Genomic DNA, 54320 nt, shown 5'->3' with positions numbered 1-54320 from the left:
CGGTCCCCCTCCTGGGCCAGCAGGTCGGCGATGGCACCGGCGTGGCCGATGTCGCGGGCCACCACCAGCCCACCGGCACCCGGATGCTCCAGCCGCACCCGCTCCAGGCGGCGGCGGGCCTGGAGCAGCAGCCGCAGGGCGATCCCGCCGCGATCCCCGGGTCGGATGGCCCGACGCAGGTTGCGGGCCCGCCAGCTCTCCCGTTGCTCCGCCGACAGGGGGGAGGTCTCGCGCTCGCGGCCGTCCTCCGGGCGCCCGTGTTCCACCCAGCCGTCCTGGAAGCGGAACTCCAGGGGCCGCACGTCCCCGGCGGCGATCAGGGCCCGGGGCTCGACGCAGAGGTCCGGGATGATCCGCTCGGCCGGCCCGTGCTGGTCGTGCATCCGGATCCGGCGGGCGGCACAGAAGCCCAGGTTGTCGGCGCGGAAGGGGGTGCCGGTCAGCCCCAGCCGCAGCCGGGCGCCGCCGCTGAGGCTGCTGAAGGCGTGGCCCCAGGCCGTGGCTTCCGGTTCCAGGGGATCGAGGCCCAGGTGGTGCACCTCATCGGCGATCGCCAGCCAGGGTCGCCCCGCCAGCAGGCGGCCCAGCTCCCGCTCCAGGCGCAGGCGGTGCAGGGCGGCCCCCTGATAGCTCAACAGCAGCCCCTGGCCGGCGGTGGGCGGGGGGGGTCCCCCCGGGGCGTCCCATTCCCACAGGTCGAGGCCGAGGCGGGCGGCGGCGTTCACCCACTGGCGGCCGATGGCGCTGCGGTGGCAGAAGACCACGAACCGCTCCAGCCGCCCCTCCCGCTGCAGCTGCCGGAAGGCCAGCAGGGCCCCGAGGGTCTTGCCGGCACCGGGACCGGCGTGGAGGAGCACGTCCTGGCCATCGGGGCTCGCCGCCACCAGCCGGGCCCGCAGCAGCTGGATCAGGCGCCGCTGCCAGGCCCGCGGTTCGGGGCCGCCGAGACCCGGGGAGGGGCCTGGAGCCCCGGCCTGACGGCGCAGACCCAGATCGAAGGACGGTGGCGCCATGGGGCGATTCTGCTGGCCCGGTCCAGGGCCTGCCGCCGACCGTCGCAGGGTCCGGTGGGGGTGTCCGCACATTGGGACCCGGTTGCTTGCCGCCACCGGCGGGTCTGTCTATCGCGGAAGCAGTGTGCGTGGCCTCGCGTTGGTCAAGTTGCTGATTCCCAGGGAGACGGCTCCCGGAGAGCGGAGGGTCGCCGCGACCCCCGAGACGGTGAGACGGCTGGTGGCCAAGGGGGCGACCCTGCAGGTGGAGCGGGGAGCGGGTCAGGCGGCCGGCTTCCTCGACGCCGACTACGCCGCCGTGGGTGCCGAACTGTGGGACGGGGAGGCCTGCGACTGGGAGACGGCCGACGCCGTCCTCTGCGTCCAGCCCCCGCGTGCGGAGGTGCTGGCCCGCCTTCAGGCCGGGGCCCTCCTGGTGGGGCTGCTGGCCCCCTACGGAGCCACCGATCTGGTCGAGCGCCTCAACGACCGGCGGGCCTCCGCCATCGCCCTGGAGCTGCTGCCCCGGATCACCCGGGCCCAGTCGATGGATGTGCTCTCCTCCCAGGCCAACATCGCCGGCTACAAGGCGGTGCTGCTGGCGGCGGCGGCCCTTGACCGCTACGTGCCGATGCTGATGACGGCGGCGGGAACGATCCAGCCCTCCCGGGTGCTGATCCTGGGCGCCGGCGTCGCCGGCCTGCAGGCCCTGGCCACTGCCCGCCGCCTGGGCGGTGTGGTCTATGTCTCGGACGTGCGGCCGGCGGTGAAGGAGCAGGTGGAATCCCTCGGCGGGCGCTTCATCGACCCTCCCCAGCTGGAGGAGGCCCCCGCTGAGGTGGGGGGCTACGCCCGCCAGGCCAGCGAGGCGTTCCTGGCGGCCCAGCGCCAGCAGCTGGCCGACCAGCTGGCCCTGGCCGACATGGTGATCTGCACGGCCCTGGTGCCCGGCCGGCCGGCGCCCCGCCTGATCAGCGAGGCCATGCTCGATGGCATGCGACCCGGTGCCGTGGTGGTCGATCTGGCCGTGGCGCAGGGGGGGAACTGCTTCGGCACGATCCCCGGGGCCACGGTCGAGCGCCGGGGCGTGCTGCTGATCGGGGCCGATGGCCTGCCCAGCACCGTGCCCAACCACGCCAGCGCCCTCTACGCCCGCAACATCGCCGCCCTCATCGAGCATGTGCTCGTGGAGGACGGCTTCCGGCTGGATCCGGAGGATCCGATCCTCGACGGCTGCCTCTTCACCCACGCCGGCGTCTGTCGCCGGGACGACATCGTCCAGCCCGCCGGCCTGTCCCCCATCGGAGCCCGTTCATGAGCCTTCTGACGCAGTCCCTCTGGGTGCTCCTGCTGGGCAGCCTGCTGGGCCTGGAACTGATCGGCAAGGTGCCACCCACCCTGCACACCCCCCTGATGTCGGGTGCCAACGCCATCAGCGGCATCACCGTGCTGGCCTCCCTCACCCTCATCCAGCAGGCCGGGGACAACACGGCCCTGCTGGTGATCGGATCCCTCTCCCTGGGCTTCGCCCTCTACAACGTGATCGGCGGCTTTCTCGTCACCGATCGCATGCTCGCCATGTTCCGCCGCAAGGGCGACAGCCGATGACTTTCTCCATGGATGCTTTCGCCGCCGGCATCGATCTGGCGGCCGTTCTCCTGCTCGCCCTCGGCATCAAGGGCCTCTCGAAGGTGAGCTCGGCCCGCGGGGCCAACGGCCTGGCCGCCCTGGCCATGGGCCTGGCCGTTGTCGGGCTGCTGATTCAGATCCGGCCCGATCCGGTCGCCTGGCTCTGGATCGCCGCCGGCAGCGCCGCCGGTGGCCTGGCCGGTCTGCTCACCGCCCGGCGGGTGCCCATGACCGCCATGCCGGAAACGGTGGCCCTGTTCAATGGCTGCGGCGGCATGGCCTCTCTGCTGGTGGCCATGGGGGTGGCCCTGTTCGATGCGGGGGATGCCGACATCGTCGCCCTGGTGTCGATCGCCGTGTCGGTGTTCGTCGGCGCGATCACCTTCAGCGGCTCGATCGTGGCCATGGCCAAGCTCCAGGGCTGGCTGGACACCCCCGCCTGGACCCAGAGCCGCCTGCGCCACGGCGTCAACATCTCCCTGGCGGTGCTCTGCCTGGTGTCGGCCCTGCTGCTGCCCGGTGATCCGGCTGGCCTGCCCCTGTGGCTGCTGATCGGCGGCTCCACCCTGCTGGGCATCGGCGTCACCCTGCCCATCGGCGGGGCCGACATGCCGGTGGTCATCTCCCTGCTCAACTCCTATTCCGGGGTCGCAGCGGCGGCGGCCGGCTTCGTGGTGGGCAGCCAGCTGCTGATCGTCGCTGGCGCCATGGTGGGGGCAGCGGGCCTGATCCTCACCCAGGTGATGTGCACCGCCATGAACCGCTCCCTGGTGTCGGTGCTCTTCGGCGGCGCCCTCGGGGCCAGCGCCGGCGCCGTGGGCGGTGGCGGAAGCGAGGCGGGCTACACCCGCATCACCAGCTGCAGTGCCGAGGAATGCGCCATGGCCCTGGAGCAGGCGGAGCGGGTGGTGTTCGTGCCGGGCTACGGCCTGGCCGTGGCCCAGGCCCAGCATTCCCTGCGGGAGCTCGCCAAGCTGCTCGAGAGCCATGGGGTGGACGTGAGCTACGCCATCCATCCGGTGGCGGGACGCATGCCCGGCCACATGAACGTGCTGCTGGCCGAGGCCGACGTGCCCTACGAGCAGCTGCTGGAGATGGACCTGGTCAACCCCGAGTTTCCGCGCACCGATGTGGTGATCGTGCTGGGGGCCAACGACGTGGTGAATCCCCAGGCCAAGAACGACCCCACCAGCCCCCTGTACGGCATGCCCGTGCTGGAGGTGGACCAGGCCCGCCAGGTGTTCGTGGTCAAGCGCAGCCTCGGGGCCGGCTATGCCGGCATCAACAACGCCCTGTTCGAGATGCCCCAGACCGCGATGGTGTTCGGGGATGCCAAGGCGGTGCTCAACGGCCTGCTCAGCGAGCTGCGCGCGATGGGCGTGGGCAAGGTGAAGGTGGCGGCCTGACCCTGTCGCCCGTGCCGTGTCCCAGCTCCCCGACCACCTCGGCCTGGCCCCCTTCCGCCAGCGCTCCCCCTGGATCGGGGGGGATCTGCAGACCCTGCGGGACACCCTGCGTCCCCAGCGCTTCCCCCCGGATCGGGCCGAGCCGCTGACCATCCCCCTGGGGGATGGCGGCGAGCTGCTGGGGCTGCTGGATCGCCCCGCCGCCAAGCCGGCCGCCCTGGTGCTGGTGCTGCACGGCCTGGGGGGCTCCAGCGACGGCCCCGGCCCGCGCCGGCTGGCCCTGGCCCTGGCCGCCGAGGGCTTCGCCGTGCTGCGGCTCAACCTGCGGGGGGCCGGCCGGGGCAGGCCGCTGGCCCGGGGCACCTACTGCGCCTGCTGCAGCGAGGATCTGCGTCCCGCCGTGGCCCTGGCCCGGCAGCTGGCCGCCGGCCGGCCCCTGTTCGGCGCCGGCATCTCCCTGGGCGGCACGGTGCTGCTCAACGGCAGCCTGGCCGGCCTGGGCTTCGATGGCCTGGTCTGCGTCAGCAGCCCGCTGGAGCTCCATGTCTGCGCCGTCCAGTTCGAGCGCCGCCGCAACCGGGTGTACCAGCGCTGGCTGATGCAGCGCCTGCGGCAGCAGACCCTGGCCGATCCGGGCGGGCTGCAGGAGGCCGAACGCCGGGCGCTGGCGGGGTCCGGTCGGGCCCGCACGATCCGGGCCTTCGATGCGGCCATCACCGCCCCGCGCTGGGGGTTCGCCTCGGTGGCCGCCTACTACGACGCCGCCAGCCCCCTGGCGCCCCTGATCGCGGGCCGGCCCCTGCCCCCCACCCTGCTGGTGCATGCCGGCGACGACCCCTGGGTGCCGGTCGGACCGTTGCGCCAGCTGGCGGCCGCCATCAGCGGCTCTGACGTGGCGGCGCCCCGGGTGGCGCCCCGGATCGTGATCACTCCGCGGGGGGGCCACAACGGCTTCCACGCCCCCGGCGACGGGCCCGCCGCCTGCTGGGCCGACCGGCTGGCGGTGGCCTGGCTGGCTCGCCTCAGCCGGGGGGAAGGGGACGGCTGAAGGGGGTGCGCCGCACGATCCACTCCTCGATCGGCACCCCGCCGACCACGTGCTCGCGGACGATCCGCTCGATCCGCTCGGGGGTGACACCGCCGTAGGTGATGCCTTCCGGCCAGATCAGCAGCACCGGCCCCTCGCAGCAGACGCGCAGGCAGTCAGCCTTGGTGCGCAGCACCACCCCCCTGGGCCGGGCGGAGTCCTCCAGCCCCAGATCCCGCACCAGCTGCTTGAGCCGGTCCCAGCTGGCCGCACCGACGGCCGGATCCCCGCAGAGCGCCTTGGTGGGGGTGGCGCAGAGCAGCAGGTGGTGCTGGACCCCGTTCACGCCGGCAGGGCCGCCGCCGGTTGGCTGCGGAGCGCGGCGGCGGCCTCGCGGGTGGCCTGGCGAGCCCAGCCGTCCACCGCCAGCACGTCGTCGAGGGAGGGGGTGCCGTGGTGATCGGCGCGGTGGCGGTCGCAGACCCGCTCATTCAGCTCGGGGATGGCCAGGAAGGGGATCGCCTCCTCCAGGAACAGGGCCACCGCCTGCTCGTTGGCGGCGTTGAGCACGGCGGGCATGGTGCCGCCGGCCCGGCCGGCGGCGTAGGCCAGGGCCATGCAGGGGTACTTCTCCTGGTCGGGGGCGCGGAAGGTGAGCTGGCCCACGGCGGTGAGATCCAGGCGGCGCCAAGGGGTCTCCAGCCGCTCCGGCCAGCTGAGGCAGTAGAGCAAGGGCAGCTTCATGTCGGGCCAGCCCAGCTGGGCCAGCACCGAGGAGTCGGCCAGCTCCACCATCGAGTGGATGATGCTCTGGGGGTGGATGACGATCTCGATGTGGTCGTAGTCGAGGCCGAACAGGTAGTGGGCTTCGATCACCTCCAGCCCCTTGTTCATCAGGGTGGCCGAATCCACCGTGATCTTGCGCCCCATGCTCCAGTTGGGGTGGCTGGTGGCATCGGCCACGGTGGCCTTAGCCAGGTCGGCGGCGGGCCAGTCGCGGAAGGCGCCACCGGAGGCGGTGAGCTGGATCCGCCGCAGGCCTGGGGTGGGCACGCCGGTGGAGAGGCGGGCGGTGTCCGCCCAGGGGGTGCCCTGCAGACACTGGAACAGGGCCGAATGCTCCGAATCGGCGGGCAGCAGCCGGCTGCCGCTGCGCTGCAGTTCGGGCAGCACCACCGGGCCGGCGGCGATCAGGGTTTCCTTGTTGGCCAGGGCCAGGTCCTTGCCGGCGCGGATCGCCGCCAGGGTTGGCAGCAGGCCGGCGCAGCCGACGATGCCGGTGACCACCAGATCGGCGCTGGCCCAGGCGGCGGCGGCGCAGAGGCCCTCGGGACCCCCCACCAGCTCGGGCAGCCGGGCCGGACGCCGCGCCGGTTCCAGGGCCGCCAGGCGGGAGGCCAGCTCGGCGACCCGGTCGGCCTCGGCCAGGGCCACCACCTCCGGGGCATGGCGGAGGATCTGCTCCACCAGCAGATCCAGGTTGTTGCCGGCGGTGAGGGCCACCACCTTGAAGCGGTCGGGGAACTCCTCGGCGATCTCCAGGGTCTGGGTGCCGATCGACCCGGTGGAGCCCAGAACGCTGATGGCTTTCACGGCGGGTCCCCCGTAGGGTTCGTGGCGCTCCAGTGTCCCATCTCCGCCTGCGCCATGGCCGACGACCTTCCCGATTCAGCTGCTCCCGGAACGCCGGAGGCGACAGGCGCCAGGCGGTTCTCCCTTCCCTACGTGGTGGCCTGTGGCCTGGCGATGGGCACGGCTGATGTGGTGCCCGGGGTTTCGGGGGGCAGCATGGCCTTCATCATGGGAATTTACGGCGAGCTGCTGGAGGCCATCGCCGGCTTTGATCTGGGGTTGCTGGCCCTGCTGCGCCGGGGGGAATGGAGGGCGGCAGCGGCCAGGATCCACCTGGGCTTCCTGTTGCCACTGGTGGTGGGACTGGGGGTGTCGGTGCTGGTGATGGTGCGGCCGATCACCTGGCTCTATGCCGACCATCCGGACGCTCTGTTCGCCTTCTTCTTCGGCCTGATCCTCGGCGCCATTCTGCTGATCGCCCGCCATGCCCACTGGGGCTGGCAGGGGCTGGTGGCCATGGCCCTGGGTGTGCTTCTGGCGCTGCTGCTGGTGACCCAGGTGCCGGTGACCATGCCCCACGACCCGTTCACCCTCTTCTGGAGCGGCGCGGTGGCGATCATGGCGATGATCCTGCCGGGCATCTCCGGTTCCTTCCTGCTGCTGGTGCTGGGGCAGTACCAGTTCGTGATGGAAGGCGTGAAGGCGCTCGATCTGCCGGTGCTGGTGCCCTTCGCCGCCGGGTGCGCTGTCGGACTGATCAGCTTCGTGCGGCTGCTGCGCTGGCTGCTGCACCGCTTCCACGGCCAGGTGGTGGCCCTGCTGGTGGGCTTCATGGCCGGATCCCTCTGGAAGATCTGGCCGTTCCGCACGGTGCTCGAATCCACCCGCAACGCCAAGGGCAAGCTGGTCGTGCTGCGGGATGCCCTGGCGGCGCCCCCCGATGCCGGCAGCCTGGTGGTGGCCGTGGTGCTGGCTGCGGTGGGCATCGCCCTGGTGGTGGCCATCGAGCAGTTGCAGCATCGGGTCGGCATCGAGGAGATGGGGGGCTGAGGCGTCTCTCCCCCTCACCGCTGGCTTAACTGGGGCCACACCGATCCCTACCCATGTCGTGGCTGCAGCGCTGGAACTTCATCGAGCGGGCCCGGATCGAACGCCAGCTGTGGGAGGCCTTCGAGCGCCGTGAGGACCTGGAGGCGCTGGTGGAGGACTGCCGCCGGGCGGTGGCGGCGGGCGAGCGAGAGCGGGCGTTCCAGCTGGAGGTGTGGCAGACCACCCTGCAGCGGATCCGCAAGTTGGAGAAGCTGATGGCCGACAAGCGGCCCGACTGACGTCCTGGCGACGTTCAGCTGTGGGCGGCGCGCCACTGCCAGGCCTGCTGGACCAGGGGCCAGACCGACGTTGGGCTCAGGTGGTCCATGCAGTGGTGTTGATCCCGCAGACAGACGGGGTTGTCGAAGCGGGCCTCATGGCAGCAGCTGCAGCGGTGGTCGCTGCAGCTGACCCAGACATGGCCGGCCCGGGGCGCCCAGAGATCCCGGGGGCTGGCGCCGATGCCCTCGCTGTCGGTGCCGAACAGGGCCACGGTGGGGCAGCCGGCCGCCGCCGCCAGGTGCATCGGGCCGGAATCCACGGCGATGCAGAGCCGGCTGCGGCCCAGAGCGCCCACCAGGGCCGGCAGGGACAGCTGGCCGCGCAGGTCGCGGAGGCCGGTGCGGGCCAGGAGCTCCTGTTCCAGCTGATCCCCCGGGTGGCGGGGCTGGGCGGGCGGGGGGCCGCCGATCAGTCCGATCGCCGTGGCGGGAAGATTCAGGTCCCGGCGCAGCTGGCCGAGCAGGCTGAGCCAGTGCCGCAGCGGCCAGAGTTTGGCGCTGCGTTCACCGTTCACCGCCACCAGCACCGGTGGCAATCCGGCGGGTGGGGGCTGGGAGGGCAGCTCCACCCGCTCGAAGTCGGTGCTGACCCAGGCCACCCGGCAGTGGAGTTCGCGGATGCTGTTGCTGCCGATCCAGCCCGTGTAGCGCGTCACGAGGCTGGGACAGTCCCAGTGGGGGTCGAGGGCCAGGGCCTGCAGGGGATGGGGGCCGGCGGGAAGCCGGGCGGCCCCGACCACGAACCGGGGGGCCAGGGCCGTGACCCAGGCGGGTGTGTGGGGGGCATGGCCATCGGCATTGATCACCAGATCCACGCCGGGGTGGCCGTCCTGGGCCAGGTCGTGCCGCCAGGCCGCCAGGGTGGGCAGGGCCTCCATGCCCTGCTCGGCGATGGGCAGGCCGGCATCGAGCCAGGGGTTGAGCTCCTCAAGGGGGAGGGTGCGTCGGCTGCCCACGTAGGTGAGGTGGGCCCCAGGGTATTTGTGGCGCAGGCCCCGCAGCAGCGGCTGCAGCACCACGTAGTTGCCCAGCTTGGCGGCGCCGAGCACCACGATCCTGGGCTGTGGCCCGAGGGGCTGGTTCTGGAAGCGGCGCATCAGCAGCTCCTTCCCGTCACGGCCGTGGCGGCCGGCCACGGCCCATCACATAGCCGACGACCAGCCCGGCCAGGCCGCCGGCCAGGGCACCTTGCAGCTGCCACATCTGCCGGCGGAAGCGCCAGGGCATGGCGCCGAGCTGCAGGCCCACCACCAGGGTGACGGTCACCACAAGGGCCAGCCCGCCGCTGATGGGCCAGCCGCGGGAGATGGCTCCGCGCCCGGCGGGGCGATCGCTGGAGGGGTCGGGGGGCTGCGGGAGGCTCATGGGCCCAGGGTGGCCGGGGCGGCCGGCTCGAGGACCCAGCGACTCAGCCAGCACCGCATCCAGGCGCCGGGGTGGGGGTTCCGGAGGCGGCGGGAACTCTGCAGCCAGAGGCAGTTGAGCAGGTAGGTGGTGCGGTTGCAGGCCGCCAGTCTGGGGTCGCTGCCGATGGTGGCGCTGGCGTCGGGGTTGGCCTGCTGCTGCAGGCGCTGGAGCGTCTCGGGCGCGATCCACTCGATCGCGTCTGAGCGGCGCAGGCGTTCGGCGTAGTCGAGGTCTTCGCAGTAGGCGGGGTGGAAATTGGCATCGAACAGGCCCACCCGGTTCCAGACCCCGGGGGTGATGGCGAACGCGGAGAATTCCTGAGGGGCCGGCAGCAGGGGAAGGAACTGGGGACGGGCCGGGTCGATCTGCTGGATCAGCGCGCCCAGAACCCCCGGGGCGAACACCACATCGTTGTTGACCAGCAGGGCATAAGGGGCGTCGGGAAAGGCGGAGAGGATGGCGTTCCAGCTGGCGGCCACCCCCAGATTGCTGAAGGGCCGCGCCACCTGCACCCGGCCGATGGGGGCGGGGGGCTCCCGTTCCAGCCGGGTCAGCAGATTCCTGAGGGCCTCACCATCCTCCAGGCCGGCATTGATGCTGTTGTCAACGATGGCGAGGATCTCGACGGGCTCATCAAGACTGTCGAGCAGCCGCAGCAGCAGGTCGGGGCGGTTGAGGATCGGAACCCCCAGCAGGGGAATGGCGGCGGGGCGAACCGTCTGGGGCGTGATGGTGTCGAGTCGGTCCCAGAAGTCGTCGACCGGTGAGCGATCGCCACTGAGGGAGGCGTACTGGGCCAGGCAGCCCCAGAGGTCGGGATTGGTGAGCTGGCTGCGGCTGGGAGCCTCGGGCAGGGACCCGAAATAGGTCTGGGTCCACAAAAAAAGAAGGGACCTTGCGGCGGCAAGATCCCCTTTCTGGATGCAAGTGATGTAGTTGCGAGAGAACCGGACTTGATCCAAGGTGACCTCTACAGGCAGAGATCATCAACCAAAGGTGATGGAATCGCCTGGATCGGTGGTGGAGATGAAGGCGGAGTCTGCGGCGCTGAAGATGAACTCGTTGCCACCGATGATGAGCTGATCGCCTTCGCCCGCGCCGGTGATGACAGTGCCACTGGCAATATCCGAACGGGTTTCAAAATAGACTTTGTCGATGTCAAAGTCGTTGCCGAGATCGATGGAGGTGTTCCGGGCGGAACTGCTGAAACGCAGAACATCGGCGCCTTCTCCCATCTCGATGGAGGAGAACAGAACCTTGCCTCCGAAGATCAGGGTGTCGTCGCCGGCGCCCAGGTCAACGTCGAGGGAAGTGGCGGTGCGTCGGATGGTGACCTGATCCGCTCCCGTGCCTGCGGAGATGGAGGAATCCGTGATAGCGCCGGTGACGGCGACATTGTCTCCATCGCCAAGGTCGATGGTGCCATCGATGAAACTGTTGACGACGACGGAATCATTGCCGTCGGCGGTGCTGATGAAGGCGTTATTGGCGACGGCTCCAAAGAACACGCTGTTGTCGTCGGCATTGCCGATCAACGAAGTGTCCTCGGAGCGGGCACGGAAGGCTGTTGTGGTGTCCCCGCTTTCGGGGGCCTGGATGCCGACATCGCTGATTCGGCCATCCTGATTGGCGAACACCTGGGTCCGCAGGGCGTCACGGCGATTGGCGGTGACCACCTCGGCTCCGTTGGCGTCCTGGGTGAGGGTCTGGCCGATGTCCGGGACAAAGATGGAAAGAGTGTCGGAGGAAGCCACTTAGATTCGAACCATGAACCAATGTGTAGAAGGTACCGCCAGGGTTCGTGAGGTCATGTATCGGGCACGTCATTTCCGCGTACCTGAACCCTTGACTCATCGAAAGGACGTGTTGAATTCAGATAATCGTCCCCTGCCTTAAGGGCAGCTGCAAGCAGGGCCGACCGGACAAAAAACTTGCAGCGGTTTCCTGGCCGGGCCAGGATTCGCGCCATGGCTGGTTTTCCGATCGCCCACGGGTTCGAGCAGGTGCTGGAGGAGGCGCGACACGCGGAAGCCTGCCAGGAATGGCGCGTAGCCGCCTGCATTTACGAGGATTTACTGGCGTCTCATGGGGAGAATCCGGCCCTGCTGCTGGGGGCGGCCAATGCCTTGTGGCTGTCCGATCAACCGGAGGAAGCCCTGGTGCTCTACCGGCGGGCCTCGCTGCTGGCGCCGCGGAGCCCTGCCCCGTTCATGGGGATCGGCAACAGCCTGCGCGACCTCAACCGATTCGAGGCGGCCGATCGGGCGTATCGCATCAGTCTGGCGCTGGGCGGCGGCCCGGAGGTGGCCTGCAACCACGCCACGGTCCTGATCGGACTGGAGGCCTACGACGAAGCCTTTGCCCTGGCGGAGCGCCGCTTCGATCTTCCCGGGCGCGATCCCGACGACGTGCTCGGCGCTGAAGCGGTCGCTGCCTGTGCCCCGCTGCTGCGGGTGCGCACCGAGCAGGGTCTGGGGGATGGCCTCCAGTATCTGCGCTGGGTTCCAACGCTGCAGGCGAGGGCCCAGGCACGGGGCCAGCGGCTGGTGCTGGAGGTCGAGCCCTCGCTGGTGGCCCTGCTGGAGCAGGGCCTGGCCTGGCTGGATCGCCCTCCGGAGGTGAGGGAACGGGGGGCTCCGGGTGCGGGGGAGGGGATGGTGGTGAGCCTGCTCTCGCTGCCGGCGGCCCTTGGGGGCGCCCCCTGCCCGCAGCCGCCGGGTGCGGATCGCCGCGGCGCCTACCTTCGCGGGCTGGCGCCGGCCGCCGCCGCCGATGACGACCGTCAGGGGCGGCGGCCCCGGATCGGACTCACCTGGGCCAGCGGCCGCAAGCTGGCCGATGGCTTCACCCGGCGGGAATACGCCAAGCGGAGCCTGCCCCAGGCCGCCCTGGTGGGGCTCGTGGAAGGGCTGGTGGAGCGGGGCTGGGATCCGGTGCTGCTGCAGCAGGGCGACGACCGGCAGCTGGCGGAGCCGGTGCAGCCTCTGTTCACCGACGGGATTTCGGCCGATGGGGATTTCCTCGCCACGGCCCGGGTGGTGGCAGGCACGGATCTGGTCATCAGCGTTGACACGGCCATGGCCCACCTGGTGGGGGCGATGGGCCACCCCGGCTGGGTGCTGCTGCCCTACAGCGCCGATCCCCGCTGGCTTCGGGAGCGGCAGGACAGTCCGTGGTACCCCAGCCTGCGGCTGTTCCGCCAGGGGGTGGAGCGGGACTGGGGCGTGGTGGTGGCACGGGTGCTGGCGGCCCTGGGCCACGCGCAGCGACGGCGGCGCTAACGCAGCAGTTGCAGGCTGAGGATCAGGGCCTCGAAGGCCTCGGCCGCCCGGCTCACCCCGTAGCGGGCGGCCACGGTGGCGCGTCCCGCGGCGGCCATGGCGGCGTAGGCGGGCGGGTCGGCCAGCACGGACAGGAGGGTATCGGCGAGGCGATCGGGGTCGTTGAAGGGCACCAGCAGCCCGTTGTGGCCGTGCTGGATCACCTCGTCCAGCGGCGGGTTGGCGGAGCCCACCACCAGGGCGCCGGAGGCCATCGCCTCCAGCAGGCTCCAGGAGAGGGCATAGGGATAGCTGAAGTGGACGTGGGCGGCGCTGATCCGGAACAGGGCCAGCAGATCGCGGTGCGCCAGGGGCGGCAGGAAATGGACCCGCTCCAGGGGCAGTCGGTGGCCGAGCAGGGCCAGCAGTTCGCCCTTGTGGCCCTCGGGGTGGGAGGAGGGGGCGCCGTAGCCGCTGCCGGTGCCCCCGACGATCACGGCCCGGGCGTCCGGGCGGGCGGCCAGCACGGCCGGCAGGGCCCGCATGACGCTGCGGAAGCCGCGCAGGGGTTCGAGGTTGCGGCTGGCGAAGGTGATCACCGGATCCCCGCGCACGAGGGTGGGACCACCTTCCAGCCGCAGGCTGGTGCTGCCGCCGGCGGCGGCGGGCAGGGCGATGCCTTCGTGCAGCACGTGGAAACGGCTGCGCAGGTGGGGGGGGAAGGTGTCGCGGGCGAAGCGGGTGGGGACCACGCAGGCGTCGGCGTCGGCCACGGCCGCCAGACCCATCAGGTTGCCGCGGCGCCACTGGGCCCGCAGGGCGGGGGAGGGGTCGCCCAGGTCGGCATCGAAGCCGTAGCCGAGCAGGAGCGGGGCGGCGTAGAGCTCGGGATAGGCGATCAGCACCGCCTCGGGCCAGATGTCGCGCAGGTAGAGCAGCTCCCCCCAGCCGCTGTGGGCCAGCACCGCAGCGGGGCGGTAGCCCTGGTCGCGCAGCTGCAGGCAGCGCTCCTGGACACGGGCGGCCCGGCGCAGGCTCGTCTCGAGCAGGGGATCGGCCAGTCCCTCCGGCAGGGCCGGCGGCTGCCAGCCGTAGTCGAGCCGCTGGCCGCGGGGGGTGGCCCCCAGACCGAGCACCCGGTGGCCGCGGTGTTCGAGGGCGGGAGTCAGGTCACGAAACTGGCCGGGATGGTTCTGATGGATCAGCAACAGTTCCATCGGTCAACGCTATTACAATCCCGCTGCCTGAACTGACCTGCGTCATGTCGCTCTGGAGCCGTCTGTTCGGACGCCGGGATACGGTGAGCTGGGGTGAACGAAAGCTGCAGAAAGATAGTGGTCTGCTGGATACGCTGGTGAGCGATCCAGGCACCATCCCGATGGAGATGGATCGCCGGCCCGAAATCACGCCCTGGTCGGCGGCACGGCTGGGCACGATCTTCGCCGATTTCGCCCACGAAGCCACCCCCACCCGGCTGGCGGAGGCCAGGCTGGCACGCCAGTGCCTGTCGAAATTCTGGTTGAGTGCGCCGATCGATGCGCTGGAGCTTCTCTATGGCTCGGCGGTGGGTCAGAGCTACCGCCAGATGATCAGCGGCGCGTTGGCCTCCCAGCCGCTGCTGCGCGATGAAGAGAGCTGGAGGGACCATCTCTCCGAGCGGCTCCAGAGCGGCTTCGATCGGCCGGAAATGGCCAACGTTCTGCTGGCGGTGATGCCCTATTTCCGTCGCGGCAAGATGAAAGTGCGCAACTGCGAACAGAATCTGCCGGCCTGGTTGCTGGAGGACTACGCCAGCCTGTTTGAGCCGGAACTGCTGCCGCGCCTGCGCCAGCCCAGCCCCCTGGAGCGCCGCGCCCTGGCACCCGCGGCGGGGTCGACGGCGGGGCCGGCGACGGGATCGGTGGGCGTGGAGCCGGAGCGGCTGCCCCTGCCCCAGCTCTCCGGCTTCACCGGCGCCCAGGCCCTGCAGCTCACCGCCAGCGAGGAGTTCCTCACCCGCCTCAACGGCCTGGTCAACCTGTTCGAGATCGACCCCGACGATGGGGCCATCCGCCAGGAGCTGGGCGGCTACCGGCGCCAGCTGGGCCAGATCTGGCTGGACACCCCCGACGACCAGTTGCAGTCCCTGTTCGAGAGCACCTTCGGCGATCTTTATCGCAAGTTCCTGCGCAGTGGCTACGCCGGCACCCACCTGACGGAGGAGGACCGGCAGCTGCGGGCCCAGCTGGCCCAGTACGTGCGCAACATGACCCGACCCAGGGCCGCCCAGGCGGTGCTGGCGTCCCTGCCCTTCTACCCGCCCGGCAAGATCGGCTTCGCGGGTGGGGAGCAGTTCATGCCGCAGTGGCTGCTGGGGGCGCTGCCCAGCCTGTATGTGAAGAGCTGAGTCCTCACTCGTGGAACTCCTTCCACAGCAGCCAGTAGGTGAGGTAGCCCAGCAGGGGCAGCAGGATCATCGGAGCCAGGGCGAGCAGGCTCACCACCGGGGGCAGGTGGAGCACCAGCCAGAGCAGCACCAGGCCGTAGGCGAGGAAGGCCAGGGCCAGGCCCACCCAGCGCTGGCGCAGGCGCTCCCTGACGCGCAGGCGCCAGGCCTTGAAGCGTCGGCGCCGGCGCTGTTCGGGCGGCACGAAGCGCCACCAGTCGCCCTGGGGCCGGGTGCTCAATTGAATCGCAGGCGCTGGAGATTGCGGCGCTGGTCCTCGAACAGACCGGTGAGCAGGCTGATGACGCGTCGCTCGCGCAGGTTGATGTCGGCGGTGAGGGCCATGCCGGCCTGAAGCGGCACGCTGTCCTTGTCGGGCAGGGGGAGGCTCTGGCGGCCCAACTTGAGGATCACCGGGAAATGGAGGCCCTCGGCCTGGGTGCCGAGCACCTGGGCCTGCTCCTCGGGGGTGAGGGCATCGGAGCCGATCCGTTCCACCGTCGCCGGCACGTAGCCGAAGCTGCTGGCGGGGAAGGTTTCGAGCGAGAGTTCGGCGCTCTGGCCCACCTGCACGAAGCCGATGGCCTTGTTGGGCAGGTAGACCTTGGCCCGCAGGGAATCCTGGGGGACCACCTTCAGCACGGGGGTGGAGGCGGCGGCGCCCACCACGCTGCCGGCGCTGACGTCGACGTCGAAGACGAGGCCATCGGCGGGAGCCGTGAGCACGCCGTACTGGATCTGGAGGCGGGCCTGGCGGATCTGGGCATCGAGGTCACTGATCTGACGCAGGTTGGCTTCGATCGCGGTGCGCAGTTCCACGTCGGTGCCGGAGCCGGTGTTGACCAGCTGGGAGCGCAGCCGGGCGATCTCGCGCTCCTCCTCGGCCACATTGGTCTGGAGGTCCTGCATGCGGTTGCGGGCCTCGAGCAGCTGCACCTCGCTGACGGCGCCATCGCGCACCAGGGACTGGTAGCGGCGTTCGATGTCGCTGTAGATGCGCAGGGAATCGCGGTAGCCGGCCAGGCGGGTGGTGCTCTTGGCCAGTTCCTCGCGGGCGGCCTCCAGGCGGCTGTTGAGCTCGCGGGCGCGATCACGCAGCTGGCTGCGCTGGTTGGCGGTGAGGCCGGCGGTGGCGGCCTCCTCGCCGAGGGTGGCCTTGGCGATGCGGTTCTCGTTGAGCAGCCGCTCGCGGATGCTCTCGGCGGCGGCCAGCTTGCTGCGGGGTTCGCGCAGGTCGAAACGGATCAGGGGCTGGCCCCGCTTCACCGACTGGCCCTCCTTCACCAGCACCTCCTCCACCACACCGGGGACGGGGGAGGCCACGTCCTTGACGGTGCTGGTGGGCTCGAGCTTGCCGGGCACCGCCACGGTTTCGGAGATCGGTGCGGTGACACTCCAGAGGCCGAGGGCGGCCACCCCCCCCACCCCGGCCCAGAGCAGCAGGCTGGAGCTGCGGCGGCTCTTGCGCAGCACCACGGTTTCGCGGAACGACCACTCCTGGGCCGCGTCCGAGCCGGTGGTGGCCAGGCCGCTGCCGAAGGGGTGGCTGGCCGGGGCGGGGTCTGTGGGGTCTGTGGGGCCTGTGGGGTCGGCTGCCGGCGCTCCGGCGGGAAGGGAGCCCTGGCCCACCAGATCGACGCGCACCGGAATCACTGGGTGACGGCGGCTGGCCCGGGGGGAGCGCAGCCAGCTGACACAGCCGTCGAGCAGGGCGACGAGGCGGGAGGCGGGATCGGAGGCGCGGGGCGGGGTGGCCATCAGCTGAGTCCCTCCTGGTTCTGGCTGCGGTAGAGGGCGTAGTACCAGCCGCGCTGCTGCATCAGCTGGCGGTGGCTGCCCTGCTCCATCACGGCGCCCCGGTCCATCAGCACGATCAGGTCGGCGGGCTGGATGGTGGAGAGGCGGTGGGTGATGAAGAAGACGGTGCGGCCCCGGAAGGCCTCGAACAGGTTGATGCACACCTGGCGCTCGGTGCTGGCGTCCAGGGCGCTGGTGGCTTCGTCGAGGATCAGCATGCGGGGGTTCTGGAGCACGGCGCGGGCCAGGGCGAGGCGCTGGCGCTGGCCACCGGAGAGGCCGGCACCCCGCTCGCCGACGCTGGAGTTGTAGCCCTGGGGCATCTGCATGATGAAGTCGTGGGCGCAGGCGATGCGGGCGGCGCGGATCATCTCGGCGGCGGTGGCATCGGGCTTCACCATCAGCAGGTTCTCGCGGATGGTGCCGTCGAAGAGCAGCGAATCCTGGGGCACCACCCCGATCTGGCGGCGCAGGGAATAGAGCTCCACCTTGCCGATGTCGAGGCCGTCGATCAGGACGCTGCCCCGCAGGGGGGCGTAGAAGCGGGAGAGGAGCTTCAGCAGGGTGGACTTGCCGCTGCCGGAGCCGCCCACCAGCCCCACGAAGGAGCCGGCGGGGACCTCCAGATCGACGCCGTCGAGCACCAGGGGCCCCTGGTCGCGGAAGCGGAAGCCCACATCCACGAACTGCACCCGGCCCTGGAGGGGGGGCAGGGGGATGTTGGTGGACTGCTCGGTGGTCTGCTCGGTGTCGCGGTCGACCACATCGGCCACCATGCGCAGGGCCTGGGTGTTGAACTGGAAGTCCTGCCAGGTGGCCACCAGCTGCACCAGGGGCTGGCGGATGTAGCCGGAAAGAATGTTGAAGCCGAACAGGGCGCCGATGCTGAGCTGCCCCTTGATGATCAGCCAGACGGCCACGGCGATCACCACCAGCTGCCCCATGTTGCTGAGGAAGGTGGAAAGGTTGGCGATCGATTCGCGGGTGACCTTGAGCTTGAAGTCCTCGCCGATGTAGGCGGCGTAGCGGTTCTGGAACTCCCAGCGGGTCTTGAGTTCGGCGTTCTGGGATTTGATCGTCTGGATGCCGGTGATGGCTTCGGTGAGGAAGCTGGAGGCGCGCACGGCCTGGCCCATGGTGCGTTGGATCTGGCTGCGCACCAGGGGATTGCTGACCAGGCCCACGGCGGCGATCAGGGGCAGGGTGGCCAGGACCACCAGGGTGAGCAGGGGGCTGATGGCGAAGAGGATGGCCAGGTAGATGAGGCTGAAGGCGAAGTCGATCAGCGTGGGCAGGGTCTGGCCGAGCAGGAAGTCGCGCAGGCGATCGAGCTGGGAGAAGTAGAAGGTGATCTGGCCCACGGGGCGGGCATCGAAGAAGCCCTGGGGCAGGCGCACCATCTGGTCGAGGATCGTGGCCTTGGCGTCCTGGTCGACGCGGTTGGCCAGATCGGTGAACAGGAAGCTGCGCAGGGTCTTGAAGATGCTCTCCACCAGGGTGGCCAGCAGCATCACGCTGGCGATGCTCACCAGGGCGCCGAGGTTGCGGCTGGCCACCACGCTCTGGATCAGCACCATCAGGCCGAGGGGGAAGACCACCCGCAGGGCGTTGATCACCACCGAGGCCACCATCACCTCGATCAGTTCGCGGCGGTGCTGACGCAGGAAGGGGACATACCAGCTCCAGGTGAAGCGCTGCTGCTTGGCATCGGGTTTGCGGTCGAACAGCAGCAGCTCCACCAGGCCGCCGTCGTGGGTGATGAGCTCCTCGGCGGGCACCAGCAGGGCGCCGAGCTCGGCCTCCAGCAGGCGGGCGCGGCCATCGGGCTCGACACCGTCGAGCAGGCCGAAGTGGCCGTTCTGGTACAGCAGGGCCGGGGCTGGAACACGGGCCAGGCGGCTGGCGGGCACGCGGGAGAGCACCACCCGCAGGCCGAGGGTGTCCATGATCTGGCCGATGTTGACCAGGTTGAGCCGGTCCTGGCGCTGCAGGATCGCGTCCACCTGATCGGCCAGGGCATCGCGGTTGAGGGGCAGGCCGAAGAAGTCGGCCAGGGCCTGGCAGAGGGCGATGGGCACGGCCCGGGGGCCGCTGGCGCGGGCCAGGGCGAGCTCGCCGGCGCGGTCGCCGGCCCGGCGGGGCGGGGGCTCGATGGCAGGCGTGTAGCTGCCGCCGGCCTCCTCGGCCAGCACGGTGGGGGCGAGGGGTTCGGCGCCGAGGGTGATCGGGGCCTCCGCCTCGCGCGGGATCGCCAGGCCCACCAGCCGCAGCCAGGGGGCTTCGGGACCGGCGGGCGCCAGGGGACGCTCCGACCAGGGTTCGGCCAGGGGCAGGCCGCTGCTGGCGTACCAGCGGAAGCCGGGGGGCAGGCCCAGCTCGGCGGGGGCACCGGGGGGCCGGCTGCGCAGGCGCACCTGCTCGGGGGGCAGGGGCCAGTCGTCGAGCAGGGCCTCACCGAGGGGATCCCGCTTGGCGAGGGCCAGCAACAGGGTGTGGAGCTCGGCGGCGCTGGGCTGGTTGGCGAACCAGGCGGCGACGTCGGGATGGCCGGCCAGGAGATCGCGGAAGGCGGCGGCGGGGAGCAGCAGGGCCTCCACCTCGGTGGTGGCGCGCAGATGTTCGCAGGGATCGCGGCGCAGCAGGCCGGCCCAGCCGGCCATGGAGCCGGGGCCGAGGCGCTCGATCGTGCGCAGGCCCCGGCCGCTGGGGCTGGGGCCGAGGCTGCGCAGCTGGCCGCTGCAGAGCAGCAGCACCCCCTCGGGCAGCACGTCGGGGCGCAGGACGGTCTGGCCGATGCGGAAGCGCAGGGGCTCCAGCAGGGGGTCGATCGCGTCGCGACGGGCGGGGGGGAGCCGGTCGAAGGGCGCGAAGTCGTTGAGCAGGCCGCTGATGGCTCCGGGGGAGGAGGTCATGGGCTGTCGTCCTCCTGCAGCAGGGCGAGCATCGCGTCGAGGGGCGGCAGCGGCTGACCTTCGAGGAGGAGCCGCACCCGCTGCTCGAGCCATTCCTCGAAGAGTTCGCCCATCATGCGCTCCCTGGTGGCGTCGTTCAACTCGGCCGGCAGGAACTGTTCGAGCCTCAGCACCACCCAGCTGTCGCCCGCCTGGAAGGGTTCGAACAGCTGGCCCGGGCGGCCCCGCCGCAGGCGGCTGACCAGGCTGTCGTGGCCGGTGGCGAGGGGCAGGGGGCCGATCTGGCCGCGGCAGTGGCGCTCGGGGCCTTCGGAGTGGAGCGGGGCGAGATCGGCGAAGTCGGCTTCCCCTTCGGCGATCTGGTGATGGAGCTCGGCGGCGAGGCCCTCGCTGTCGACGCGCAGCAGGGAATAGACCACCTGGTCGAGCTCGGGCTTGCGCTGCAGGAAGCGCACCTCCACCTCGTTGTCCCAGCGGCAGCGCACCAGGCGCTGCAGGCGCCGCTTCTGGGTGGCGAGGATGCGCAGGTCGTCGAAGACCAGGCCGCGCTCCTGCAGCCAGCCGGGCACGTGCTCGTCGTCGGTGATGCCGCGGCGCTGCAGGAAGGCGGCCATCAGGGCCTTCTCCTCCCCCACGGGCAGGGGGATGGCGTGGACGAGCTGGTCGAGCACCCAGGCGCGGGCCAGGGGATGGGCCTGGCCCTGCTGGCGGATGAGGCGGTTGAGCTCAGAGAGGGCCAGCCAGGGGCGGCCGGGGGGGAGCTCCACCACCGCCGGCTCCGGCAGGCCGGCGAGGGGTTCGGGCAGGGTGTCGCGGGGGGTGGTCATGGGGCGCACCTCCGGTGGGGCAACTGGAGGCGGTCGAGGGCGTCGGCCATCAGGGCCAGGCCGTTGTCACGGCTCCAGGTGGCGCGGGCGTAGGCGAAGGCGGCGGCACCCATGGCGCGCCAGGCGTCGTCGTCGCCATCGAGCTGGAGCACGGCCCGGCACCAGTCGTCGGGGCTGCGGGCGATCAGCACCTCCTGGCCGTGGCGCAGGCCGGTGGCTTCGGCGGCCAGGGGGCTGAGCACCTGGGGGATGCCGTGGGCGGCGGCGGCCACCACCTTGCCCTTGAGGCCGGCGCCGGAGCGCAGCGGCGCCACGAACAGCCGGTGGCGGTTGTACACGGTGGCGGGATCGGCCACCCAGCCCTCGACGATGACGCCGGCTTCGGCGCCCCAGCGGGCGGCGAGGGTGGCATCGAGGCCGCTGCCATACAGATGGAGGCGCAGTTCGGGCCGCTGCTGCAGCAGGGCGGGCCACACCTGCTGCAGGAAGGCCTCGACGGCGTCGCGGTTGGGGGGGTGGCCGTAGCTGCCCAGGAAGGCCAGGCCGCTGCGGCCCTCGAGGGGGGCGGGGGTCTCCGGGCCGTGCACCACCCAGGGGCAGGGGGCGGTGGCGGCCTCGCCGAGGGTCTCGGCCTCGATCACCGCCCGCTCCACGTCGGAATAGCTGAAGGTGAGATCCACCTGGCGCATCACCGCCAGCTCCTGGCGCTTCACCTCCTCCACCGCGTCGAGGGCACGGCGGGCCGCGTCGCCGTCGAGGCCCTCGGCGCGGGCGGCGCGCAGCTGGCGCAGGTGGTGCAGGTCGGCGTTGCAGAAGAGCAGGCGGGCCTGGGGGGCGTGGCGCTGGATCAGGGGCAGGGCCGCGGCGGCCACGGTGTAGCGGGTGAGATAGATCAGATCGAAGCTGGCGCCCCGTTCGGCCAGGACCTGCTCAAGGGACAGGACGAAGGGGGCATGGAGGACCTCGACGCCGCGGCGCTGGAGCTCCTGGCTGTAGTTGGCCAGCCAGGCGAGGTTGAGGGGCAGCAGGGTCACCTTCCAGCCCAGGGCCTGGAGCAGCTCGATCTCCACCAGGGCGGCGTGGCTGCCGGCATCGCGATCGGGCCGGGGGGTCTCCTGGTCGAGGAACAGGGCGCGGCCGAGGATGCCGCGGTCCTTGATGGTTTCGGCGCTGGCGTGGCTGGGTTCAAGGCTGCCCTGGAAGGCCCCGGACCATTTCTGCTGGAAGACGGGGCCGTTGACGGCCTGGAAGCGCTTGAGGCCGGTGTCGGCGCCGGTGTCGGTGCCGCAGCTGAGGCCTTCGTGGTGGATCACCCGCGCCAGGGGGGCGTAGCGCACGCTGTGGCCGGCCTGGCGCACCTTGAAGGCCAGGTCGGTGTCCTCGTAGTAGGCGGGCGAGAACTCGGGGCTGAAGCCCCCGAGCGCGTTCCAGAGCTCGCGGCGGATGGCGAGGGCGGCGGCGCTGACGTAATCCACCTGGCGGGCGTAGGCGACGCGGGGGTCGTGGGGGTTGCCGCCCCGGCCGTAGTTCCAGGGTTCGCCGTTGCCCCAGACGATGCCGCCCGCTTCCTGCAGGCTGCCGTCGGGGTAGAGCAGCTGGGCCCCCACCAGGCCGGTGTCGTCCCAGCGCTCGAAGGGATCGAGCAACTCCTCCAGCCAGGCGGCGCAGGGTTCGGTGTCGTTGTTGAGCAGCACCAGGACGGGGGCGCGGGCGGCGGCGGCGCCGCTGCAGCAGGCCTGGTTGAAGCCGCGGGCGAAGTCGTGGTGGATGACGCGCACCCCGGGGGCCTCGGCGGCCAGGGCGTCGGCGGTGCCGTCCGTCGAGCCGTCGTCGACCACCAGCACCTCGAAGGGGACGCGGGTGGGGGCGTAGGCGATCGCCGCCAGGCAGCGGCGGGTGACGCCGTACTGGTTGTGGACCGGGATCACGATCGACACCAGCGGATCGGCGGCGATCGGCAGGTGCAGGGGCTGGCGCGGCACGGCGCCGCCGTCGGGGCCGGGCTCCTGGTCGGAGGCGCCGCTGGGCAGGGGGTGTTCGAGCAGGCGCTGCAGCAGGGGCAGGTCAGGGGGCAGGGGGGTGCCGTGGGCATCGGCCCAGGCGAGCCAGATGCGCAGGCTGCGGTAGCGCTCGCGGGCCAGGGGGGCGAACTCGTCGGGGAAGGGGGGGCGGGCGTGCTGCTGCAGGGCCGCCCAGGGGGTGAGGTGGAAGGGCAGCAGCTCGAAGCGCTGATCCAGCACCTGGCCGGCGGCGGTCTCCAGCTGCAGGTGATGGATGGCGCCGTCGCTGAGGGCGGTGGGGAGCAGCTGCTGGAAGGGCCAGGGCCCCTCCGGCAGGGGGTCGGGGGGCGTGATCGGCAGGGTGCTGGCGCCGTCGAGGCGCAGCACCAGGGGCTCGGGTCCCCGGCCCCAGCCGTGCAGCAGGGGGGCCTCCAGGCGGGTGAAGGCGCCGTCGCGCACCGGACCGTGCTGGCGCTGCTGGTCGATCTGGGCATAGGTGGCCGCATCGAGGCGCATCGGACTGCCGGCCAGCTCGACGCCGCCCTCGGCGGCCAGCACGCGCAGCACCAGCCCCTGGCCATAGGGGGGCAGGGGCTGGGCGGGCCCCCACCAGAAGCGGAAGCCGCAGGGCTGGGCGAGGCCCAGGGGCTGCAGATCGGGCCGGGCCTGGGCGGCGGTCAGTTCGGCGATCAGCCGGCGCTGGCCGGGAACGAGCAGGTCGTCGATCAGCAGCTGCAGGCGCAGGGGGGGGGCGTCGGCCTGCAGGGGCCAGGGGCAGGCCCAGCCGCCCAGGCCGCCCTCCGGACTCCAGCCTTCGAGCCGGCCCACCAGGCCGGGGCGACGCCACTCAGCGAGGGAGGCTCCGCTGCCTTCCAGGGTGCCGGGCGGCTCGGCGAGCATCGCAGCCATGCTGGAATCGATGGCGAAACCTTATTGCCCCCGTCCCGCTTTGTCTCGTTCCGCCATCGACACCGCGGGCGGCGGGAGCGGCGAGCCTGGCGTCTGGGTGCCGCTGTGGCGGCTGCGGGAGCTGGCCCTGCCCTACCCGGCGTACCACCAGCTGATCGCTTCGCTGCGGGTCGGGGGGGATGGCGGGGATGACCCCCTGCTGGCGGAGCTGACCGACGCGAGTGCGGCGGCCCTGCGCGAGGCGCTGGAGCAGGGCCATCTGGAGCGGGCCCTGGCCGCCCACGAGGATCTGCTGGGCCACGTGATCGAGCTGGCGGCGGCGCGGCCGGCGGTGGCGGCGGTGCTGTGGCAGCGCTACGGCGAGCTGCTGGGGCAGCTGGCGGGCCAGGTGCACGGGCGGTTGGTGCCCCGCAACGGGAAGCCGGTCGACTTCAGCCTTCCCGAGCGGGCCGGTGATGCCGAGCTCTGCCTGCGGATGGCGGGGATTCTCGAGCCGACGGCGGCCCAGCCGTGGGCGGTGCCCGACTGGCTGCCGGTGCTGGAGCAGCAGCTGGTGCAGCACGGGGCCCTGGCCTGGCAGCAGCGGCTCCGGACGGACGCCGACGCCGCGGGGCCCTGCCTGGATCTGTTCCTGCGCCTGGCCCAGTTGCTCGATCCGGTGCCGGCGTGGGTGGATCTGGCCTGGCGCGCCTCCCTGGAGCGGCTGATCGAAGCCCTGCCGCCCGCCGGGGCTCTGGCGGAGCCTGAGCTGGAGCTGCTGGTGGCGCGGGTGGGGCGGTTGCCGGTGGTGGCGGAGCAGCGGGGGGCCTTCGAGGCGGCACTGCTGCGGGCCCGCTTCAGCCTGGAGCTGCTGCAGCAGGGCCGCGTCGGCAACGGCCGCCGGGCCACCGAGGGCTCCGAGGGCCTGGAGGTGCTGGAGGCGGAATGGCTGGAGGAGGACGAGGAACGGCCCGGCCCGGCGCCGGCGGCGGCCCTGCCGGCGGTGGCGTGGCGCCCGGGCACCCTGGTGGTGGAGCTGGATCCGCTGGAGCTGCAGCTGCTGCAGCGCGCCGAAGGGCCGGCCGAGCCCCTGGAGGAGGCCCTGGCCGAACTGCGCCGCCGCCACCACGACAGCGACTTCTGGGGCGCGGCCGCCGTGGAGGGCCCCGAACCGCCGGACAGCCTGGAGCTGCTTCGGCGCTTCGAGCGGGAGGCCGGCTTCTATGCCACCACCCACGCGCCGCTGGAGAGCCTGCGGCAGTGGGCCCGGCCGGCGCTGCAGGCCCTGCTGCAGGCCCAGGTGTGGAGCGGCGACGGGGCCACCCTGAAGCTGTGGCAACCCTGGGGGCAGGCGAGCCAGCGGCGGCAGCCGCCCGGCGGCACCGCCCTGTTGGAGCGGCTCGGCGGTGGGGAGGTGGTGCTGGTGGGCGAGGGGCCCGAAGCGGTCGCGGCGCTGCAGGAGGCGCACCGGGCCGGCCGGCTGTTCGCCGGGGCGGCCTTCGGCCTGCGCTGCCTGGCGGTGCCCCAGAGCTGCCACCCGCAGCGGCCCGCGGCCGGCTTCGAGCACAGCCTGGAGGCCCTGGTGGCGGCGGTGGAGGCGCTGCATCGGGAGCGGCCGTTCACGGTGCTGCTGGTCGGGGGCGGGGCCTACCGGCTGCCTTTGGTCCAGGCCATCGGCAGCCGCTATGGGGTGCTGGCGGTGGCGCTGGCCTCCCCCCTGGCGGCGTGGCTGGGGGCTGAAGCGGTGGCGGAGCCGGGCCGATGAGCCAGCCGGATCCCAGGCCGACGGACTGGCGGGCCGTGATCGCGGCCCACCCGCTGGAGAGCCACGAGCCGGCGGCCTGGCTGCGCTACGGGGTGGCCCTCAGCCAGCTGATCGAGCCCTCGGCCCAGGAGCGGCAGCAGCAGCAGCAGGTGGGGCTGGCCTTCGCCCACGCCGAGGCGCTGGGGGCGTCGAAGGAGGCGGTGGCCCTGAGCCAGCGCCAGGCGACCCTGCTGAGCCTGGTGGAGGCCCTGGCGCTGGCGGGCGCCGAGGGGGCGGCGGCGGCGCTGGAGGGCCTGGCCGATGGGCTGTGAGAGGGCAGTGAGTCTGGCTTACTCTGGTAAGGCTTCGCGCCGGAGGTCGCCATGGATGCCCTGCTGACGTTGTCCTCCAAGGGGCAACTGGTGATCCCGGCCCGTTTGCGTCAGCTGCTGGGGCTGCGGACAGGGGATCGGTTGGCCCTGAGCCTGGAACCGGATGGGCTGCGCCTCAAGCCATTGGCCACCAGCGCAGAAACTTCGGCCCATGCGCTCATCGGCTGCCTTGGCTACCGCGGACCAGCCCTGTCGCTGCAGGAGATGGATCCTGCCCTGTATGCCACCCGATGAGCCTGCCAGTCGCTCTCGACACGAATGTCCTGGTGAGGCTGCTCACCAATGACGATGCGGAGCAGGCCCGTCGTGCGGCTGACCTCATTGATGCGAGTGTCGGCTGTTTTGTTCCGATCACGGTGGTGCTGGAGCTGGAGTGGGTGCTGCGAGGCGCCTATCGGCTGCCGCGGGAGGCCGTGATCCAGGCGGTCGAAGGCTTGATGGCCATCCGCCAGGTGCATGTGGAGCAGGAGGAACTGGTGCGATGCGCCCTGGACTGGCATCGGCAAGGCATGGACTTCGCCGATGCCATGCACCTGGCGCGCAGTGAGGGCTGTGGTGCCATGGTCAGTTTCGATCGTTCCTTTGCCAGCCTGGTGGTGGATCTGGGGCTCTCGCCCAGGGTGACGGCGCCTCCAGAGGCGCTGACGTAGGGATGGCGCACACCGACTGTCCGCGGTCGCGGGCGGCGGAGGGGGCTGGTTGGCAGGCTGCAGCGTTGTGTACAGCCTGTACAGGGCCAGCGTCAACGGCGCTTATGATGACGTCATCTGATGACGGTCATGTCATGCGGACCATCGTGGATCTGCCCGAGGGCGAGCGCGATCAGCTGGATGCCCTCTGTTCCCAGCGGGGCATTTCCCGGGCCCAGGCGCTGCGGGAGGCTCTGACCCTCTGGCTGGAGCGGGAGCGGCCACGCCACGGGGAGGTGTTCGGGCTCTGGAGCGACCGGGACCTCGATGGGGTGGCCTTGCAGCGGCGGATGCGGCAGGAGTGGGACCCGCGCTGATGGGGCTGCTGCTCGACTCCAACATCCTCATTGATGTATTGCTGGGCAAGGATGTTGCCTTGCAGTGGATCCAGGCCCAGCCCCGCTGTTCCATCAGCGTGATCACCTGGATCGAGGTGCTGGTGGGTTGCGGTCCGGGTGAAAGCGAGGCGGTGGAGGTGTGGTTGCGGGGCTTCCACTGTCTGCCGCTCGATGGCGCCGTGGCCCGGGAAGCGGCGGACTGCCGCCGCGCCCTGGGGCTGAAGGTGCCGGACGCCATCATCCTGGCCACCGCCCGTTGCCATCAGTTGCGGCTGGCCACGCGCAACAGCCGGGATTTTCCCGAGGCGTTGGCGGGCGTGCTGGTCCCCTACAGCCTCTGAAGGTCGCCGTGGCCAGCAAGCGCAGCCTCAACGCCCGCAACCTGGAGGCCCTGGGGGCCGCGGCGCTGGCGGAGCTCCTGATGGAGGTGTCCAGTGGCCAGGCGGTGATCCAGCGGCGGCTGCGGCTGGCGCTGGCGGCGGCGGAGGGGGCCGGGGACGCCGCCCAGGAGGTGCGCAAACGGCTGGCGGCGATCGATCGGGCCCGGACGTTCGTGAGCTCGGCCCGGCGCCCGGCGCTGCGCAGCGATCTGGAGGCCCAGCTGGGGGCGATCACCGGGCCGATCGCGGCCGAGGACCCCCGGGGGGCCTGCGAGTTGCTGCTTCGGTTTCTGGAGATTTCCGGCGGGGTGCTGGGGCGCTGCTCCGACAGCACCGGTGCGGTGATCGGCGTGTTCGAGCGGGCGGCCGGCCAGCTCGGACCGCTGGCGCTGGCGGCCCGGCTGGCGCCGGAGGCCCTGGCGGAGCACGCCGCCGAGCTGCTGCTGGAGAACGACCATGGCCAGTTCGATGGGCTGGTGCCCGCCCTGCAGGAGGCCCTGGGTGACGCTGGCCTGCAGCGGCTGGAGGGCTGCTGCCGCGATGGCGGCGCCCGCGACGGCAGCCGGCTGCTGCTGCAGATCGCCGAGGTCCGGGGGGATGGGGAGGGCTACCGGGGCCAGTTCAGCGCCGCGGACCTGCGCCGGCGCCCCATCGCCGCCGACGTGGCCCGGGTGCTGCTGGCCAACGGCCGGGCCGCCGAGGCCCTGGAGATCCTCGATGGCGCCGAGCCGGAGCTCCCCGGCCGGCTCGATGGCGCCTGGCAGGAGCGCCGCATGGCCGCCCTGGAGGCCCTGGACCGACCGGCCGAGGCCCAGGAGATGCGCTGGCAGTGGTTCTGCCGCACGCTTTCGATCCCCCACCTGCGCGCATTCCTGGGGCGCCTCGCCGCCTTCGAGGATGGGGAGGCGGAAGAGGGGGCCCTGCGGGTGGCCGAGCAGCACCCGAATCGGCTGCTGGCGCTGGAGTTTCTGGTGGGGTGGGGGGCGCTCCCCCGGGCCGCCCGCCTGGTGCTGGACCAGGCCACGGCGTGGGACGGGGAGGCCTACGCGATCCACAGCGCCGCCGCCGAGCGGCTCAGCGCCGACCACCCGCTGGCGGCCACGCTGCTGCTGCGGCCGATGGTGTGGGGGGCGCTGGCGATGGGGCGCTCCAGCCGCTACCGCCATGCCGCCGAACACCTGCGCCACTGCGACCGGCTGGCCGACCGCATCGACGACTGGCAGGGCCACCCCGACCATGCCGCCTTCGTGGGGCGGCTGCAGGAGGGCTTCGGGGGGCGCTGGGGCTTCTGGAGGCTGGTGGAGTCGTAAAAGCTCAGGGTTGCGGTTGGTGGGGATGCGTTCGGTGGGGTGGAGTCGGCAGATGGATCCGGCATTCTGTACAGGCTGTACAGGTCTGGGATCCGGCCGGGCGGACAGGACCCGATGGCCTTGAAGCCCCGGGGATGGATCAGCGTCAGCCAGCAGCTTTGCCGCAAACCCGTAAGGACGCCTTACGACAAGGAGGCTTCCGGTCTAGGGTGACGTCCAGTGATTGGTTGGCCAGCGATGCCAGCGAAGGAGATCGCCACACTCACCGCCAAGGGGCAGGTCACGGTGCCGAAGGCGGTGCGTGAGGCCCTGGGTTTGCGGCAAGGCGATCAGCTCAGCTGGGAGTTGGAGGACGGCTCGGTGCGCGTGCGGGCTGTGGCGCCGTTGGATCTGGTCTATCTGCAGGGGCTGGAGAGCAGCCTGGGCGAGTGGAGCAGCCCGGAGGATGAGGAGGCGTTCCGCGATCTATGAGCCCCTTCGAGAGGTACGCGGTGGTGCGCGTGCCGTTCCCCTTCACGGATCGGCAGGCCCAGAAGCTGCGGCCGGCGTTGGTGCTCTCCCAGAGCGACTTCCAGCGTGGCTGCGGCCATCTGCTGCTGGCGATGATCACATCGGCGCGGCCATCCGCGTGGCCCCTCGATTGGCCTCTGGAGGATCTGGAGGCCGCAGGACTGCCCCAGCCCTGCCTGGTGCGCTTCAAGCTGTTCACCCTCGACGAGCGGCTGGTGTCAGGGGGGCTGGGTGCTTTGGCCGCCGCCGATCGCGCCGGGGTGGAGGCCCAATTGGGCAAGCTCCTGCCCACCGCGTCCTGAACGCTGCCAAGGCCGCCTTGTGGTGGTGGTTCGGCGGATGGATCCAGCCACGCAGGTTTCAGTACTGTCTTCAGTACTGAATTGCGGCTAGGGTGTGGGGCAAGCGATGGCCCTGGCGTGAGATGGATCGGGTGAACGGCAGTCACCTCAGCTCCAGTGAGCTGAAGCGGCGCGGCATCGCCGCCATCGAAGAGGCCCTGCAAAGGGGCCCGGTGCATCTGATGAAGCGGAACCGCACGGCCGGGGTTGTGCTCAGTGAACGCCAGTACCAGCTGCTGTGTCAGCGAGCGGCCCTGGCCCCGCCGCCTGAGGTTTCGGCGTTGGAGTGGCTGATCAGCTGCCCCACGGCCGCGGAGGGCCGCACCAAGGAGGAGATCGATGCGGCGCTGGAGGAGGAACGCGACTGGTGATCGCCTTTTTTGATGCCAGTGCCCTGATCTACGTGCTGGAGGGCCGCGAGCCGTGGGTTCATGGCGTCAAGCAGGCGCTGGCCGAGCTGGTCGCCAGCGACCCAGGCATGGGAACGGCCGTCAGCCGCCTGAGCTGGTTGGAATGTCGTGTCGGCCCACTGCGTCGCCGTGATCCAGCCACCCTGGCCATCTTTGATGCCTTTTTCTGCCGTACGGATCTGATCTGGGTCGAGCTCACGGCGGCCGTGGTGGAGCTGGCCACCGAACTGCGCGGGCAACACAGCCTGCGCACGCCGGATGCGCTGCAGGCCGCCTGTTGCCTGCAGCTGGGTGATGAAGCGGTGATGATCACCGGCGATGCGTCGTTTCGGCAGGTGCCGGGGCTGCGGTTGGTGGTGGTGTCCTGAGCCGATCCGCTGACTGGCTGCATCAGGCGTCCGCGGATCTGGACCAGGCCATGGTCAGTGCCGAGGCGGGACATGCCAGCAGGAGCAGGCAGCGACCTCGATCTCCGCTGGCCACTGGAGCTGCTGCCGTTCAGCTGCGACGCGCTCGTGCTCACACCAGAGGAACACGACACCCTGATGGCGTCGGGTCACGCTTCGCGAGAGAGCTGGGGCGGGATGCCCGCTGGGTGTGGTCCCTGAGGGCGGCCGCGCTCTCACCCTTCAGCGACCCGCTTCCATCGCCGGTGCCAGATCGGTGTGGATGAAGTCATCGCCCTTGAAAAGAAGGGGTGCAGCGAGGGATTTGGCCAGGGCGTAGGAGAAACAGTCGCCCAGATTCAACCCGGCTCGATGGCGTCCCTTGCCGAAACGACGAAAGGCCAGGCGCGCAAGTTCCGCCTGGTCGCGGTCGAAACTGACCACTTCGATCTCTGCGGCGGCCACAAACAAATCCAGATCTCCCTGGCCATCGGCGCCAAAGCGGGCCTCGAGAACGATGGAGAGTTCGAGCAAGGAAGCTGCGGACATCCGTCGGAACTTGGCGGATTGGATGGCCTCGTTGAAGGAACGACGTTCCGGTTCGTTCTGCAGAATCGCAAGGATGGCTGACGAATCGATCACCATCCGCCCGGCAGTCCGATGGCGTCGTAGCCGAGGATTTCCTCGGGCGTGCGGGTGTCCTTCCGTGGTCGCGCTGCACTACGCAGGGCGATCTCATCGAGGCGATCGGCCAGGCTCGGGCGCCCAGCGGCCTCACGCTGCTGTTGTCTGAGGCGTTGCAGCCGTTCCTGCAGGGCGTGGATGACGGCATCCGTTTTGTTTTCCCCCGAGAGGGCGGCCACCTCCCCAGCCAGGCGATCGGCCTCTGGGTTGCGGATGTTCAGCGCCATCAGGCCAGCGTGTAGACGACCACCTTTCAGTGTAGACGCCCCCTGGGCTTTCTTCTCTGCCCCAGGCGCGGTTGTGGGTGCTGGTGTGTTCGGTGGACGGATCCTGCGTTCTGTACAGGCTGTACAGGTCTGGGATCTGGGCTGGGGAGGACAGGGTCAGATCGCCTTCAGCCCTCTGCTTGGAGCCGTGCACGTTGCTGGCGACCCGGCGCTGCGGGGGAGTCACCGCCAGGGGGCCATGGGCCGGGCCAGGCCCCACCACCCACGGCGGTAGGACACCAATGGCGTCTTGCAGGCAGCGCCTTGCTCACCAAGGCTTTGCCGCCGCCAGCCTCAACGCCCACAGGCCGGCAACCCCGGCATCAGCCCCGTACCGGTTGGCGGGGTTCAGCTCGCTGAGCAGCACCACGTCCGGCAGGGCCGCCAGGTAGCGGCTGATCAGGGTGCCGCCGCTGCAGGCCACATGGTGGAGGGTTCGCACCACGGGCGGCGCGATGGACGGCCAGAAGCGGCCCACCTGCTGGCGCAGCTGTTCGGCGGCGCGGATCTGCCGGTGGCTCCGCAGATGGCGATGCAGCTCCTGCAGCTGGGCCAGGGCGTCGCGGCTCCGGCCAAAGGCCCAGGAGAGCTCGGCGCCGCCAGCAGCACCACCTCCGGTTGCTGCGCCTCGAACCAGGTCCGCACAGCCCATGGATCTTCCAGATCCAACGCCTCGCGCCCTGCCGTGAGCAGGTTGGTAGAGCCGTGGCGCTGCAAGGCCCGGCAGCTGGCGCTGTCCGCCATGCCCCGATGCCTGGCCACGACAAAGCGATCGCTCGGGTGGATGAGGGGGGGTGAGGTGCTGGTCATGGCTCGGAAAACCCTGATGCCGCAGGTCACCGCCAGCAGCTGTTGGTCCGCCAGTGGACTAACGTTCCACTGACGGCCCCTGCTCCGTATCGCCATGGGTGCTCCTGTCCCGCGGATCGTGAACGTGCACGAGGCCAAAACCCACTTCTCGCGGCTGATCGACGCCGCCCACGCTGGTGAAACCATCGTGGTCGCCAAAGGCGGGCGGCCCTGGGCGAGGCTGGTTCCCCTGGAGCCGCCCATACCCAGCCGCAGGCCCGGCGTCTTGAGCGGGGTGGTCACCCTGCCTCCGCCGGAGGTGCTGCTCGAGCCGCTGCCAGAGGAGGAGCTTTCTGACCTGGAGAAACCTCTCCTGTGAGCGCTGGTGTGCTGCTCGACACCCACGCCCTGCTCTGGTGGCTGGCTGAACCCGATCGCCTCTCGCCGGCAGCCCATGCCGCCATCGTCGATTCCAGGGCGCGGGTGCTGGTGAGTGCGGCTTCCGGCTGGGAGATCGCCACCATGGTGCGCCTGGGCAAGCTTCCCGCCGCCGCTTCCCTGCTGGAAGAGCTGCCCACCGTGTTGGCCGCCCAGGGGTTCGAGCTGCTGGCGATCGAGCTGCGCCATGGTCTGCGGGCGGGCAGCTATGGCCTGGCCCATCGTGATCCCTTTGACCGCTTGCTGGCCGCCCAGGCCGAGCTGGAAGCCCTCACCCTGGTGAGTATCGATCCAGCCCTCAAGGACTTTCCCTGCCACCTGCTCTGGTAGCCGCGCCATCAGCCCAGCCCTCCCAGCGCCCGCCCCAACGCCCACAGGCCGGCAACCCCGGCATCAGGCGGCACAGGGATGGATGCAGCGGCGACCCTTGTGGCAGCCAGAGGGGGCTGGCGCCGCGAAACACGGAGAGACCGATCACCAGCGCCCAGAGCCAGGTGTAGCGGGGACCACCGGGAAGGATCATCGCTTGTGGGGCGTTGGGGGCTGTGGGCTACACCCTGGCGGCGAAAGGGTCAAGCACCGGCCTGGTCGATCAGCCCCCAGTCTTCCTCAACAACGTCAGCTGCGTGACAGGGATGGAGTTTCCAGGGCCACAGTCGCCGGCGCCAGGAGTTGCTGAAGATGGCTGCGCAGCATGCCGCTGAGTTGGCGGGCGTATTTGATGCGGGGCAAGGGCATCTCCCGGATCGGCAGCTCTTCGCCGTAGAGGGCCAGGTAGTGCTGGTGGTTGTCCCAGGCCCCCCGGGCCTGGTTGTCAACGAAGGATTCCACCAACAGCCCCTCGGCGGTGATCAGCTCGTGCTCCTGGAACTCAAGTTTGTAGTAGGTGATCGGCCGGTGGGGAGACCAGTCCTCGGGGGTGGTGCGGCAGATGGTGCGGTCATTCACCAGGGCTGAGGCCTGGACCAGATGGCCTTCGATCAGGATGCCGTGATCGCTGCTCACATAGAGATCCCTCCGGGGACTACCGCCGCCGAGGGCGCCGGCGTTGATGCGAATCGGCAACTCGTCGAGATTCCACAGAATCACGGGGTTGTGGCTGGTGCGGGAGAGGAAGCGAACGGCGCGGGGGCCGTTGACCGTCTGCACCCAATCGCCGGGCTGGAGGGTTTCGATCGGCTGCTCTCCGGATGGCGTGGCGATCAGCGTGCCGGCGAGCAGGCAGGTCACCTCCAGGACCAGGTCTTCATCTTGGAATTTGAAGAGATTGTATTCACGGCCGGATGATTCCAGCGCATCCAACAGGATGTTTTGTTGGTCCAGATCAATGAAGATGGAACCGGCATTCTCTGCATCGATCAGCACATAGGAGCCAAAGGTGAGCGAGTCGATGGAGCCATAATCGATGGTGGCAAACTCCAGGTCGATGGAGCCGGAGCCGAAGAGTGTGAGAATTGAATCGGAAGTGCTGTAGTCTTCGATTCGGAAAACACCCGAACCACTGACTTGAAAGTTATCAAAAATCCTGGCACCTCGATTGGCTCGGAACTCGCCAGATTCAATGTTGAAGTCTCCGTAGAAATCGCCCCTTCCCATCAGAATGCTGGTGGAGTCTGTTAAAAAGGGTCCATCATTAAAGAATTGACCGTTATTTTCAAAGGTGCCGATGTTGAAGAGTGTTCCTAGGTTATCAAAGAAGCCTTCGATTGTTACTGAGGCATTGTTATCGAGCGTGCCCAGGTTCCGAAACTGGCCAAGGGAGCTGAGATAGCCGAAGTTGACAAAAGCATCACCGTTATAGAAATAACTGTCGTTGCGAGTGATGCCAATGTTTTGGATGAACCCTTGATTGAATATGTTGCCATTATTCAAAATCTCTCCAAAGGTGCTATTGTCAAGAAAGGCGGAATTGTTGAACGTGCCATTGTTTGATATCTGACCATTGTTGTCGAAGATTCCATCAATGTGTTCAAGAAGGCCATCATTATTCAGTGCTCCATTGTTGCGCAGGAAATTGTTATTGACAATATCGCCACCATTGTTGTTATTGAGTTGGTTGGCATTCTCCAGCGAGCCGTCGTTCACGATCGACTTGTCATTTTCAAGCAAGCCCCCATTGAAGAGGAAGGAGAATCCGTTGTTCAGCAGCGTGCCGCTATTATCGATCGTGCCAGAATTATTGATGAAGCCACCATCGTTGGTGAGGAAGGATTCTGATCGATTCAGGAAGGTTCCACGGTTGACGATCTCGCCATAACTTGTATTGGTGATCGTGCCGGAGTTGGCGATGAGGCCTTCATTCAGAACGATGGCGATGCTGGAGAAGGATGGCCCGTTGTTGAACAGTGTGCCGTAGTTCTCGAGGGTGCCGGAATTATTGATCGTGCCTTCATTGGTGAAATCTTCATTGTTTTCCTGGAATTCACCGGGGCCAATATCAATCACGCCAGCGTTGGGGTTGGGGCTCAATCCTGTGCCGATGGCCTCCGCCGCCTCCACCAGGACGGTTTGGCCGTTGATCTGCAGGGTGCCGTGGTCATCTTCGGTCTGGATGGAGAGGCGTTGCTGCTCGCTGAGGGGCTGCTGGAGCAGCAGGGCGGCGAACAGGGCGCCTTCATCGCCGGGGGTGTCCTGCAATCCATGGAGGCGTTGATCCAGGGCATGGCCGATTTCCTCGATGAGAACGGCCGTGATCTCCTGGGTTGTGGCGGTGTTGAGCCAGGCGTCGTTGATGTAGATCCGTTCGCCGCCGTCCGCGCCGTCGCTGGTGTAGGCCCCGCGCCTGCCCGCCAGGGTGGTGCTGTCGAGCCGTTCCAGCTGGAGGCCAAGCCCGCCGGCCAGCAGCTCGCTCCGCAGGGCATCGGCAGCGACCCCGGCACCAACGCCAAACACCTGTTGCAGCAGGCTCTGGAACAGCTCAGCGCTGCTGGCCCACACCCTCAGGCTTTCCTCCACCTGGCTGAGGGCACTGGCGAGGGTCGGGGCATCGGATGGCTCGAGGCTGCCAGCAAGGAGGACTTGAGCCATGGGAATGGGGAGGATTGGACTGGGGAGGTGATCGAAACGCCACCAGACCAACGCAGGTGAATTTCAGCTTAAAATATTAGCAGGGTTTTCAGAACTCGACCTCGAGAGTTGTATCGGGAGGCACAATCCAGATGGGTTCCTGTTGATCCATGGCGTCGTGGGGCCCCACCACGATCGGGTTGCGGTGGCCCGGCAGCAGGGTGCAGGCAAAGATTTCATCCACCCCTGCGTTGAACCACAACTGGGCCACGACGCGGGCGCTGGGCAGATGCACGATCGCCACGCCGCAACGCAGGGGGGTATCGCTGCGGGAGATCGGCAAGTCACCAAAGACCTCCTTCTCTCGGATCTTCGATACACCCACGGCGGCGAAGTCGCCAAACAGATCGAGGCCGCGGGTGAAGCCGGGCAGTTCGCAGATGGTGTCGATGCGGCCGGCGGCTGGATCGCACACCACCAGGCGGCCGTGGCCGGAATCCAGCAGGTACAGCCTGCCCTGATGCAGCCGCGGCGAATGGGGCATCGACAGCCCCCGCAGCACCACCTCACCACTGTCCACGGCGATCAGGCAGCCACCCTCCGCTTTGCGCTGCCGCCAGCCCCCCGGTTCGTCGCTCTCCCCCAGGGCGGTGACATAGGCGGGCGTGCCCTGCTGCGGATCCATGGCCAGGCCATTGAGGTGGCAGCGATCGCCCTGCTCGAGGCTGGAAATGAAGGGCGGCTGCCAGCGGGGCCGAAAGCTCCAGGGATCCTCCAGGGTGCAGAGGCAGCTGAACAGGGTGTTCACCAACCAGAGGCCCTGCTTGCCCCAGGCCAGTTCATGCCCCAGCACGGCGCCCGTGAGGTGGGCGGAACGGGTGAGAAAGGCGATGTCGTGGGTGCCTTCGGGGGGCAGCCGGGCCGCGATGCCGGTGTAGCCAGGCAGCGTCCAGACTTCGGCCATCCCTCCCACCACCAGGCCTGAGGGTGTGCGGGCCACGCCCATGGGCTTGTTGAAGCTCGCCAGCCCGAAGACGAGTTCGCCGGCGTGGCTGCCCACCGTGACCAGCTTGCCCGCCTGATAGGTGGACACCACCAGCGAGCATCCCAGCCTGTGGAGGATCTCGGGCAGATTGACGCTGTTCTGGTAAGGAATCGGGTTGCCGGCTGGACGGGGTGCCGACCCGGACGGATGGCACATCGACGGCGGCGGGGTTGGATCATCCTGCGGGCGCGGCCGCTGCTGCCCTGGGGGGCGGCCCAGCTGCCTTCGTTCACCTTCACCGGGGTCTGCAGATGCATGCTGATGCGCTGGCTGAGGGTCTGCTGGGTGAGAAGGCAGACCCCGGGCGGCGGGCCGGCGGTGGGGTCGAGCAGGGCCTGGCGGTAGAGGCGGGTGAAGCAGAGGGTGAACAGGCCCGGGCCCGTGAGGAACCAGGGGTTGCTGCCCTGCTGTTCGATCACCTGGCGGGCGGCCCGCTCCAGCACCAGGCGCAGAAAGGGATGGCCGGGGGTCGCGGCGATCAGGTTGTTGCCGATGGAGCCGATGTCCTCCTGCTGCAGCACCAGCTCCACGCCCGGGGGCAGCAGGGGCGTGAGGTCGTGGCGGCAGCGGTCGTCGGCATCGGCGTACACACCGCCATGGACCCAGAGGTAGGCCAGCCGGAACAGATCCGCCTGCAGCACGGGGCTGAGGGCCAGCCGGAAGGCCTCCTGCACGCTCTGGAGCGCCTGGGCGGCGATGAAGGCGGCGGCCGATGCCTGGTGGAACACCCGGTGCTCGAAGGAGGGGTTGGCCTGGGGCCAGCTCTGCATCAGGGAGCGGATCCCATCGGGCGGGGTGCTGGCATGCCAGAACTGGATGATGCGGCGGGGGATCGAGGCCGGGCCCTTCGGGATCCGGTCGGCATCGGCCCAGCTGTCGAGGCGGCCGGCCTGGCGGGCGGCGATCAGCAGCGAGAGCGCCGCGGCGCTGCATTCCGGTTCCTGCTCCAGGAGCGCCGCGAGGAGCTGCAGGCGCTCGGCGGGGGGGCGGCGCCAGAGCTGGTGGATGGTTGCGGTGGCGGCGCGGTTGGTGTGGAACTCCTCGATCAGGCAGCGATGCAGGCCATGCCTGGCGGTGGCGGCGAGGCGGGGATTGGGGCTGGCCTGCTTGGCCGCCCGGAGGCGGAAAAACAGCTCCTGGGCCGCGGTGAGATCCATCACCAGGGTGTGGAGCAGGCAGGCCATCTCGGCGGCGAGGTGATCGAGGGGCTCGTGGCGTAGGAGGGGGGCGAGGGGCACCAGGGCCTCATCAAAGCGGTAGAGGCCCTTGAGCCACTGGCTGCGGCTCAGCCGGGCCTGGCGTTCCTGGTCGGGGCCGGCGGGGGCGAGGGTGTCGATCGCTGCGGCGGCGCGGCCATCGCCCAGGTGGATGAGCAGCTCCGCCCGCTGCACCCGGGCATGGAAGCCGACCTGGGGGTCGTGGGCGAGACCATCGGCAATGGCCAGGGCCGCTTCGCTGTCGCCGGCACCCCGGTAGAGGGTGACCTTGGCGAACTGCAGCCAGGGCTGGGGGGCGAGGCCGCGGACGGCTCCGATCTGGCGTTCGCTGGTGTGCAGCGCGAACAGCCCCTCCTCGAAGGCACCGATGTCCGCCAGCAGGTTGGCGAGGGCCACGGCATGGTCGGGGCAGGTGGGATCGGCGGCCACGGCGGCACGCAGGGCGCTGAGGCTCTCGGGAAGCCGGCCCAGCTCCCGCAGCAGCACCCCCCGGAGCTGGAGGCCATGGGCCTCCAGCTGGGGATCCTCCCCGGCGGCGAAGTTTTCGAGGCTGGCCAGGGCCTCGCTGTGGCGCTGGAGCTGGCCCAGCAGACGGGCGTGCCGCAGCCGGTGCCAGGGGCTGGCGGCGGCCAGGCTGAGCAGGGTGCCCGACAGCAGCAGGGCTTGCTGATGATCGCCCCGCGCCTGGCAGAGATCGATCCAGGCGCTGAGCAGCTCCGGGTCGTGGGGTTCGATCTGGAGCGCGGCCTGCAGCACCTGCTCGGCCTCCCCGGGCTCCCGGGCCGCCAGCAGGCAGTGACTGAAGGTGCGCAGCAACGGCAGGTTGCGGGGATCGCCCGCGACGGCGCGGCGATAGAAGGGAAGGGCAGCGGCCGGTTCGCCGCCGCTGAGCAGCAGCTCAGCCATGCCGAGCACGGCGGCGAAGTGATCGGGCTGGCGCAGGAGGATGGCCTCCAGAATCCGCCGGGCTTCGGCGTGCTCGCCGAGCTGGCGCAGGCAGCGGGCGGCGGCGGCCTGCAGGTTGGCGTCCTCCGGGTCGTGGCTCAGGGCCTGGCGGAAGAGGTGGAGGGCGGCGGCAAAGCGGCCCTTGGCATAGGCGACTTCCGCCTCCTGGATCCAGTCGGCCACGTTGTCCGCCGGGGGATGGCGAGGACGGTGGGGTCATGGTGGCATGACTCTCAGGCACCCTGGGACGCATCGAGACGCTGACGGGTCAGGCCAGGCATCAGGCGGCCGAGGGGCTGTGGCGTAGGGGCGCTCCCGGCGGCAGCCAGAGGGGTCTGGCGCCCAGAAACGGGGAGATGGGAGCCACCTGGGCGGATCGTGGGCAGGATCGTGCCACAGCTTGCTGGCGTCCATGGCCTCTTCTCCCTAGGCTGCCGCCATGGCTGGCGAAGCATCCTTGGCGCAGGTCGGAATCCGCCCGCAGCTGATGCCCAGTGAGAGGGTGCTCGCACTGCACGACCTTTATCGCACGTACAACAGCTTCAGCGCGTTTCAGCCGGAACTGGCCGAGCTGCTTCAGCAGGGGAATCTGCTGGACGAATCTGTTGCGGTGAGCCAGATGCTTGGATTTCTTGAACCTCTCACGGGCGAACATGTTCCGCCGGAGGCCCTTCAGATTCAGGGGCCCAACTACCGCGAATCTCTGGTGGCGAACGGATTGCTGAGCCGAAACCGGGCGGTGCTTCGAGTGTTGGAGCAGACCTGCGGTTCGTTGGAATCACTGGTGCAGCTGGACGTGTATGTGGTGGAGGCGTTGAGTTCTTTTGCTCTGTGGATGCGGCGCCACCTTGGAGCCGCCAGGCTCACCTGCAGCGAGTTCCTGGAAGATGCGGAACTGGCCACCAGCGAGGTTCTGCACCAGGACCTCTGCGCGCTGACCTTCCCCGATTCCAGTTTTGATGTCGTCCTTTGCAACGAGCTCTTTGAGCATGTGCCTCAGCTGGAGCTGGCCTTCCGGGAGATCGCCCGGGTCCTACGGCCGGGGGGGCGGCTGGTGGCCACCTGCCCACTGGCTTTCGGGCAGGTGGATTCGATCCTGAAAGCGCAATACGACCCGGTGACCCATCAGACAGAACTGCTCGGGGACCCTGAGCGGCATGGAGATCCGATCCGGCCAGTGGGCGGCTCGCTCGTCTACCGCATTCCGGGGTGGGACGTGCTCGATCAACTGCGTGCTGCAGGCTTCGCTGCGGCGCAGATGCATCACATCGCCAGCTGGAAGTATGGCGTGCTGGGATCGGATCTACCTGGCGTGCTGGTGATCGAAGCGAAGCGGTAGATCAGCCGCCCTGATCATCCTGTGTTGATTGACACATCTTCCCAATCGGTTCTGGGGTCGGAACATTTCATCAAAGCTTCATCAGGCTGCCATGCCCATCACGGGGAGGCGAGGTCTTTGGGGGTTAGATTCTCTTTGCATCCATCCGGTCCACCATTGGATTGCGCTTGACTTTGCCCGTTAATTCTCTAGATCGGAAGTCACTTCAGATCAAGCTTCTGCACAATCCGGAATCCCAGAGCGACTGGGATCGTCTGGCCGCCTATGCAGGAGGTCATCGGGCGACGGGTCGTCCCGCGGATCCAGCTTCGGAAGGCGACACTGACATCGCTGGAAAGCCATCCCCACCGAGTGCCGACCCTGACCCTTCCTCCCAGCTCCCGCCCACGGGTGGCTTTGTTGAGCCCGGCATCGAGCAACTGAGTTCCGAGGCCCTGTTCCGGCGGGCCAAGCAGCTGGTGGATGGGGAGCGTTTCGCCGAAGCCATTGAGCTGACGAATTGCTGGCTGGCCGCCACAACGGAGGACACCGCCGACCCGATGCTGGCGTTCATCCGAGCCCACGCCCACCGGCAGAGCGGGCGAACGGAAGAGGCGCTTGAGATTCTGCGCCCGTTCCGGGACCAGGCCAGCAACCCCTGGATCCCCTTTGAGCTTGGGCTGATCCATAAGGCCCTGGGGCAGGCAGAAGAGGCTTACCTGTGCTTCCGCGAAGCCAAGGGCCTCCAGCCTGATTTCACCTGGGCCTCGATCGAGGCCAGTCGGACCACGGTGGATGGCAACGTTCCCCTCGGCCGTCTTGATGCGATCACGGCCCAGGCGTGTGACACGGGCGCCCCCGTGGATGTGCATCTCGATCGCAGCCTGCGCTGCGGTTCCCTGCTGCTGTTGATCGGCTGGTGTCGTGAAGCCTTCCCCAGCGGCAGTCTCTTCCGGCTGAGTGATCCGCTCATGCCTGGTGCCCATGCCGTCGGATCGGGCACGTTCTATCACCGGCCTGACGTGTGCCAGGCCCTGGCTCTGCCGGAGCACCAGCGGCATGGCTTTGCCACTCTGATTGACTGTTCCGGCTTCCGTCGTTGGTCGGAACTCGGCCGGTTGGTGTTGATCGTGGAGCCCGAGGGCGAAGACAAGGTACGGCCGACCTCCGCGGAACTCTGCCTGGCGGAGGTACCGGAGGAAACCAGCGCGCCGCGCTTCTTCGAGGCCGCACTGGGCGTGTTTCGCGTGTCGATCGACAGTGGCAACCGCTGGCCGGATTCCCTGAGGCTGTTCACCCCACAGACCGTCATGGAAGCCTCGGGATTGTTCGCCCGGCACGTGGCCGCCGAGCGCAACGATGTGGAGGTTCACTGGCTGACGCGAACCCCGCTGGCACGGCCACCGCTGGCGTCGGTGATTTTCGTGCAGCTGGGTTCCTTCTTGGCGGCCAAGCCGGCCATCCTGCAGTTGGCGAAATGTGGCTTGCCTCTGGAGCTGATCGTGGTGAACAATTCCCCCGAGCTCTTTTCGGAAACGTTCCACATTCTCGATCGGTTTGCCGATATCCGCAGCGGGTTACGGATCGGCATCCTCAACCGAGCCACGAATCTCGGCTTCTCTGCCGGGTGCAATCTCGGTGCCGCGCATGCCACAGGCGAATGCCTGTTGTTCCACAACAATGATCTGTTTGCCGACTCGGTGGCCGACTATCACCAGTTGATCCGCCGAGCCATGAGCGAACCCAATGCCATCCACAGTGCCTTCCAGTATTTCACCGACGGGACCCTGATGCAGGAAGGCCTCACCGCCACCCGACTCACAACAGCAAAGGCTGGAGCCATTCCCCTGTTCAATGGCTTTTCCGTGGGCCGTAACCAGACGCGGGCTGATGTGATCGCCTGTTCCGGTTCTCTGATGGCCATGAGTGCGCCATTGTTTCATCACCTGGGTGGTTTCAGTGAAGAGATCATCTATGCCCACTTCGAGGATTTCGATCTTTGTCTCAGGGCACGACAGGAGGGAATTCCTGTGCGGGTATGGGATGACATCAAGTTCTATCACGCAGAGGGCACGGGCTCCGTTGCCCCTTATCACCTGAGCGGGACGACCAGCCATGTGAATCGACTGCTGTTTTCCCTGAAGTGGCGGCGAGAGCTGGAAGCCATGGATCTGCCCGTGGAGTATTCCCTATGAGCCAGTACGACCTGGTGATCCTGAGCCTGTTCCATCCCAAGGTGGTGCATGGCGGTGCACAGCAGTGCGCCTATGATTTGTTTTTGAATCTGCGCAAGTACTCCAATCTGCGTGTGTGCTTCATCGGCGCCACATCTCCCCAGACAAATCTGCGCACCAAGGCTTCGGCCTATCTGCGCAAGGTGCCCGGATCAGAAGACGAATACTACTTTTTCACCGGCGAGTACGACTACTTCTGGCATAATTGTGTCGATTCACGGGCGATCAAGGATCTCACCCTGTTCTTGCGCAGGCTTGAGCCCCGCTCGGTATTTCTTTCGCATTACATGCACATCGGCATCGATCTGCTGGGGCTGTTGCGTTTTGCCTTGCCAGAGGTGCACATCAGCGTGGGATTGCATGAAATGCTGTTCGCCTGCCTGGCTGATGGCCAGATGGTGAAGAAGACGAACGGTGGACTGTGCAGCAAGGCTGAGCCGGAGCTCTGCGCCATGTGTTTCCCTCACATCACGGCTGATACGTTCATGGCCCGACACAAGTACAACGTGGATCTGCTGGAGATGGCCGACAGCTACATCGTTCCAGCCAGGCATCTCGGTGGCGTGCTGGTGAAGGAGATGGGGGTCGATCCACAGCGTGTTCATGTGATCAACCATCCCATTGACCTGGATCGCTACCCGGCGCCCGAGCCGGAACCCAAGCGGTTGAAGGCCATCCGTTTCGGTTTCTTCGGTCAGTTCGTCGACAACAAAGGAATCCACGTTCTGCTGAAGGCCGGTGACCTGCTCAACCGCAGCCAGCCCCTCAGGCCCTTTCAGATCGTGATCAATGGCGGCAATAAGAACTTCGCCTCCGATGAGTATCAGAGCAAGGTGGAAGGGCTGATCAGCGGCAGCCATGCCTGGGAGCATGGTGAGGTGGTGGAGTTGGGAGGCTACACGCACGATGAACTCATCCGTCGCATGGCCGGCATTGATGTGGTGGTCGTCCCTTCCACCTGGCCGGAGGTGTTCGGCCTGGTGGTGACGGAAGCCTTTGCCTGTTACAAGCCGGTGATCGCGGCCTTCATCGGAGGGCTGGCGGAGCGTGTGCAGCACGGCGTCGATGGCTACAACTTTGTGGCCAGAGATGCGGCTGATCTTGCGGCAAAGATGGCACTATTTCTGGAGATGGAACAGGATAAGTATCTGGAGATGGCCCATGCTGCTCACCAGAGCGCCCTTCGGCTGAGTCCGAAGCGGGCGCTAGAGAGTTACTACAAGGCTCTCGCCGTTGGAGGCCATTGATGATTCATCTCACAGTGGCTGCACCAATGGGAATCGATTCAGTCTTTTTCAGTTTTATTGAGAGACTAGCCGTGGTGAATGGTCATGTCTGCGTGGATCCCCCCGCCCAAAGACTTGACGAAGCTGATCATGCATCCTGGATTGATGTTATGAAGAGAAGTAACCAGCACTTCTTTTTGATCGGCTACCGTTATCCGCCAAAGTACTGGATCTATCTTGCACAAAGCTCCACAACTATTCTGCTTGTGGCCGATCCGGATGGGGTTGTGAGACAGCTTGGCGCGATAGCAAAAGGATCCTCTGACCCTTCTGAGTGCTTTTCTCTGGACGTTGCGGTTGATTCCATTCGTCCTGCATTGGAGGAAACAATCTCCTTGGCCTCGCTTATGACAGTGGAAGGGCCTTCTCAGTCGAACCTGATTGCCCCTGCGCATTCTTTCTGTTCTCATCCCAGAATGGCGTTCTCACGAGTCGAGCAGTTCTTTCGAGATGCTGGTGTTGATTTATCCATATCATGTTGTGATACCTTTGCTCAAGAGGCCATACCGTTGATTGATCAGCTTGGCATGGTTGACCATGACACCAAGCAAGCGTTGCAGCAACTTCTGCTGCTCGATGACTCAGCACCACGACGGCTCTCTGTTGTGTCCCGACTCTTCGACTATGATCACTACGTCATTGATGCTCGTAGAGTTGATTCGTTGTTGGCTAGTTAAATGTATCCTCTGCCTGCATGGAGGCTAAACCCTCTTCCTCATCTAAGGACGCGACTTTTGTGAATGGTCTCTGTTCTCCCGATTGGCAGGCAATAATGTAGGCAACTCCAGCATCTCTCTACCAACAAGACAATGATTCCTCTCTCGCTCCATATCGGAACTCCCAAGACGGCCACAACCAGTATTCAGGAGTCGTTATGGCTTAATCATGATGTGCTTGCACGATCTGGTCTGCTTTATTGCCATACTTTAGGGCGCACAAATAATATCGATCTCTTTTTGGCTTGTCTTCATCCCGGTGAACAGGGCTTTGGAATTCTGGAGAACAGAGGCATTATTGGCGATCAGCAAAGAAATTTGTTTCAATCCGATGTCATTCGGCGCCTTTCCGAGAGTGCTCTGCACATAGAGAGCACACCTTCTCTCCAGCGACTTGTTTCTTCAAGTGAGCATTTCTGGTTTTTGTGGAGTGACGTTCACTTTCAGAATCTGAAGCATATTCTTGGCGAGGCTGGGGTCTATATTGATCGAATCATTGTCTATTTCCGTTCTCAGTCGGATCTTTTGTATAGCGCTCTTTCAACAATGGTCAGGGATGGCTACTGCCGATCAGATGTTGACGCGGCCACCCTGGGTAGCCATGAGTTGCAATATCTAGACTACTATTCGCGGCTAATCCTATGGAGGCAGAACTTTCCAGAGGCTGCTATGCATCCGTTCTTGTTCAATGATCATAAGAAGGATATTCTATCTCATTTTTATTCAGTTTGTTCCTGCAAGAGTGAGTCGCTCGTTCCCTCGCCAGTAATGAATGAAAGTCTTTGTGATATTGGCATTTCGTTGATGTCGGAGTTAAATCGAAGATTTTTCTCTGATATGGGCCGGCCCGAGATTGTGAAACTTCTTAGCACCGAAAACCCAAGAACAGTTCTTGGAAGGCTGGTCGAAAAGTGCTTTCCTGGTAAACCGATTCCAACTCCGGCGACAGTTCAGGCCATCAACTCCTTTTATCAAACATCGAATGTTCGACTAGTCGACCAGTTTTTCCCAGGGCGTCAGCTGGATGATTTATGTCCATGTCCACTTTCGGTCGACTCGTATCACGAGTCTGGCCTTGATCACGAGTCTATTGGCAAGCTCGTCACTCTTTTGATTGAAGCGCTTAAGTATCCAGCTATCTCGCCCGAGTCCGTGTCCGCGTGATCCGACGAACTATATTTTTGGAGATGATGACAACGATGAATTGGAGTCGTGTGTATCTGATGACTATTTCATTGATTTAGCATTTCAGCTCCCAGCATCATCGCTTCCCCTCCTCTGTAAGCCTCGTAAAGGCACCAGAAGTTGGCGCTTCCACTTTCTCTGATCGACTGATTCACTCTAATCACCGCTGATTCCGCATGAGGCTGACTACACCGATCCCCGTTTTAGCGATCAGCTTGGAGAGAAGCCTCGACCGCCGCTCCAGGATGCAAGCACAGTCTTCCTGCTTCGATTGTTTCGACTGGTGTTTTGTTGATGCGGTAGACGGGCGGCGGCTTCCCAAGGCCGCTGCCATGATGTTGTCCAAGTCAGCTCAATGGAGTGAGCATCAGAAGGGTTCGATCGGTTGCTTCCTCAGCCATGTCATGTGCTGGGAGAAGCTGGAAGCGGAATGTGCTTCTCATGCCATAATTCTTGAGGATGATGCTATCTTTCCCCGACTAAATGATATCTTCTCTATTGACCTGCCCTCTGATTTTGATCTCATCTTCTTGAATGAGAGAATGTCACTCCCAATTCTTGATGAGTCCCCCGTGTGTTATCCTTCTATTAGTGGGGTTATAGGCCATAGTCAGCAGGATCGTTTTTGGGGGCTGGTGCTGATGGCTACCTAATTAGTGCAGCCGGTGTACAAAAGCTATTACATGCGGTCGAAAAGGATTTATTTTATGGGATTATTGATGGACGTTTAATCCGATATTGTACATCTGAAGACGATGCAAGGAAGCTCCCTGAAGGATCCAGGATCCGCACGGCAATTCTCGAGCATCACCATGCTCAGCTTGTCCCAATGATAGGCATTCTTCGTGCTTATGTTGTATCTCCCGCTATCGTCCGCGCTGGAGGCTTTCAGAGCGTTCGTGAGTAGCAACTCAAGAACATGCCAGCCTCAGCCTTTCTGTCCGCTGGATCACCAGTCTCCTTCCCCCATGGCGAACACAGCTTTTCCAAGATTGTCTTTCGACCAATAGATGGTGAGTCTCCTGGGGAGGAAAATATGCGTTTATTCCCCAGCCTTTGCCACGAGATCTAAGATTGCACTTTGATGCTGAAAGGAGGTTACAGCGACGACCCTGCTCAGACGGCTGTCGCCTCCTAACCGCTCCACGCCAGCAACTCCACCAGATTGCCGATCCGCTCACCGGCCCAGTCCTTGTCCCCCATCGTGAGATTGTGAGGCCACAGGGCTTCCCCCGTCCAACAGCGGCATCAGCACCTGCAGCTCCTGTAGCCGGGCTTTGCCGATAATCGTCAGCGACACCCGCAGCGCCGTTCCTGCCGCCATCAGCGCGTAGAGCGGCACGGCCGGCATCAGGCGGCCGATGAGGTTGCGGTGTGGCAGGCCCTGGGTCTAGGTGGTGCAGGCCTCCTCCGCCACGTGCCGCATCGATTCGGGCTCCTCCGGCATCTCGGCCCGCAGGAACCGCTGCTCATTCGGGAAGCCGATTGCGTCGGCCATCGCCCGCCCGTACACCTCCGCCTGGGCCTGGGCGTTGAAGCTCCCCTGGGCCAAGAACTCACGCGCCGCCTGGAGCCTGCCCTCCAGGCCCCGCTCGCCGTGCAGCTTGAAGTAGAGGCAGTTTTAGAAACCGAAGCTGATGCTGGCTCCGTAGGCGCTGAGCACCTCACCCCCATGAGGTCCGAATGGCGTGGCGCACGGCCAATTCCTCGAAGATCAGGCCCTTGCGGCTCACCCCGTCGCCAGTGCCAGCAGCCGCTCCGCCAGCCCGTACTTCTCCTGTTGCTGATTACAGGCCACGAGCCAGCGATGTCGCCGGTAGAAGGCGATCGAGGCGCCCAGCTGCTCCTCCAGCGTCCAGCTGTTCTCCCAGTCGCGGCGCCCCTCGGCGGCCGCCCACCCCGGCAGGGCGAGCGCCTGGCGCGTCCAGGGCAGGATGGCGTGCCGCTGCCGGCCCAGTTGCTCCACCGGGCTGCCCAGGCCAGGCCGTTCCCCGCCTGGCTCCTGCCCCAGCCGGCCGATCAGATCCTCCAGCAGCTTTTCCAGCACCTGGTTGCTGGGGTGGTTGAACGTGTGGAACAGCGCCATCGGATGGCCTTCCCCGTTGTGGTTCGCCTCCAGCCAGGGGGAGATCCGCAGGTCGCATTCCTGTTCCCGTCGCGCCAGCTCCTGCAGGGAGCGCCGGTGCCAAGCCTGCAGCAGCTCCTCCATCTCCGGGGTGCAGGCCAGCGCCAGGATCTCCTCGGCCTCCAGGCCGCGCTCGGCGGCCGCCATCGCCAGGAAATCGTGATAGTCGCCCAGGGGGGATTCGCTGGCCAGGCCGGGCAGTTCGCCCCGGTCGTCGTGGGCGTAGCCGATCGTGGGGTGGTAGCCCTCGTAGTGCAGATTCGGCAGCACCACGGCGCCAGCCCCCTTCGGCAGCAGGGCCTGCAGGGTGGCCCCATCCAGGCCGATGCCGTCGCGATAGCCGGGTGTGACGCGGTGCATCACCAGCACCTGCGTGTCGCCCAGCACCCGGTGCAGCTCCGCCACATCCTCCGCCGTGGCCATGTGCACCGGCGCGCAGTAGTGGAAGCGATGGGACGGCAGGGCCCGCTCCAGCCCCAGAAAGATCGGGTGGCTCTGGCAGTTCCCCACGATCGTGATCAGGCTGTCCGCCGCGGGCCAGGGGGGCGCTCCGGCGCCGGCACCGGGTATCGCCAGAAGCGCCTCCCGGTACACCGGCACCCAGTCCGGCAGGGGATCGTGATATGTCCCCAGCGTCTCGAGCATCTTCAGGGCCGTGGCGCCCAGCTCCTGCCGTTGCAGGGCGGGGGTGTCGTCGTCGCTGCTGGTCAGTTGCCGATGGATCCAGATGGATCCGTAGCGGCAGAACTGCTCATGGTGGATCGCCACCCACGCCGCCTGGGGGGAGCCCTGATCCAGCAGGTGGCCGAACAGCCGTGCGCCCCAGCAGGCCAGCGCGATGGCCTGGGCCGGATCGCCCTCGGCCACCGCCAGCATCTGCTGGTGGCAGGCCAGGCCCAGTTCCCTGAGCAGCTCCTGCTCGTCGGCCTCCAGCGGGGCCTCGGAGGCGGTCACCCCGTCCCACACCAGTTCCGCCACCCTGGCCAGGCCCTGGCGCCGCAGGCATTCCCTGGCCAGATCCAGACAGGCGGCCCGACCCCTGGGCGTTTCGGCTGGCAAAGGGGTGTGTGCCATCCAGAGGCTTCGGGCCCCCCCGCCCCATCGATCAGGATCGGCCCATCATGGCGGCGACGCACCGGTGCCAGAGTTGGCCGTGATGCACCGAAGCCATGGGTGACGCCCGCCAGCTCGCGGAGGCCTGCCGGCAGCTCTCACCCCTGGCCGTGCTCGAACCGGCCGAACGCGACCGCTTGCGCCAGCTTGGTGCCGCCGGCCATCAGCGCATGCTGGCCCTGCCCGGGGAGCAGCGCTACGAGGCCATCGCCATCGCCCTCGATGGCGCCCGGCTCTACCGCTGGCTGCAGGACACCAGCCCCGAGGAGCCCGGCTGGGTCGCCGTGTTCGAGGAACAGTTCTGCCGCTACGGCGCGCTCTGGATCAAGGACCAGGGCCGATCCGATCCCCATCTGGCTGCTCAGGCCCTGCCGCTGATCGATCGTCTGCTGCAGTTCCATCCGGAACAGCACGACTGGATCCACGCCACCCGCCAGCAGCTGGAGCAGGCCGCTGCCCCCATCCCGCTGGGCTTCTTTGCACCGCCCCCGGCTCCTGCCCCCTTCCCCTGGCCGGAGCCCCTCCACACCTACCGGCTCAGCCACCGGCTGGTCAGCAACGCCGTGGTGCTGCCCATCGGCGCCATCGCTGACGGGGAATGGTTCAGCGACTGCCTCCAGTACCTTCCCGCCGGCTGGCCCGAGGCCCCCTGGATGCAGCAGCTCGCCGGTTACCGGCTCCAGCGCGATGGCGACAGCCTCAGCCTCCGCCCCCTGCCCGATCCAGAGCCCGCACCCCTGCGGCTGGAGGGCACCTGGTGCGTTCTCAACGACATCGTCGGCCATCGCAACCTGGGCCACTTCTTCCACGACACCCTCCCCCAGCTGGCGGCCATCCGCCGGCTTTCCAGCGAGCTGGGGCCGTTGAAGCTGCTGGCCTGCCGCGAACGCTTCGCCAACCTCGCCCACCTGCGTCGCCTGCTCTGGCCCGGCGCGGTGCAGTTCCGGGACGACCTTCCGGCCTCCTTCAGCGTCGAGCGGCTCGTGCTCCAGCCGGTGGCCTGCAACGGCGGCAGCGGCTTCCACCCCCACCACCAGCGCACCTGGACCTTCGCCATCGAGGACTACCGCGACGGGGTGGACCTGCTGCGCCGGGACCTGCATCAGCCCGCGCCTCCCTTTGCGCTGCAGGATCACTGGATCTACTTCAGCCGCAATCTGGCGGCCCCCACCGAAGTTCCCCATGGCCGTGACTTCAGCAACCACGCCGAACTGCTCGAGCAGCTCAGCAACCACGGCGTGCTGATCCTCGACCCGGGATTCCACGACATCCGGGCCCTCCATGGCCTGATCAGCCGGGCCCGTGGCTGTGTGGGCATCCATGGGGCGGGCCTGGCCAATGCCCTGCTCGCCCCGGAAGGCACCCCGGTGATCGAAATCCGCCCCCACGGTGGCGCCTGGCTGATGCTGGAACTGGCGGGCCGCTCCGCCGGCCTCGACTGGCAGGTGCTCAACTGCGCCGCCGATCCAGCCGTGCCAGGCCGCAGCGTGCTGCCCATCCAGGACCTGCTCGAGCGGCTCCGGTAGGCGCCTCAGCGCCGCCTCCAGAGAGGTGGAGCGGTGACTCACGAAAGGGACAGCCAATCGAGGTCGTTGAACCGGTTGAAATCGCGATCGAAACTGACCAACCGCCAGTCGTTCGCCATCGCCAGGGCGGCCAGGTAGGCGTCGGTGCAGTGCTTCGAAGGCAGCTGAAGGTCGCAGACGAGGGAGTGGAAGATGTCCCAGGCGCCCTGCTCAGGCTCTGCAATGGACACCCCCGGTTGGGCGCAGAGGCTTTGCAGGAGGGCAGCAGCTTCGGCCGAACTCTTCACGGCGGCACCCATCAGCTTCGGCTGGCTCACCAGACGCACCAGGCCCAGAGCCGTGACGCTGCAGAACAGAACCCGTTCGGCGGCCTCGGATTCCCAGTAGTGCACGGCCTGGGTGTGATGCACGTGGCCGGCGGAGGTCATCGCCAGCCAGACATTGAGATCGGGAAGATCCGCCTGGCTGGTCATGGTTCCATCAGGCTGAACAGCCCTGAATTGCTCAGCTGTTCCTCTGGAATGGGCAAGGGCCCGTCCATTCGGGGCAGCGTGGCAGCCGCTCGTGGCGGGCGCTGGGTTGGGGGTTCTCCATCCAGCCCCTGCTCCACATAGGTGCGCAACAGCTGCTTGAGCGTGAGGCGCCGGCTGGCGGCATGGGCCTTCAGGCGCGCAAACAGCGGATCGGGCAGCTCCAGGGTGGTGCGCATGGGTGCCGCCTCACTTGATGCGCATCTTAGTGCGCACTTCAGCTCCGCACCCAGTCGGTCACGCCGCCGGGCCGGTCGATCAGTTCGATGCCCTCGGCGGCCAGTTCGGCCCGGATGCGGTCGGCGGTGGCGAAATCCCTGGCCGCTTTGGCGGCCCGGCGCTGCTCGATCCGCTGCTGGACCGCCGTTTCCGCCGCCGCCGCCTCGGCCGGCGTGCCGTCCGCCGCGCTGCTCGCCGCCTCCGCCGCCAGCCCCAGCACACCGGCCAGTTCGCCCAGCAGCTGCCAGCGGGGCTCCAGCGCCACCGTCTCTCCGGCCGCCCCGGCTTCGGTGTCGCCCCGCTCCAGCCGGTTGGCCAGGGCCCGCAGCGGCCGGGCCAGCTCGAACAGCACGGCCAGCGCCGCCGAGGTGTTGAGGTCGTCGTCCATGGCGGCGGCGAAGCGCTCGCGGGCCCGGGCCAGTTCGGCGCCGATGTCCGCGGCGCTCACCGCAGCGCTCGCAGCGGCGGGCGCGTTGGCCCAGCCCAGGGCCGACCCGTGGCGCTCGCCCAGCCCCAGGGCGGCGTCCAGACCCTTCCAGCCGGTGGCGGCCGCCGCCAGGGCCTCGGCGGTGAAGTCCAGCGGCTTGCGGTAGTGGGCCTGCAGCACGAACAGCCGCAGGGTCATCGGGCTGACGCCGCTCTCCAGCAGGGCGCGGATCGTGGTGAAGTTGCCCAGCGACTTGGACATCTTCTCGCCGCCCACATTCACCATGCCGTTGTGCAGCCAGAAGCGGGCCAGGGGCTGGCCGCTGGCCGCCTCCGACTGGGCGATCTCGTTCTCGTGGTGGGGAAAGATCAGATCGGCCCCGCCCAGGTGGATGTCGATCGTGGTGCCCAGCTCCTCGCGCACCATCGCCGAGCATTCGATGTGCCAGCCCGGCCGCCCCGCTCCCCAGGGGGAGGGGAAGCTGGGTTCGCCCGGCTTGGCCCCCTTCCAGAGGGCGAAATCAAACGGGTGGCGCTTGCGGGCCTCCTCCGCCTCGTTGGTGCGGCCGCTGGCCCCTTCCTGCTGCTCCTCAAGCGTGCGGCCGCTGAGCTTGCCGTAGTCCGCCTGGCGCATCACGGCGAAGTACACATCGCCATCGGCCGAATAGGCCGCCCCCTTGGCCTCCAGTTCACCGATCAGCTGGCGGATCGCGTCCAGGCTGCGGGTGGCCCGGGGCATCCGGTCGGGGGGAAGGATGTGCAGGGCGGCCATGTCGGCCTCGAAGGCGGCGATGTTGCGCTCGCTCACCACCGCCATCGAACTGCCCTCCTCCTCGGCCCGCTTGAGGATCTTGTCGTCGATGTCAGTGAAGTTCTGCACGAAGGTGACGGCATAGCCGCTCCACAGCAGATAGCGCCGCAGCACGTCCCAGACGATGTAGCTGCGGGCGTGGCCCAGGTGGCACAGGTCGTAGACCGTGACGCCGCAGCAGTAGATCGACACCTGCCCGGGCACCTGCGGCGCGAAGGGCTCGCAGCGGCGGCTGAGGGTGTTGGTGAGCCGCAGGGTCAATGGCCCGCTCCCGCCACGGCACCCGCGCCGGCACCCGCCTGGCCCAGCCGTCCGCCGCCGTAGCCGGCCCGGCTGCGCACGTGGGTGCACCAGTCGTCGTGCTCCAGGTACCACTGCACCGTGGCCCGCAGACCCTGCTGGACGTCGTGGCGGGGCTGCCAGCCCAGCTCGCTGCTGATCCGCTGCGGGTCGATGGCGTAGCGCCGGTCATGGCCCGGCCGGTCGGCCACCGGGGTGATCAGGCCGGCGTGGGGGGAGCCGCCGGGCCGCAGCTCGTCGAGCAGGGCGCAGATGGCCTGCACCACCTGCTTGTTGGTGCGCTCCCCATGGCCACCGACGCAGTAGCTGCGGCCCACCTCGCCGCTGGTGGCGGCCAGCAGCAGGGCCTCCACGTGGTCCTCCACGTACAGCCAGTCGCGCACGTTGGCCCCGTCGCCATACAGGGGAATCGGCTCGCCGGCGACGGCCTTGAGGATCACCACCGGGATCAGCTTCTCGGGGAACTGCCAGGGCCCGTAGTTGTTGCTGCAGTTGGTCAGCACCACCGGCAGCCCGAAGGTGTGGTGCCAGGCCTGGACCAGATGGTCGCTGCCCGCCTTGCTGGCGGAGTAGGGGCTGCGCGGGTCGTAGGGGGTGGTCTCCGAGAACCGGCCCGTGGCCCCCAGCGAGCCGAACACCTCATCGGTGCTGATGTGGTGGAAGCGGAACAGCTCCCGCCGCTCCGCCGGCAGCCCCTCCCAGTGGGCCCGCACCGCCTGCAGCAGGTGGAAGGTGCCCATCACATTGCTGACCAGGAAGGCGCCGGGATCGTCGATCGAGCGGTCGACGTGGCTTTCGGCCGCCAGGTGCAGCACCAGATCCGGATCGGCCTGGCGCACCGCGGCGGCGGTGGCCTCCCCGTCGGCCAGGTCCACCTGCAGCAGCCGGTGCCGCGGCCCGTCGGCCCGCTCCGCCGCCGGCCCCAGCGCCGCCAGGGTGTTGACGATGCCCAGCAGGTCGCTGGCGTAGCCCATCTTGTCGAGGTTGAACACCGTCGCCGTGCTGTCCCGCAGCAGCCGCCGCACCAGCGCCCCGCCGATGAAGCCCGCGCCGCCGGTCACCAGGATGCGGCGACGGCCGGCCAGCAGCACCGGCAGATCGAGGCTGGGGTAGGGATCCATCGGGGTGGAGCGAGACGACGTGGGGTGGGGGGTGTTCAGGCCTGGGGCAGGGGAATCCGCGCCAGCACCTCAGCGAGGGCGGCCTGCCAGTGTTGCCCCTCCAGGTCCAGTTCGCGCCGGGTGGTGGTGCCATCCAGCAGGGAATAGGAGGGGCGCCGGGCCGGGGTGGGGTAGTCGGCGGTGGTGATCGGCCGCACCCGGGCCGGGGCGTCGATCAGCCCCCGCGCCGCCGCCAGCAGGCCGATGGCCACCGCGAAGTCGTACCAGCTGGCGGCACCGCAGTCGCTCCAGTGGTGGCGGCCGCTCACCCCCCGCTCGATCACCCGCCAGCAGGCCTGCGCCAGGCCGGCGGTGGCGGTGGGGCAACCCACCTGGTCGGCCACCACCCCCAGGGGCTGGCCGGCGGCGGCCTTCGCCCGGTGCAGCCGCAGCATCGTGAGGCAGAAGTTGGCCCCCACCGGCCCGTACACCCAGCTGGTGCGCAGCAGGCAGAGGCGATCGGCGCCCAGGGCGGCCGCCGCCCGCCGCTCCCCCTCCGCCTTGGTGGCGCCGTAGACCCCCAGGGGGGCCAGGGCCTGCTCCGGGCCGTAGGGACGGCCCTGCTCCCCGTCGAAGACGAAATCGGTGCTCACCTGCAGCAGCCGTCCGCCGGACTCGGCCAGGGCCTCAGCGAAGGCCCCGGGGGCTCCGGCGTTGACCGCCTCGGCCAGCTCCGGCTCCGCTTCGGCCCGATCCACCGCGGTGTAGGCCCCCGCATTCAGCACCCAGTCGGGCCGGTGCTGCGCCACGGCGGCCCGGCAGGCGGCCGGATCGGCCAGATCCAGCTCCTGCCGGCCCGTCGCGATCAGGTCGATGCCGGCAGGCGCGCTGGCCAGCAGGGCCTGTCCGAGCTGGCCCTGGCGGCCGGTCAGCAGCACCCGCACCGGTTGGGGCATCGATGGCGGCGGCACGGCTGGCGCAGCCTACCTGCGCCAGCCAACCTCGCCGCCATCAGTCCCGCAGCACCAC

55 protein-coding genes and 1 pseudogene (2 of these 56 cut by a window edge) are annotated in these 54320 nt (G+C 68.2%); 28 read left to right on the top strand and 28 right to left on the bottom strand.

What is annotated here, in order from left to right; translation table 11 throughout:
• Positions 1 to 1013, bottom strand: the 5' portion of a protein-coding gene (locus VB738_RS13690) for a DEAD/DEAH box helicase (RefSeq protein WP_323306266.1). The gene continues 469 nt to the left of window position 1, outside the view; only the first 1013 of its 1482 coding nucleotides appear in the window; its start codon is at positions 1011 to 1013; its stop codon lies beyond the left edge, outside the window.
• 139 nt (positions 1014 to 1152) lie between these two features.
• Here VB738_RS13690 and VB738_RS13685 point away from each other — a divergent pair, with 139 nt between their 5' ends.
• From VB738_RS13685 to VB738_RS13670, 4 genes are read left to right on the top strand one after another with little or no spacing between them, the layout of a single operon-like run.
• Positions 1153 to 2310: an NAD(P) transhydrogenase subunit alpha gene (locus VB738_RS13685; protein WP_323306265.1), complete on the top strand. Its 1158-nt coding sequence runs from the start codon at positions 1153 to 1155 to the stop codon at positions 2308 to 2310.
• Positions 2307 to 2600 carry an NAD(P) transhydrogenase subunit alpha gene (locus VB738_RS13680; protein WP_323306264.1) on the top strand — a complete coding sequence of 98 codons (294 nt, stop codon included), beginning with the start codon at positions 2307 to 2309 and terminating at the stop codon, positions 2598 to 2600. Before VB738_RS13685 ends, VB738_RS13680 begins: the two co-directional genes overlap by 4 nt.
• A complete protein-coding gene (locus tag VB738_RS13675) occupies positions 2597 to 4027 on the top strand; it encodes an NAD(P)(+) transhydrogenase (Re/Si-specific) subunit beta (protein ID WP_323306263.1) in 1431 nt (476 codons plus the stop codon). Before VB738_RS13680 ends, VB738_RS13675 begins: the two co-directional genes overlap by 4 nt.
• A gap of 16 nt (positions 4028 to 4043) precedes the next feature.
• The gene (locus tag VB738_RS13670) at positions 4044 to 5075 is read left to right on the top strand and encodes a YheT family hydrolase (protein WP_323306262.1); all 1032 of its coding nucleotides are present in this window, start codon (positions 4044 to 4046) and stop codon (positions 5073 to 5075) included.
• Here VB738_RS13670 and VB738_RS13665 read toward each other — a convergent pair.
• Together VB738_RS13665 and VB738_RS13660 are read right to left on the bottom strand one after the other, a co-directional pair.
• Complete coding sequence (locus VB738_RS13665; RefSeq protein WP_323306261.1) at positions 5050 to 5400, bottom strand: (2Fe-2S) ferredoxin domain-containing protein; 351 nt, start codon at positions 5398 to 5400, stop codon at positions 5050 to 5052. The genes VB738_RS13670 and VB738_RS13665 overlap by 26 nt on opposite strands.
• Positions 5397 to 6647: a 1-deoxy-D-xylulose-5-phosphate reductoisomerase gene (locus tag VB738_RS13660; protein WP_323306260.1), complete on the bottom strand. Its 1251-nt coding sequence runs from the start codon at positions 6645 to 6647 to the stop codon at positions 5397 to 5399. The genes VB738_RS13665 and VB738_RS13660 overlap by 4 nt, the downstream gene beginning before the upstream one ends.
• A gap of 21 nt (positions 6648 to 6668) precedes the next feature.
• Here VB738_RS13660 and VB738_RS13655 point away from each other — a divergent pair, with 21 nt between their 5' ends.
• On the top strand, positions 6669 to 7676 hold the full coding sequence (locus VB738_RS13655) for a DUF368 domain-containing protein (RefSeq protein WP_323306259.1): 1008 nt from the start codon (positions 6669 to 6671) through the stop codon (positions 7674 to 7676).
• A gap of 53 nt (positions 7677 to 7729) precedes the next feature.
• Positions 7730 to 7954, top strand: a complete 225-nt coding sequence (locus VB738_RS13650) for a hypothetical protein (protein WP_323306258.1) — start codon at positions 7730 to 7732, stop codon at positions 7952 to 7954.
• A gap of 14 nt (positions 7955 to 7968) precedes the next feature.
• Here the strand turns inward: VB738_RS13650 and VB738_RS13645 are convergent, their stop codons facing one another.
• From VB738_RS13645 to VB738_RS13630, 4 genes are all read right to left on the bottom strand, one after another.
• Positions 7969 to 9132: a glycosyltransferase family 9 protein gene (locus VB738_RS13645; protein ID WP_323306257.1), complete on the bottom strand. Its 1164-nt coding sequence runs from the start codon at positions 9130 to 9132 to the stop codon at positions 7969 to 7971.
• Positions 9110 to 9361 carry a hypothetical protein gene (locus VB738_RS13640; protein ID WP_323306256.1) on the bottom strand — a complete coding sequence of 84 codons (252 nt, stop codon included), beginning with the start codon at positions 9359 to 9361 and terminating at the stop codon, positions 9110 to 9112. Before VB738_RS13640 ends, VB738_RS13645 begins: the two co-directional genes overlap by 23 nt.
• Positions 9358 to 10284: a hypothetical protein gene (locus VB738_RS13635; protein ID WP_323306255.1), complete on the bottom strand. Its 927-nt coding sequence runs from the start codon at positions 10282 to 10284 to the stop codon at positions 9358 to 9360. The genes VB738_RS13640 and VB738_RS13635 overlap by 4 nt, the downstream gene beginning before the upstream one ends.
• Before the next feature lie 105 nt (positions 10285 to 10389).
• Entirely contained in the window at positions 10390 to 11157 is a 768-nt protein-coding gene (locus VB738_RS13630) for a hypothetical protein (RefSeq protein WP_323306254.1), read from the bottom strand.
• Positions 11158 to 11370: 213 nt separating this feature from the next.
• Here VB738_RS13630 and VB738_RS13625 point away from each other — a divergent pair, with 213 nt between their 5' ends.
• Positions 11371 to 12684, top strand: a complete 1314-nt coding sequence (locus VB738_RS13625; protein ID WP_323306253.1) for a hypothetical protein — start codon at positions 11371 to 11373, stop codon at positions 12682 to 12684.
• Here VB738_RS13625 and VB738_RS13620 read toward each other — a convergent pair.
• Positions 12681 to 13880, bottom strand: a complete 1200-nt coding sequence (locus VB738_RS13620; protein ID WP_323306252.1) for a glycosyltransferase — start codon at positions 13878 to 13880, stop codon at positions 12681 to 12683. The two genes, VB738_RS13625 and VB738_RS13620, sit on opposite strands and share 4 nt — an antisense overlap.
• A gap of 44 nt (positions 13881 to 13924) precedes the next feature.
• Between VB738_RS13620 and VB738_RS13615 the strand changes: the two genes are divergently transcribed.
• Positions 13925 to 15049, top strand: coding sequence for a hypothetical protein (locus VB738_RS13615; protein ID WP_323306251.1), 1125 nt, complete (start codon positions 13925 to 13927; stop codon positions 15047 to 15049).
• A 4-nt stretch (positions 15050 to 15053) separates the two neighbouring features.
• Here VB738_RS13615 and VB738_RS13610 read toward each other — a convergent pair whose 3' ends face one another.
• From VB738_RS13610 to VB738_RS13590, 5 genes are read right to left on the bottom strand one after another with little or no spacing between them, the layout of a single operon-like run.
• Positions 15054 to 15329: a hypothetical protein gene (locus tag VB738_RS13610; RefSeq protein WP_323306250.1), complete on the bottom strand. Its 276-nt coding sequence runs from the start codon at positions 15327 to 15329 to the stop codon at positions 15054 to 15056.
• Positions 15326 to 16846 (bottom strand): HlyD family efflux transporter periplasmic adaptor subunit, encoded by a 1521-nt coding sequence (locus tag VB738_RS13605; RefSeq protein ID WP_323306249.1) that lies wholly within the window; start codon positions 16844 to 16846, stop codon positions 15326 to 15328. The genes VB738_RS13610 and VB738_RS13605 overlap by 4 nt, the downstream gene beginning before the upstream one ends.
• Complete coding sequence (locus VB738_RS13600; protein ID WP_323306248.1) at positions 16846 to 19797, bottom strand: ABC transporter transmembrane domain-containing protein; 2952 nt, start codon at positions 19795 to 19797, stop codon at positions 16846 to 16848. The genes VB738_RS13605 and VB738_RS13600 overlap by 1 nt, the downstream gene beginning before the upstream one ends.
• Positions 19794 to 20624, bottom strand: coding sequence for a peptidylprolyl isomerase (locus VB738_RS13595; RefSeq protein ID WP_323306247.1), 831 nt, complete (start codon positions 20622 to 20624; stop codon positions 19794 to 19796). Before VB738_RS13595 ends, VB738_RS13600 begins: the two co-directional genes overlap by 4 nt.
• Positions 20621 to 23533, bottom strand: a complete 2913-nt coding sequence (locus tag VB738_RS13590; RefSeq protein WP_323306246.1) for a glycosyltransferase — start codon at positions 23531 to 23533, stop codon at positions 20621 to 20623. The genes VB738_RS13595 and VB738_RS13590 overlap by 4 nt, the downstream gene beginning before the upstream one ends.
• 40 nt (positions 23534 to 23573) lie before the next feature.
• On the opposite strand from VB738_RS13590, the gene VB738_RS13585 reads away from it, so the two are divergent.
• From VB738_RS13585 to VB738_RS13535, 11 genes are all read left to right on the top strand, one after another.
• Positions 23574 to 25277 (top strand): hypothetical protein, encoded by a 1704-nt coding sequence (locus VB738_RS13585; RefSeq protein WP_323306245.1) that lies wholly within the window; start codon positions 23574 to 23576, stop codon positions 25275 to 25277.
• On the top strand, positions 25274 to 25588 hold the full coding sequence (locus tag VB738_RS13580; RefSeq protein ID WP_323306244.1) for a hypothetical protein: 315 nt from the start codon (positions 25274 to 25276) through the stop codon (positions 25586 to 25588). The genes VB738_RS13585 and VB738_RS13580 overlap by 4 nt, the downstream gene beginning before the upstream one ends.
• Before the next feature lie 51 nt (positions 25589 to 25639).
• Positions 25640 to 25882: an AbrB/MazE/SpoVT family DNA-binding domain-containing protein gene (locus VB738_RS13575; RefSeq protein ID WP_323306243.1), complete on the top strand. Its 243-nt coding sequence runs from the start codon at positions 25640 to 25642 to the stop codon at positions 25880 to 25882.
• On the top strand, positions 25879 to 26298 hold the full coding sequence (locus tag VB738_RS13570) for a type II toxin-antitoxin system VapC family toxin (protein WP_323306242.1): 420 nt from the start codon (positions 25879 to 25881) through the stop codon (positions 26296 to 26298). Before VB738_RS13575 ends, VB738_RS13570 begins: the two co-directional genes overlap by 4 nt.
• Positions 26299 to 26432: 134 nt before the next feature.
• Complete coding sequence (locus tag VB738_RS13565) at positions 26433 to 26654, top strand: CopG family transcriptional regulator (RefSeq protein ID WP_323306241.1); 222 nt, start codon at positions 26433 to 26435, stop codon at positions 26652 to 26654.
• Positions 26639 to 27016, top strand: coding sequence for a type II toxin-antitoxin system VapC family toxin (locus tag VB738_RS13560; RefSeq protein WP_323306240.1), 378 nt, complete (start codon positions 26639 to 26641; stop codon positions 27014 to 27016). The genes VB738_RS13565 and VB738_RS13560 overlap by 16 nt, the downstream gene beginning before the upstream one ends.
• An 8-nt stretch (positions 27017 to 27024) precedes the next feature.
• Entirely contained in the window at positions 27025 to 28365 is a 1341-nt protein-coding gene (locus VB738_RS13555; protein WP_323306239.1) for a DUF6880 family protein, read from the top strand.
• A gap of 237 nt (positions 28366 to 28602) precedes the next feature.
• Positions 28603 to 28836: an AbrB/MazE/SpoVT family DNA-binding domain-containing protein gene (locus VB738_RS13550; RefSeq protein WP_323306238.1), complete on the top strand. Its 234-nt coding sequence runs from the start codon at positions 28603 to 28605 to the stop codon at positions 28834 to 28836.
• Positions 28833 to 29177 (top strand): type II toxin-antitoxin system PemK/MazF family toxin, encoded by a 345-nt coding sequence (locus VB738_RS13545; protein WP_323306237.1) that lies wholly within the window; start codon positions 28833 to 28835, stop codon positions 29175 to 29177. The genes VB738_RS13550 and VB738_RS13545 overlap by 4 nt, the downstream gene beginning before the upstream one ends.
• Before the next feature lie 122 nt (positions 29178 to 29299).
• Positions 29300 to 29587, top strand: coding sequence for a prevent-host-death protein (locus VB738_RS13540; protein ID WP_106222388.1), 288 nt, complete (start codon positions 29300 to 29302; stop codon positions 29585 to 29587).
• Positions 29584 to 29994, top strand: coding sequence for a type II toxin-antitoxin system VapC family toxin (locus tag VB738_RS13535; RefSeq protein WP_323306236.1), 411 nt, complete (start codon positions 29584 to 29586; stop codon positions 29992 to 29994). Before VB738_RS13540 ends, VB738_RS13535 begins: the two co-directional genes overlap by 4 nt.
• A 261-nt stretch (positions 29995 to 30255) precedes the next feature.
• Here the strand turns inward: VB738_RS13535 and VB738_RS13530 are convergent, their stop codons facing one another.
• The 3 genes from VB738_RS13530 to VB738_RS13520 form a co-directional block, all read right to left on the bottom strand.
• Positions 30256 to 30657 (bottom strand): type II toxin-antitoxin system VapC family toxin, encoded by a 402-nt coding sequence (locus tag VB738_RS13530; protein WP_323306235.1) that lies wholly within the window; start codon positions 30655 to 30657, stop codon positions 30256 to 30258.
• Positions 30651 to 30923, bottom strand: a complete 273-nt coding sequence (locus tag VB738_RS13525) for a type II toxin-antitoxin system VapB family antitoxin (protein WP_323306234.1) — start codon at positions 30921 to 30923, stop codon at positions 30651 to 30653. Before VB738_RS13525 ends, VB738_RS13530 begins: the two co-directional genes overlap by 7 nt.
• Positions 30924 to 31230: 307 nt before the next feature.
• A complete protein-coding gene (locus VB738_RS13520; RefSeq protein WP_323306233.1) occupies positions 31231 to 31614 on the bottom strand; it encodes a hypothetical protein in 384 nt (127 codons plus the stop codon).
• Positions 31615 to 31866: 252 nt separating this feature from the next.
• On the opposite strand from VB738_RS13520, the gene VB738_RS13515 reads away from it, so the two are divergent.
• Together VB738_RS13515 and VB738_RS13510 are read left to right on the top strand one after the other, a co-directional pair.
• Positions 31867 to 32130 (top strand): type II toxin-antitoxin system prevent-host-death family antitoxin, encoded by a 264-nt coding sequence (locus VB738_RS13515; RefSeq protein WP_323306232.1) that lies wholly within the window; start codon positions 31867 to 31869, stop codon positions 32128 to 32130.
• Positions 32127 to 32519 (top strand): type II toxin-antitoxin system VapC family toxin, encoded by a 393-nt coding sequence (locus tag VB738_RS13510; protein ID WP_323306231.1) that lies wholly within the window; start codon positions 32127 to 32129, stop codon positions 32517 to 32519. The genes VB738_RS13515 and VB738_RS13510 overlap by 4 nt, the downstream gene beginning before the upstream one ends.
• Before the next feature lie 288 nt (positions 32520 to 32807).
• On the opposite strand, the gene VB738_RS13505 is transcribed toward VB738_RS13510, so the two are convergent.
• The 3 genes and pseudogenes from VB738_RS13505 to VB738_RS13495 all read right to left on the bottom strand — a co-directional run.
• The gene (locus VB738_RS13505) at positions 32808 to 35216 is read right to left on the bottom strand and encodes a Hint domain-containing protein (protein WP_323306230.1); all 2409 of its coding nucleotides are present in this window, start codon (positions 35214 to 35216) and stop codon (positions 32808 to 32810) included.
• An 88-nt stretch (positions 35217 to 35304) separates the two neighbouring features.
• Positions 35305 to 36396, bottom strand: coding sequence for a TIGR03032 family protein (locus tag VB738_RS13500; protein ID WP_323306229.1), 1092 nt, complete (start codon positions 36394 to 36396; stop codon positions 35305 to 35307).
• A gap of 395 nt (positions 36397 to 36791) precedes the next feature.
• A pseudogene (locus VB738_RS13495) lies at positions 36792 to 38585 on the bottom strand (tetratricopeptide repeat protein); the annotation flags it as partial.
• A 274-nt stretch (positions 38586 to 38859) separates the two neighbouring features.
• Between VB738_RS13495 and VB738_RS13490 the strand changes: the two are divergent.
• The 6 genes from VB738_RS13490 (at position 38860) to VB738_RS13465 (ending at position 45794) form a co-directional block, all read left to right on the top strand.
• Positions 38860 to 39741 carry a class I SAM-dependent methyltransferase gene (locus VB738_RS13490; protein ID WP_323306228.1) on the top strand — a complete coding sequence of 294 codons (882 nt, stop codon included), beginning with the start codon at positions 38860 to 38862 and terminating at the stop codon, positions 39739 to 39741.
• A 167-nt stretch (positions 39742 to 39908) separates the two neighbouring features.
• Positions 39909 to 41915: a glycosyltransferase gene (locus tag VB738_RS13485; protein WP_323306227.1), complete on the top strand. Its 2007-nt coding sequence runs from the start codon at positions 39909 to 39911 to the stop codon at positions 41913 to 41915.
• Positions 41912 to 43201 (top strand): glycosyltransferase, encoded by a 1290-nt coding sequence (locus VB738_RS13480; RefSeq protein ID WP_323306226.1) that lies wholly within the window; start codon positions 41912 to 41914, stop codon positions 43199 to 43201. Before VB738_RS13485 ends, VB738_RS13480 begins: the two co-directional genes overlap by 4 nt.
• Positions 43201 to 43917, top strand: coding sequence for a hypothetical protein (locus VB738_RS13475; protein ID WP_323306225.1), 717 nt, complete (start codon positions 43201 to 43203; stop codon positions 43915 to 43917). Before VB738_RS13480 ends, VB738_RS13475 begins: the two co-directional genes overlap by 1 nt.
• A 132-nt stretch (positions 43918 to 44049) precedes the next feature.
• Entirely contained in the window at positions 44050 to 45120 is a 1071-nt protein-coding gene (locus VB738_RS13470) for a hypothetical protein (protein WP_323306224.1), read from the top strand.
• 197 nt (positions 45121 to 45317) lie between these two features.
• Positions 45318 to 45794, top strand: a complete 477-nt coding sequence (locus VB738_RS13465) for a glycosyltransferase family 25 protein (protein WP_323306223.1) — start codon at positions 45318 to 45320, stop codon at positions 45792 to 45794.
• A gap of 524 nt (positions 45795 to 46318) precedes the next feature.
• On the opposite strand, the gene VB738_RS13460 is transcribed toward VB738_RS13465, so the two are convergent.
• The 3 genes from VB738_RS13460 to VB738_RS13450 form a co-directional block, all read right to left on the bottom strand.
• Entirely contained in the window at positions 46319 to 46483 is a 165-nt protein-coding gene (locus VB738_RS13460; protein WP_323306222.1) for a hypothetical protein, read from the bottom strand.
• A gap of 48 nt (positions 46484 to 46531) precedes the next feature.
• A complete protein-coding gene (locus VB738_RS13455) occupies positions 46532 to 46693 on the bottom strand; it encodes a hypothetical protein (protein ID WP_323306221.1) in 162 nt (53 codons plus the stop codon).
• 177 nt (positions 46694 to 46870) lie between these two features.
• The gene (locus VB738_RS13450; RefSeq protein ID WP_323306220.1) at positions 46871 to 48340 is read right to left on the bottom strand and encodes a WcbI family polysaccharide biosynthesis putative acetyltransferase; all 1470 of its coding nucleotides are present in this window, start codon (positions 48338 to 48340) and stop codon (positions 46871 to 46873) included.
• Between the two features lie 95 nt (positions 48341 to 48435).
• On the opposite strand from VB738_RS13450, the gene VB738_RS13445 reads away from it, so the two are divergent.
• The gene (locus VB738_RS13445; protein WP_323306219.1) at positions 48436 to 49905 is read left to right on the top strand and encodes a glycosyltransferase family 61 protein; all 1470 of its coding nucleotides are present in this window, start codon (positions 48436 to 48438) and stop codon (positions 49903 to 49905) included.
• A gap of 38 nt (positions 49906 to 49943) precedes the next feature.
• Here the strand turns inward: VB738_RS13445 and VB738_RS13440 are convergent, their stop codons facing one another.
• The 6 genes in view from VB738_RS13440 to VB738_RS13415 are tightly spaced (at most 55 nt apart) and all read right to left on the bottom strand, a layout consistent with a single transcriptional unit that may run on beyond the window.
• Positions 49944 to 50378, bottom strand: coding sequence for a TA system VapC family ribonuclease toxin (locus tag VB738_RS13440; protein WP_323306218.1), 435 nt, complete (start codon positions 50376 to 50378; stop codon positions 49944 to 49946).
• Entirely contained in the window at positions 50375 to 50614 is a 240-nt protein-coding gene (locus VB738_RS13435; protein ID WP_323306217.1) for a hypothetical protein, read from the bottom strand. Before VB738_RS13435 ends, VB738_RS13440 begins: the two co-directional genes overlap by 4 nt.
• A gap of 38 nt (positions 50615 to 50652) precedes the next feature.
• On the bottom strand, positions 50653 to 52152 hold the full coding sequence (gene cysS, locus VB738_RS13430; protein ID WP_323306216.1) for a cysteine--tRNA ligase: 1500 nt from the start codon (positions 52150 to 52152) through the stop codon (positions 50653 to 50655).
• A complete protein-coding gene (gene rfbB / locus VB738_RS13425; protein WP_323306215.1) occupies positions 52149 to 53312 on the bottom strand; it encodes a dTDP-glucose 4,6-dehydratase in 1164 nt (387 codons plus the stop codon). Before rfbB ends, cysS begins: the two co-directional genes overlap by 4 nt.
• Before the next feature lie 35 nt (positions 53313 to 53347).
• Positions 53348 to 54247, bottom strand: a complete 900-nt coding sequence (gene rfbD, locus VB738_RS13420) for a dTDP-4-dehydrorhamnose reductase (RefSeq protein ID WP_323306214.1) — start codon at positions 54245 to 54247, stop codon at positions 53348 to 53350.
• A 55-nt stretch (positions 54248 to 54302) separates the two neighbouring features.
• Positions 54303 to 54320, bottom strand: partial view of a hypothetical protein gene (locus tag VB738_RS13415; RefSeq protein WP_323306213.1) — the end only. The gene runs 1902 nt beyond the window's last position; the window shows 18 of its 1920 coding nt (coding positions 1903-1920); its start codon lies beyond the right edge, outside the window; the stop codon is at positions 54303 to 54305.

It is taken from the genome of Cyanobium gracile UHCC 0139 (genome assembly GCF_034931325.1).
GTDB lineage: Bacteria > Cyanobacteriota > Cyanobacteriia > PCC-6307 > Cyanobiaceae > Cyanobium > Cyanobium gracile_B.
This window is presented reverse-complemented; position numbering and strand designations above follow the sequence as displayed.

Excerpts from the sequence above, each read along its gene's own strand:
- VB738_RS13650 (WP_323306258.1), top strand. The coding sequence starts at position 7,730 with ATGTCGTGGCTGCAGCGCTGGAACTTCATCGAGCGGGCCCGGATCGAA.
- VB738_RS13565 (WP_323306241.1), top strand. The coding sequence starts at position 26,433 with ATGCGGACCATCGTGGATCTGCCCGAGGGCGAGCGCGATCAGCTGGAT.
- VB738_RS13465 (WP_323306223.1), top strand. The coding sequence starts at position 45,318 with ATGAGGCTGACTACACCGATCCCCGTTTTAGCGATCAGCTTGGAGAGA.
- VB738_RS13675 (WP_323306263.1), top strand. The coding sequence starts at position 2,597 with ATGACTTTCTCCATGGATGCTTTCGCCGCCGGCATCGATCTGGCGGCC.
- VB738_RS13475 (WP_323306225.1), top strand. The coding sequence starts at position 43,201 with ATGATTCATCTCACAGTGGCTGCACCAATGGGAATCGATTCAGTCTTT.
- VB738_RS13440 (WP_323306218.1), bottom strand. The coding sequence starts at position 50,378 with ATGACCAGCCAGGCGGATCTTCCCGATCTCAATGTCTGGCTGGCGATG.
- VB738_RS13545 (WP_323306237.1), top strand. The coding sequence starts at position 28,833 with ATGAGCCCCTTCGAGAGGTACGCGGTGGTGCGCGTGCCGTTCCCCTTC.
- VB738_RS13575 (WP_323306243.1), top strand. The coding sequence starts at position 25,640 with ATGGATGCCCTGCTGACGTTGTCCTCCAAGGGGCAACTGGTGATCCCG.
- VB738_RS13530 (WP_323306235.1), bottom strand. The coding sequence starts at position 30,657 with ATGGTGATCGATTCGTCAGCCATCCTTGCGATTCTGCAGAACGAACCG.
- VB738_RS13435 (WP_323306217.1), bottom strand. The coding sequence starts at position 50,614 with ATGCGCACCACCCTGGAGCTGCCCGATCCGCTGTTTGCGCGCCTGAAG.
- VB738_RS13500 (WP_323306229.1), bottom strand. The coding sequence starts at position 36,396 with ATGTGCCATCCGTCCGGGTCGGCACCCCGTCCAGCCGGCAACCCGATT.
- VB738_RS13595 (WP_323306247.1), bottom strand. The coding sequence starts at position 20,624 with ATGACCACCCCCCGCGACACCCTGCCCGAACCCCTCGCCGGCCTGCCG.
- VB738_RS13570 (WP_323306242.1), top strand. The coding sequence starts at position 25,879 with ATGAGCCTGCCAGTCGCTCTCGACACGAATGTCCTGGTGAGGCTGCTC.
- VB738_RS13550 (WP_323306238.1), top strand. The coding sequence starts at position 28,603 with ATGCCAGCGAAGGAGATCGCCACACTCACCGCCAAGGGGCAGGTCACG.
- rfbD (WP_323306214.1), bottom strand. The coding sequence starts at position 54,247 with ATGCCCCAACCGGTGCGGGTGCTGCTGACCGGCCGCCAGGGCCAGCTC.
- VB738_RS13445 (WP_323306219.1), top strand. The coding sequence starts at position 48,436 with ATGGGTGACGCCCGCCAGCTCGCGGAGGCCTGCCGGCAGCTCTCACCC.
- VB738_RS13540 (WP_106222388.1), top strand. The coding sequence starts at position 29,300 with ATGGATCGGGTGAACGGCAGTCACCTCAGCTCCAGTGAGCTGAAGCGG.
- VB738_RS13615 (WP_323306251.1), top strand. The coding sequence starts at position 13,925 with ATGTCGCTCTGGAGCCGTCTGTTCGGACGCCGGGATACGGTGAGCTGG.
- VB738_RS13625 (WP_323306253.1), top strand. The coding sequence starts at position 11,371 with ATGGCTGGTTTTCCGATCGCCCACGGGTTCGAGCAGGTGCTGGAGGAG.
- rfbB (WP_323306215.1), bottom strand. The coding sequence starts at position 53,312 with ATGGATCCCTACCCCAGCCTCGATCTGCCGGTGCTGCTGGCCGGCCGT.
- VB738_RS13525 (WP_323306234.1), bottom strand. The coding sequence starts at position 30,923 with ATGGCGCTGAACATCCGCAACCCAGAGGCCGATCGCCTGGCTGGGGAG.
- VB738_RS13470 (WP_323306224.1), top strand. The coding sequence starts at position 44,050 with ATGATTCCTCTCTCGCTCCATATCGGAACTCCCAAGACGGCCACAACC.
- VB738_RS13640 (WP_323306256.1), bottom strand. The coding sequence starts at position 9,361 with ATGAGCCTCCCGCAGCCCCCCGACCCCTCCAGCGATCGCCCCGCCGGG.
- VB738_RS13515 (WP_323306232.1), top strand. The coding sequence starts at position 31,867 with ATGGGTGCTCCTGTCCCGCGGATCGTGAACGTGCACGAGGCCAAAACC.
- VB738_RS13590 (WP_323306246.1), bottom strand. The coding sequence starts at position 23,533 with ATGGCTGCGATGCTCGCCGAGCCGCCCGGCACCCTGGAAGGCAGCGGA.
- VB738_RS13580 (WP_323306244.1), top strand. The coding sequence starts at position 25,274 with ATGAGCCAGCCGGATCCCAGGCCGACGGACTGGCGGGCCGTGATCGCG.
- VB738_RS13680 (WP_323306264.1), top strand. The coding sequence starts at position 2,307 with ATGAGCCTTCTGACGCAGTCCCTCTGGGTGCTCCTGCTGGGCAGCCTG.
- VB738_RS13505 (WP_323306230.1), bottom strand. The coding sequence starts at position 35,216 with ATGGCTCAAGTCCTCCTTGCTGGCAGCCTCGAGCCATCCGATGCCCCG.
- VB738_RS13620 (WP_323306252.1), bottom strand. The coding sequence starts at position 13,880 with ATGGAACTGTTGCTGATCCATCAGAACCATCCCGGCCAGTTTCGTGAC.
- VB738_RS13520 (WP_323306233.1), bottom strand. The coding sequence starts at position 31,614 with ATGGGCTGTGCGGACCTGGTTCGAGGCGCAGCAACCGGAGGTGGTGCT.
- VB738_RS13605 (WP_323306249.1), bottom strand. The coding sequence starts at position 16,846 with ATGGCCACCCCGCCCCGCGCCTCCGATCCCGCCTCCCGCCTCGTCGCC.
- VB738_RS13450 (WP_323306220.1), bottom strand. The coding sequence starts at position 48,340 with ATGGCACACACCCCTTTGCCAGCCGAAACGCCCAGGGGTCGGGCCGCC.
- VB738_RS13480 (WP_323306226.1), top strand. The coding sequence starts at position 41,912 with ATGAGCCAGTACGACCTGGTGATCCTGAGCCTGTTCCATCCCAAGGTG.
- VB738_RS13600 (WP_323306248.1), bottom strand. The coding sequence starts at position 19,797 with ATGACCTCCTCCCCCGGAGCCATCAGCGGCCTGCTCAACGACTTCGCG.